Source organism: Exiguobacterium artemiae, assembly GCF_033342815.1.
GTDB classification, from domain to species: domain Bacteria; phylum Bacillota; class Bacilli; order Exiguobacteriales; family Exiguobacteriaceae; genus Exiguobacterium_A; species Exiguobacterium_A artemiae_A.
In genome coordinates this window covers 1-57,671 of record NZ_JAWPEN010000013.1, presented here as the reverse complement: position 1 = coordinate 57,671, position 57,671 = coordinate 1, and the positions used below count along the sequence as shown (strand labels likewise).

The window sequence follows — 57,671 nt, the reverse complement described above, 5'->3', positions numbered from 1 at the left end:
GCGACGAATTCGTTTAACCGGATCGGGCTGTGACTGCCGATGTTAAAGACGCGGTACGGCACGTTGCTCCGGTCAGGCAACGGATTTTCCTGATCAAATGCCGGGTCGGCAACAGGCTCTGTCTGCATCAACCGGTAGATGCTTTCGATGATATCGTCGACATAGGTGAAGTCCCGTCCCATCTCTCCGTAGTTGTACAGATCAATCGGCTGTCCGTTCGCGATGGCTTCCGTGAACTTAAACAAAGCCATATCCGGCCGTCCCCACGGTCCATAGACGCTGAAAAACCGCAACCCGGTCGTCTTGATGTTGTAAAGACTGCTGTACGTGTGCGCCATCAGCTCATTGGCTTTTTTCGAAGCGGCGTAGAGGCTGAGCGGATGGTCGACGGCGTCCGTCGTCGCGAACGGCATCTTCGTATTCGATCCGTAAACGGAACTCGAAGAAGCGTAAATCAATTGTTCAACCGGGTGATGCCGGCACGCTTCGAGAATCGATAAGAATCCGACGATGTTCGACGTGATGTAGACGTCCGGACGATCGATGCTGTACCGGACACCGGCTTGCGCCGCCAGATGAAGCACCAGATCAATCTGTTCCGTCTCAAAAATCCGGTCGATTGCCGCTGCATCTTCGAGCGACACCCGGTAAAACGTATACCGCGTCGGATCCAGTTCAATCAAGCGGGCTTCTTTCAGTGTCGGATCATAATAATCGTTGACTTCATCCAGCCCGATGACCCGGTATCCCTCCGCTATAAAGCGACGTGCCGCATGAAATCCAATGAATCCTGCAATCCCGGTAATTAAAATCGTCTTATTCTGCACGTTTCTCGACCTCCTCGAAGTGGTGGAGCACTTGATAGCGGATATAATGAATCGATGTATAAGCAATCAGCAGCATCGGAAACAGTTTATACCGGTGGCGGATTGCCGTTCCGACATTTCCCGTCCCAAGACCAAAGATGACGGCGTTAACGATGAACAGAATCAGCATGAACAGCAGGACATTGCCGAAGGGATGTTGTTTCAAGTACTTCAGATGCATCAAGGTCAGACCGAACAGCAGGAGATAAAAGGCTGCATCAGCGAAGAAAATCGCGATGTTCATCACACTCGACCATTGCCACGGGAACGGTGAGAACAAAAAGTAAATCATCCGGAGCGGTGCGTACAGGACCATATCAGCCGGTCCGGTTACCGACAGACCGTTCAGATAGGCCGATCCGCCGCGGTCATAACTCATTCCGCTGAACAGCTGACCGTTTTCCGACACGTGGGTGAATTTTGCGAACAATACGTCCTGGAAGCTGTAGACGATAAATCCGACGATGACGACTTGAACAAGCAACCGCTGGACTTTCGAAGCTTCAAAATCCATCCGTTTCGTCTCATGATTATAAAAGGAGAAGTAGACAAGCAGGACGAGTATTCCGATAGCGAGTCCCGAGTGGAACATCGTGCTGATGAAGTAACCGAGATACGCAAACGTCAGACTCGCCGCCGACTTATCGATTGTCCAGCGCACCATATAATACAGCGTGTAGACGATGCCGAGCGCGACCAGCTGATCCCGCAGAAGAATCGGTGAAAGCAACAGCCCTTGAGGAAAGAAGGCAAAGACACCGGTCGCGATCAGGATGTAGTGCATCGGCAGTTTCAGCAACATCAGTGTTTTCGATAAAATGACGACCGAGACGACGCCGAGAATGACGTTGAAGTACTGAGCGAGCATCCGCTCCGGTCCAAACGCGAGATAAAAGATGCCTAAAAACTTGGAGTAACTCCCCCGGACGACTTCGTTGAACATCGTCGGATCGGTATAAATCAGCAATCCTTCGAGATGAAATGCTTCCGTATCGTCCCCGCTGTGCGGTGGGAGCCGAAACAGTTCCAAGTCCACCAGCATCAAGGTCAGCCGAATCAGGAATGCCGTCACGAAAATCAGGAACAACGGGGTCGTCTCGGCTTGCCGGAGAAGATACACCATCAACAGGACCGAGTTGATGGCAAGAACCGTTGCGACGTAACCTTCAGAAGTCAAAAAGAGCGGTCGAACCAATTGGCTGAGCAAGGCTTCCAGAACGACGACAATCAGAATCGGCCGCATGCTTTTCCCTCCTTTAGCTACTTTGTTCCATTGCCAGTGTCAGTTTTCGTGGATACAGCGAACGATAAAGCGCCGGAATCAATAATCCGATCTGGGTGACGGCACATAATCCGTAAGCCGTCGTCGCTCCGTACAGCCCATACATCGGGATCAGGATGCTGCAGGCAACGATATTGACGATGACACTGCCGAAGATCGCAATCGTCTGAACCCGGAACTGTTGAAAGCCGGTCAACAAGGCTTGGATGACGGTCGAATTATAAAAGAACAGCGAGGCGACCATCATCAAGACAAAAATCGTATGGTACTGAACAAACGAGGCATTGTAGAAAATCGTCAAGCCCCACTTGCCGAAGAAAATCGACCCGATGATCAACAGGATACCGACCGCATTCGTCATGAGCAGCATCGACCGGGTCAGCTTCCGTAATTCCGGTAAGCTTTGCCGCTCTCCGCTGTCCGAGGAAAAGTTCGGCAACAGGACGGCGACAAGCGAATGGATGAACAGGCTGCCGAGAACGAGCAGATACGCGATGCTCGCATAGTAACCGAGTTCCTCCGTTCCGATTGCGTGTCCGACGAAGAGCCGGGGAATGTTGGCGTTGAGTGCGATCAACAAAGCGACGAACCCGAGCGGAACTGCTTTCAAGAACAGTTGCCGTCCCGTTTGATACCGTTCACTCATCTGCTGGTTTTCAAATCCATGACCGACACGCCGGACGGTCGGTAAATCATAGAGGATCAACATGATCAGGTTGCCGGCGACGAGTGCTAAGACAAAACCGTGAATCGAATGGGTCGTAAAAAGAATCAGGGCCGCGCCGGAGACATTGACGAGACTGCGGAAAATCTTGGATAAGGCAACTTCCTTGAACGCCATATGCCCCTGCAGGAATCCGTAGGCAAGATCAGCGAATGATTCCATATATTTGTTCAGGTAAACGAGTAACGTCAGCCAAAGGATATCGGCTTCCCCGAAGAAATAATAGACACCAAGAAGGACGAAGACGCCGACGGATAATAAGGAAAAGCGGGTCTTGATGAACAGGTTGAAGTTTTTTAATCCTGACCGCTCTGCCGTCAAAATTGTACTGGCGTTTAACCAGCAAAACATGACGATTGGAGCGGTTAGAGCGAGCGCATAATTGAAGTAACCGATGTTGAGCGGTGTGCTCCATTTGATCAGCAGCGTCAAAATCATCCACTGATGAAGGGAATAGGCCGTATCTGCAATAAAAATCAGATTAAATCGTGACAGTTGCCGAACAGATTTCATCTCGTCTCCCCCTCATTCCCGGGCGATCCGGATCGCCGGTGGAATCGTTTCCGGCATCTTGTCGGTCCGATTCGTTGCTTCGAGTAAATACGTCCGTAACGCTTGTTCATCATCGAGTGTCAAAGCGATGTTCCGTAAATGCGGATCAATCGATCCAAACGGTCGTGTCTTGCCGACGAGAATCTTGTCGAAGACGCGTTCTTCATGTACTTCTTCCGTTGCGAGCAATTCTTCATATAACTTTTCACCTTTACGGATCCCGCTGTAGACGATTGGAATCTGTTGTTCGGTAAATCCGCTGAGATGAATTAAGTTCCGGGCAAGCGTCGTGATGTTGACGGGTTCGCCCATATCGAGGACAAACACTTCTCCACCTTCCGCGAGGACACTGGCTTGAATGACGAGCCGGCTGGCTTCCGGAATCGTCATGAAATACCGGGTCATCGCCGGATCCGTCACGGTGATCGGACCACCTTTCGCAATCTGATCCTTAAAGAGTGGAATGACAGAACCCCTGCTGCCCAGTACGTTACCGAACCGGACGACAGCGAACGTCGTCTCGCTGTTACGGGCAATTTGTTGAATGACCATCTCTGCGATCCGTTTCGTCGCTCCCATCACACTGGTCGGATTAACCGCCTTATCGGTCGAAATCATGACGAATCGGTTGACACCGGCCGCTTCCGCAGCAAGGGCGACGTTCCGTGTCCCGTAGATGTTGTTTTTGACGGCTTCACTCGGGTTATCTTCCATTAACGGAACGTGTTTGTGGGCTGCTGCATGGTAGACGAGATCCGGTTTGAACCGATCCATCACATCCATCATCCGGTCGGCATCCTGAACGTCAGCGATGACAGAATGGAGTGTGATTCCTTCCGTTACCGCCTCCAGTTCACGCCGAATCAGATAAATGCTGTTTTCACCATGGCCGAGTAAAATCAGATGAGCCGGCTTAAATTTAATCAGCTGCCGGCAGATTTCTGAGCCAATCGAGCCACCGGCACCCGTCACAAGGACCGTTGCTTGACTGACACTTTTTTCAATCTCCGTAATATCGAGCTCGACCGGTTCCCGGCCAAGCAGATCGGCAATCGAGACTTCACGCATCTGATTGACGGATACCTTCCCGGAAGCCAGTTCGACGAGCATCGGCAACGTATGGGCTTCGACTTTCGTCTGTTTGATTCGGTTCAATAAAGTAATCCGGTCGGAATAGGCAAGTGACGGAATCGCCAGGACGACCGCTTCAATTTTATGTTCTTCAATGATACATTCCAGCTGGTCGATCGTTCCGATGACGGGAACACCATGAATCATCATCCCTTTTAGTTCCGTCAGATCATCGAGCAGCCCGACGACGTTTAAAATGTGCGCTTTTTTCTGCTTTAATTCTTTTGTGATCATCTGTCCCGAAGCACCGGCACCAATGATCAACGTCCGTTTCCCGAGCGTCCGGTTTTCCCGTTTCAGCTCGAGACTCCGTCCCCGGATCAACAGACGGACGAACAAGATTCCATTCAGGACTAAACCGGTCTGAAGGAAGACGGCACGTTCAACGGCAAAATCGAATAACGCATATTCCAGTCCGAGAAGGACAAAACTGCTTGCGACGACGACGACGAGCAATACACCTAAATCACGAAGGCTGGCATACCGCCAAATGATTTGATAAAAGCGCATCCAGTGGGCGACGAGTGTTAAGGCGACCCATTGGATCAAAGCGATTTCAATAGCATCCATCAGTTCAAAGTTGGCCGTGAGGTTCAGTGGATTAAAGAAATAAAAGGTCACGACCGTCGCAGCAATGATGACCGCGGCATCGATCAGTCGCAGTAGACCGATCTTCATATGCCGGCGATATTGCTGGAATGGCGGGGCTTGCATGAGCGGCTCCTCCTTTCTCAAATCAAGAACGGCTGGGACGACTGACAGCTTGCGGATAGGCAGTTTCTTTTGTTTCTTCAACGACTGACTTTTTTCCGAGCGCCCGGGAGTAGACGATCAATAATCCGAAGAGGAGTCCGAGGATTCCTCCGATCGCGGTATTCATCAGGATGTTCGGCGAGACCGGTTTTGTCGGAATCCGGGCTGTCGAGAAGACTTCCGTGCTGCTTGTTTTGATCAGTTGCGGCACATAATCCTGGAAGACTTCTGTCATCGTATTCGCCTGAATCGCGGCTTGTTCCGCCGACCGGTCCGTGACCGATAAGGCGATGACTTGAGAATCCAAGTTACTGGCGACGGTCAAACGATCCGTCAAATCAAAGATTCGTTTATCCGTGACGTCCATCTTTTGGGCGACCTGATCAATGACTTCGGGGCTTCTTAAAATATCCTGGTAGGTACTGACAAGTGTCGTCGTCGAGGTCGCTTCCGCATTCTGTTGCGGGACGACAAGGATATAGGCGGTCGCTTCATACGTCGGTGGAATGACATAGGTGCTGACGGCGTATCCGGCACCCGCTAATAGAAGCGTCAGTAAGCAGAGTACCCACCAGCCTTTCTTTAATGTCATCACATGGTCACCGAATGTCTTTTTTTGATGGATGGAATTCACATGGTTCACCTCTTTCTCGCTACCTGACATGTTGGATGGACACTGGTTATGCTTACACCTTATTTCCAAACGACTACCAAAACAATTAGAGCTTGGTGGAAATGATTATATTTTTTTGAGGAGTCATCATGTTTGCGTATCGTTAGTTCATCGAAAAAGATTGATTCACAAAAAAAAGACGATTCACAAAAAAATGATCGTCGTTTTTTCAAAATCATCCATAAAAACTGCATGATTTTTAGGAAATTGAGGGTAAATACCAATTTGATGATTAAAAATCTGAAAATTCGGTAATAAGTCCTATATGAGGGGTGGATAGATACTAGTAATGATGTTAAAATCAGACAATATACCTGAATCGATTGGCTTATTCCTCCTGACTCTCTGGGTCCTGATCGATTTATGGACACGTCCTCTTTCCTTCACGGACGAAGTCCTGCCGCGTCATTGGAACATCTGGATGGCACTAATCTATCTGATCCTGTTTGTTGGTCTGTATCTCGTTACCCGTCCTTTGTATTTCTCGCCACGTGCCCTGACCCAACGACTTGTCACTTCGTTTTTACTTTATCTCACGTTTCACGCTATCATTTTCTTGTTTCGTCCAGCTGTTGATTCTTCGCTTGCCCTACTCCATCTGTTTACGACATGGCTTTTCGTCATCATCGTGCTATCACTTTCAGTTCAGCCTTACATCCGCTGGCTTCAGCTGATGAACCTCATTCTTCTGTATCAAGCCTTCTGTCTCGCTGCTTATGCACTGATCGTCTCATTCGGAAACCAGTACGTTCCGATCGATAACATCCAGTCGTTGCAACTCGGTCCCGTATCCTTGTCCCAACTGTATGTCGGTGAACAAGGCAGTTTTCTCCGGTCAGCCAGTCTGACCAACAATCCCAATACGTTCGCAGCATGGCTCGTTCCCGGTGGTCTCATCGCTTGGATGTCTGTCTTACGTGCGATCAACCAGCGAAATTTCCGGTCTTTCGTTTTTTTCGGAACAATTCTGGTTGTGATTTTCATTGGTCTCGTGCTCAGTGCCTCGCAGACCGGTCTTTACTCGTTTTGTCTGCTGGCGCTTTTGACGACGATTTTGTTGATCCCGGACCATCGGTTGCGTTATCAGGTGACAGGGTTTTATCTGGTCGGTGCCGCGATTCTCATCGGTTCCTTGTCCCTCAACCATACGTTATTCGCCAAGCTGATCAGCCTCAACGGTCGGAGTGAGTTATGGCAAGCCGGTCTGACCTCTTCACTCGATCGGTTTTGGTTCGGACATGGTCTCGGTTCTGCTGTCGTCGGGCTCGAACAACAACTCGGACCAAGTACTTTGTATACGTTTCACAGTACACCCATTGTCTATCTGTATGAACTCGGATTTTTCGGACTATTGTTGTATACTGCATCGTTTCTGCTGATACTCGTTCGGTTCATTCGGGATTACCGCTCCAATGACCTGTTGTCGATCAGCTTATTGTTACTCAGTCTTTGGTTACTATTACTTCAGTTCACGGAAAGTGTCTTGATCCGCCCAAGCGGATTTTACTTCATCTGGCTCAGTCTCTTGATTTATGCGACCCGGCGTCGCACAACCTCACAAGAAAGTACCCACACCTAGACGAACACCTACATGAAAGGGGTATGACATCATGAAGAAATGGACAGAACAACAAGTTATCGACAGCTTAATCGAGGCGAGCATCGCTTATCCTGCTTTAGATGCCAAGACATATGCCCGTTGGTCAAACGGAAAAGAGATTCCTTCCATCACGACCATCATCAATGTATTTGGCTCTTGGCGCGAAGCCTTACACGCAGCCGGGTTATCTTCAATTCGTCCGTACTACTCCGATCAAGAAATTCTCGCCTTCATCAAAGAAGCTTCGGAACGGCTCCATCCTTTCCACAGCAACAGCTACCGGGAATGGGCCAAGGCGAAACACGGACCTTCTTTAACATTGATTAACTTACGATTCGGGTCATGGTCACGGGCCCTTGAGGAAGCACACATTGAGATGACGCGTTCGATCTGTATGACGGAAGAACGGATCATCAATGCGCTCCTCGAAGCATCGGACGTTCTTCCCCGCCTGACGACCCAAACATATTCAATCTGGGCACAGGAAAATGGACATCCGACGGTCGCGACGATTGCCCGAAAGTACGGTTCATGGATCGACGCTCTCACTTGCCTCGACATCGCTCCGCCCCGCCGGAAATGGGTTGAGGAAGATGTTCTCGATGCCTTACGACAGGCCCAGCGTGAACTGCCATCGCTCAGCATCATCCATTACCGTAAATGGGCGGAGGGACGCTCCGTTCCAAGTACGTCGACCATCAATGCACTGTTCGGAAGCTGGACATCTGCTGTACAGTGCCTCAAACGGTCACGTGTTTCAATTTCTTGATGACGATCGTCAAAAAAAAATGCCGGTTGGATTTCTATACGAAATCCAACCGGCATTTTATTTTTTTACTTATCGTTTGATCCGTTGCAGTTCAGCGGCTGAAATCAAAGTGACGGTATCATGCTTCAGCATATAGATGTCATCCAGGTATTGCCCGATGTGTGGTTCGTTACTTTCATGCATCAGATTCCGGAACAATTGTGCCGGGAAATTGACACCACATTCATACGCATGGGGATATCCTCCACCGAAACGCGGATTGATTTCCGACAGATACAACGTCCCTGCAACATCAAATAAGTCAAAATCAAGTGGCCCCACCAATCCTGATCCGTCTAAGACGTGTTCGATCAACTCGAATACATCTTCCCGGAGAACCGAGCGGCTTTTATCGGTCTCGCCCGCGCGCATCGTCAATTTTTCCTTGATAAAGATTGAAGTCACTTTTCCGGACATGAAATCGACATATGCATCAACTCCAAGCTCTTGGCCAACCAGTAATTCCTGGACAATCAAATCAGCATTCTTCAGGAATAACTGTTCAACTTCCTCAACGGTTTCGACCCGTCTTACTTCGATGCTGGCACTTCCACTGCGTGGCTTCACAAAGACCGGCAACTTTACTTCGCCTGCAGAAAGTGCTTCTTCAAACGACGCCATCGATGCATACGTCCTTGCATGAGCGATGCCTCGACTCAGACAATATTCATACATCGTGTATTTATCAAAACACAGCTCACAGGCAGCATACGGTGAGACGATGACTGTCACACCGATGGCTTGAAAACGTTCTGTTGCTTGTGCCAGTAGACCGAGTTCCGGATCAATCAGCGTCATGATTGCCGTCACCCCCTCATCCTGACACAGCTTGAGTAAATGATCGATGTACTCGACCTCATCTATCTTGGGTACGATATAATGCTGGTCTGTCATGTATAATGCCGATGCCAGCGGACTACAATCCGCCGTGCTGACACGTCCCGACTTAAACTCTTTAACAAAATATTCGACAAGCTTTGCCCGACGACCGGCGCTCGTAATCAATAGATGAGGTTTTTGCATCCGATTCACTCCTCTTAATTAATGATGTTAATCTTTCTTTTTCGCCCTGCTTTGTTAAAACCCTGCTTTTCTTTTCAAAAAAACTAGGACCGAAGACTCACTTTCGGATCCATTGTTCACTTGGTCTTTTCTTCCAAAATAAGCGATACAATAGAATTCCGATCAAAGCACCCGTGCCGTCCAGTAAGACATCTTGAATCAATCCGGTCCGTCCCCCCGTCAATATTTGATGAAACTCATCGAAGACGGCGATTGTGATGGCGACTGTATACGCAAACAAACCAGCTAACGCATACGGGCGGATCAATCGATACGTTAAGTCCACCAAAGCAATGCCGAGAACGATAAAGATGGACAGGTGGGCTGCCTTTCGAATGAAAAACTCGACGAATCCGGAAGCACCGAGTGCTGCAACGCTCACCTCCCCGTTGTAGTTAAACGAAACGAACCGGAGCTGTTCGACAAAATCTAAGTCAAAGTACCGCGACAAACCCGGTTTTAAGGATTGCTCTTGATACGGCATCGAGCTTGATATAAATAAGATGATTAAAATCAGCAAGGTCACATAACCGGACCAAGGTATTTTTCTAAGCATATCTGTCCTCCTTTTCTCACTAATCATTAGAATAACACGTTCTCTTTTAAAGCCCTCCTAGGATTTTCAAATAATCTGCCGCATTCTGAATTTTCAACCCATTACATACATAATCATGCAATCTTTTTTTTAGAAAAACTTTTTTTTACATTTTAAAGGTTTGCGATATAATTAAAGTGGTTATTTAGTACTATTAAGCAAGGATGCAAGAATAGGAGTTGAGACCCGTGGAACGTACTCTCGGAAAAAAAATTATGCAATTGCGTAAACAACATCGATACACTCAGAAACACCTGGCGGAACGATGCGGGGAAACGGTCACCTCGATTTCAGCATACGAACGTGGTCAGCGTGTCCCGAATAGTCAGACACTGGAACGGCTCGCATTGGCATTGAATACGACCGTGATTGATTTAATCGATCCACATCACGTCCAGCACCCTTCATTACAAGAGTTTATGGCTCAATCCCTTGAACCGACACAACCGCTCGATTTTAAGCTCGTCCTGGAAGATACGCTTGTCCATTTGACGCTGTCACAGGAAGTTTACTTTAACGGCCGTCTTTTGACACAAGAAGTCCGCGATCATATGGCGACATCTATCAATCAGGCACTGCAGCAAGGATTACAATCGATTGAGTCCATCTAAAAAACACGATGAGATGCGGACAGGAACGATTCCTGTACACGTCTCATCGTGTTTTTGCCGATCTACTAATCAGATTTTAAGACATGGTGAATGTACAGTTGACCATCTTCATACGTCGCTTCCATGATTCGGCTGAAGAACGGAGAGTCGGCTGTCTTTTCAGCTAAGAAAACACGTTCGAAGCGACTATGTGCCTGATTGACGAAACTGAGTTTGAGTTCCCGATTTACTGATTGAAATGTCAGATGTGTCCCGCGTTTTCCAAAAGCATCAGGAAGCACCGCGCGATCAATGAACTCAAAAGTCTCTTCCGGAAATAATGTTTTGATAAAGGATAAACAACTGGCTTGTAAGGCTTTTTGCTCGGCCATCTTCTCATCCATAACGTTTACCTATCCTCCGATTTCATCGTGATGTCATCCGAATAAACAAAGTCACTGCCATACTCTAATACCCCTCCATTAGACCTACTTAAACTGGTATTAAAAATATTTTTTATCCATTTAATTGTAAATAATATGGACATAAAATTTATTGGCGGAGTTTGTGTATACCAAAACAGGGACGATTAAAAATCCGTCCCTGCCTTTATCATATAGATTCTGTCCTTCACCCCAGCTTATCCAGTTCTAAAATACTGATACTTTTCCCGGCATATAACGTCCGTCCGCGGTAACGCGAAAGTTTAGCGAATTCGAACAACGTATCCGGTTCGTAAAGGTGCTCCACCAGATAAGCGACTTTTTCATCCGTCTCTGACTTCAAATACGAATTAAAAATCAAGCGGTCGCGATCGACCTTTTGACCGTAAAATAATGTGCAATCCTGAATCCGACGCGAAGCAATCGGTTGGATATTCTGTCTAAGATAATCACTGTTATAGATATTGACGAGTAACTGACCATCCGTCGCCAGCAAGTGCCGGACATTTCGGAAAAATAATAACAGTTCTCCCCGCGAATATCGTGCAATCGTCGTTCCGGGTAAGATGATTTTACTGAACGCTCCACTCCCCATGACGTCAATCAACTCATTACTGAGTCCGTAGACGCGGTTTAAGTAGTGTTCAGAAATTCCGGAAATTCGGTTTAGTTCCGGTTCGACGAGATACAAATCATATCCTTCTGCACATAATGTATTAAATAACTTTGCCGAAAAATTTCCGTGTACTAGGACACGATCCTTCTTTTTCAGATAACGGCGGTACAACATCAACTCGTCGATTTCCGGCAAGGAGGACGTTTCTTGGTAAAGTGCCGTGAAGCGGTCGTCGGCAAATAAGTTCTCGAGTACTTGTACCCGCGAATAACTTCCTTTTCGCGAAAATGGACCGAACAACGGTATCTTATCCATGATAAATCAACTCCTTATACGTCTGAATCGCCGCTTCATAATCTTCTCCTAGCCGCTCCGGTAAAATATCAAACTGTTCCTTTTGATCGGCTTCGAGAATGGCAAGGAATACTTCGTCCGTCTCAAACAATTGATTGGTCGTCAGTTCGAAGGCAAAACAGCCTTCATTATTTTGAATCCCGATCATTGTCAGCGGACCAAGTTTCCCTTCCGCTTGTGGCAACTCAAACATACTATATGGTGTCACAAACTGACTTGTCCCTTGGAATGCCGATGCCAGTTGAAACAAAATCGGATATAGGGCAAGTTGAGGAATCGGAAATAATGCCTCCCAGTCATTCAGCTGGCGTTCACGTAACTGACAAACATTCAAATCAGATGCTGGACTGAGTAAAATTCGTTTTCCATAATCCGCATAGATACCATCGTTCCGTATGAACAGACGATGGGAGGCCGGCATACCGACGAGCGTCGCATAATCAAGGATTCCTGCCCGTCGTTCCAGATTTGAGACGATACCCGTCTTGTGCCAATGTTTCATGACAGCATCGAGATCACTGCGTTCAAACGTCGCTAATCGTTCTTTGATACTGAAGGCCAACGTATCGGCAAACGCCAGCAGGACCGGCGTCCGGCTCATCAGTTCAATGACCGGTAAATCATGCCGGGTCGACTGATCGATGTATAACAAACTATTGATTGTCATCTGATCAAACAGCGTCGGTGCAATCGAATCGAGCAGATCCGTTGTTTCGACATAGACGTGCCGCAACGGTTGCGGCTGACGAGAAGCAGTATCCGGATAGACACCGGTGAATAACGACATCAGGGCATCCTGTAGTTCAATCGGTTGCGCATACCCTGTCGTTCCTTCTAACGGAATCGTCTTATTCAAGAAATACGGGTCTCCGAACAAGACATCGCCCCGTTCATTAATCAGATGAAACTGAACATGTAACATCCGTTGTTGTAAATACGCAACCAGTCGCAAGGTCCGTTCTCCAGGTCCTTGCAGGACAAACAAATAATGTTCGAATTCTTGAAAGTCCATATAGTCGAGTAAATCCAAAAACGTATGCTGATCGTAATCGTAACGATCCATCGAGAACCGGTGCTGTTCACAAAACGTCGTGAGTGCATCGGTCGGGTCGAGTTGGTGTAACCAGCCTTCACTTTCAGAAAGAACCGTTAGTCCGATCATATCCATGCTCCTTTCAGCAATCTGTATTAAAAAAGGCTTCAAACCTGTGACGGAATGAAGCCACGTCAGCAAGAGACGTCATCATGAAGTTTTTAGTTCTCGTTTCGCCGGCGGTTTGATCCGGTCCATTTCCCGACTTGCCAAGGGTGCGACCGAGACAGCAGCAGCATTTAAGCACCAGCCGTAAGATGTCATCGTCCGGCGCGATTCTTTAAAGGTGAGATTCATAGGAGTTACCCCTTTCATTCGTATAAAATGGCAAACAACACGTTGACGACTTTTTGAACTAAACGTTTGGTATCCGGTCCCGTTCCCTCTTATAATGGAAAAGGGTATCGTTTTCTCAAATCCACTGGACAGAAAGGACAGAACCCGATGGATCAATTCACATCCCCGCAGATTGGCCTGGCCCTTCGCCGCCTTCGCAAGAAACATAATCTGACGCAGAAGGATTTAGCGAACGGCATTTGCAGCCAAGCGGAAATCAGTAAAATTGAAAGTGGGACACATTCTCCGACGGTTGATTTATTATATGCATTATCACGAAGATTACAAGTTCCAATTAATACATTTTTAGACCATACTAATTATCGAGAATCTTTAAAAATATTAGATGAAAATTTATTAGTTCGCTTTCGAAACAGTGAGTTTCAATCTATTTATCAAGAAACTCAAAAGATAATAAATTCTAGTCCTCTCGATCGCGAGCTAAATCTGCTTGTAAGATATTTTTACTCTTTAAGTTCTTATCGTTTAAAAAAAATCGACTATAGAACTTGTATTATTGGTTTACAACAACTTTCAGAACATTATTCTACGCTACATTATTCACCTAGTATGATATTAAGAATTAAATCAGCAATTGCAATATTACACTTCGAAAATAAAAGTTATAAGCATAGTAGAACTGTTTACGAAGAGCTAATGGAACTCGACTTCGATAGTGACGAATTAATAGTTGAACGAATTAGAATTCACTATAATTACTCAAAAATTTTACTGAAACTGAATGCCGTTGAAAAAGCATTATTTGTCGTTGAAGAAGCGATTAATATAAGTCTCTTTGAAAAAGATATGTCTTTATTAGGACAACTCTATTCTCAAAAGGGTGAATGCCAAGAATTACTAAATTATTCTTTCGATGAAATTTCTAATTCATATACTAAAGCGTTCCTTTTATTTGATTTAATGGATATAAGAGAATATCGCCAAATAATTCTTGAAACAAAGTTTAAATTTATAAAGAATAGATTAAATGAATAATTACTAGAAGATTAAGCAAGATCACGTTTGATTGAAAACTCGAATGGAATTTCTTTTGCTACGTCACGCTTAATCGAAAATTCAAATGGAATTTCTTTTGCTACATCGCGCTTGATTGAGAATTCAAATGGAATTTCTTTTGCTACATCGCGCTTGATTGAGAATTCAAACGGAATTTCTTTCGCTACATCACGTTTAATCGAAAATTCAAATGGAATCTCTTTTGCGACGTTAGTTTTCACGTTCGAATGCGATACTCCGTTAAGTCCAAGACTTAATGATAGTGTGGCCACTCCTATAAGAATTCCTAATTTCTTTTTCAAGTTCATAATGAATAACCTCCTAATTTTTTTGTCTAGCTCTGTAACAACATCATATAACCTTAGACCCCCTTCGGATATTCGAATACGAATATTTCGCACGTTTTGCACATTATTTACACTTTCCACATCTTTTGACTTAGGCCATAGGTCACGAAATGTACATTTTTTTTACATTTTATCCACCATTGTGTCGATACAGTGTATGAAAATAGATTTTTTAGAATATTCAATCACTCTCATCTTTACGATGTTTCTGCATACAAAAACCCGTTTCGTCTGCTACGTACAAACGAAACGGGCTTTTTTTATTTGGATGAACGGCGCAGTGCAATGAAGTATCCTACTCCAAGTAAAACGACTAGTCCGAGCAAAATGCTGCTAACCGTTGTTCGCGCAGGCGATTCCGGGATCCACAGGCCGATTGCCAGATTGATTGCCGCAATCAGTAAAACTAGCCAGACGATGGTTCTAGGTCTCATCATTTCCTCCTCCACTTCAATATTTTTTAATTTTTTCTTCGCGATCCTCTTCCAAAATCCCTTTTATTCGAAGCATCCTGATATGATATGTTGACAGAAGACCATTTTTAACAAGGGGGACCTATGGATGAAAAAGTTAGCAGTATTTTGTGGTTCTAAAGACGGAGCAACACCCATTTTCCGCCAAGCCGCAACAGCACTCGGGACGACACTTGCAACTCATCAAATCGGACTTGTTTACGGTGGTTCACGCGTCGGGACGATGGGTGCCGTCGCAGATGCTGTCCTCGCAGCAAACGGACAGGCAGTCGGTGTCCTGCCACACTTCCTGCAGGAAAAAGAGATTGCCCATCCGCATCTGACGGAACTTCACCTCGTCGAATCGATGCATGACCGGAAAGCGAAGATGGCAGAACTGGCCGATGGCTTCATCATCCTGCCCGGTGGTCCGGGAACGATGGAAGAGTTTTTTGAAGTCTTCACGTGGGCACAGCTCGGACTCCATGAAAAACCGTGCGGGATCTTAAACATTGACGGCTATTACGATCCGCTCGTCACATTGTTTCAGCAAATGGAGACACAAGGTTTCCTGATTCCGGAACATGCGGCGATGCTGCTCGTCGAATCGGATCCGGAACGGTTACTCGAACGCTTCCGGACGTATCGTGCGCCGAAAGTGAAGACCTACATGAACACAAAACAGACGTGACGACAATTGTTCTCTTTCGACAGGGATATCGGAACTCTTATCCGTTATCTCTGTTTTTTTACTCCTGCCAGCTCTCGACATACCGTTTGAGCAACTGCCGGACATCTGCCTGAATTTCTGTGTCTTCGAGCGCAAAGGCTAATGTCGTCTCGACGTACCCCATCTTCTCCCCGACATCAAAGCGTTTCCCTTCGAGCTCATAGCCGTAGACGTTCTCTTGTCCATTCAGCCGTTCAATCGCATCCGTCAGCTGGATTTCTCCACCGGCTCCTGCTTCTTGTTTCGCCAGGTATTCGAAGATTGCCGGCGTCAGGATATACCGTCCGATGATTGCCATATCCGACGGCGCTGTTCCCTGAACCGGTTTTTCAACGAACTGCCGGACCTGATAACGACGTCCCGTTTGATTCAATGGATCGATGATACCATACCGGTGCGTGTCTTCCGTCGGGACCTGTCGGACACCGACGACCGACGCATCCAGTTCTTCGTACTGCTTCATCAGTTGTTTTAGTCCAGGTTCTTCCGAGACGATGATGTCGTCCCCGAGCAAGACAGCAAACGGTTCGTCCCCGATGAAATGCCGGGCACTCCAAATCGCATGTCCAAGTCCTTTCGGTTCCTTTTGGCGGATATAATGAATCTCTGCCATCGTCGTCGAGGCATCAACTTCTTTCAACAGATCGAGTTTTCCTTTTTGCCGCAGGATGTTCTCGAGTTCCGGTGCATGGTCAAAATGATCTTCAATCGCCCGCTTATTTCGTCCTGAGACGATGATGATCTGTTCAATCCCTGATGCCACCGCCTCTTCAACAATGTACTGGATGGTCGGTTTCGTTAAAATCGGTAACATTTCTTTTGGCATCGCTTTGGTCGCCGGTAAAAACCGGGTCCCGAGACCGGCTGCCGGGATGATGGCTTTTCTGACTTTCAACACGTGCATTCCTCCTCCACACTAAATTCCTTATATGTAAGCATTCGCTTTCTAGTGTCTTGTTCCCTGTTTTCGTAAAAAAAAGACCAGAGACACGTAGGTCCCTGATCCATTCTTAAAATAGTTTCGTTAAGGCTTCCGTAAATGTTACAAATGACGGCGTCTCATCGATGACCATCAGACTGCCGGCCGCAAGGACCAGTAAGCTGATGCCTGACAAGATCCACCCCGGATGTTTGACCGTATCTTCCGCATCCATGTTTTTCTTGCCTGGTTTTGCCTGGGCGCTCTGTTCTTTCAGGCGATCCCGCCGGTACTGGTGCTGTTCTTCTTTCGTCAGCTTCTTGTATTCGGTCAGGAACTTCTTATATTCCGGTACGACTTCCTTCGTCGTCCCGTCGAGTTTGACCTGTCCGTATTCGAGCCAGATGACCCGTTCGCAGAAGCTTCGGATCTGGTTCAACGAGTGACTGACGAAGATGATCGTCTTGCCTTCGTTCTTAAATTCGTTCATCTTATCGATACACCGGTTGTAAAACGTCTGGTCACCGACCGACAAGGCTTCATCGACGATCAGGATGTCGGCGTCGACATTGACGGCAATCGCAAAGCCAAGTCGAGACTTCATCCCGCTTGAATATTTTTTAATCGGCTGATCGATGAAATCCCCGATGTCTGCGAAATCGATGATTCCCGGCATCCGGCGTTCGATTTCTGCATCGTCCATCCCGAGCATCAAACATTTCAAGTGGATGTTCTCACGGCCGGTCAGGACGTTTTTCAATCCTTGGGAAACGGCGATGATTGCCACTTCCCCGTTGATTTCGACGTCACCTTCATTGGCATAGATGATACCGGAAATCAAATTCGATAACGTCGATTTCCCGGAACCGTTGATGCCGACAAGACCAACGACTTCACCGGACCCGATATCAAGTGAGACATCGCGGAGTGCCGTAAACGTCTTGACGTTTTTGCTTTGATTTTTAAACAATAACTTGAATTTTTCTTTTGTCGTCGTGACCATATCGAACCGTTTCGTGACATGGTCGAGTTTTATCATAGACATGGCGATTTCCTTCCTTAAACGAGCTCGGTGAATGATTTACGGAACTTGATGTGTAAAAACGTTCCGGCTGTGAACAAGAGCAATGTCACGCTCCAGAAATAAAGTCCCGTCGGCCATTCTTGCCAGACCCAGGCACCGCCGAGCAGACTCGCACGGTATCCTTCCACGAGGTAAAAGACCGGGTTCAGACGAAGCACACCATGTAAGACATCCGGGAACCGTTCGATGTTCCATAGAATCGGTGTCAGGTAAAACAGCATCCGCATCATTGATTGCAGGAACAATTGGATGTCTTTGACGAGCGTAATCAATGTCGAGAAACACAGGGAGAACGCATAGACGAAGATATAGGTTGCTGCCATATAATACGGGAGTTGAAGTAACTTCCATGTGATTGGAATGCCGTTGAGGATGATGACGATGAAGACGATCAGAAGCATCGCGAAATGTTGGTACATCCGGGACAGGATGACATACGATGGAATCGCACTCATCGGGAACCGCATTTTCGTCACCATCGCCAGTCGGCTGTTGATCGAGTTCGATCCGCGCAACAACGCATCATTGATGAAGAACCAGACGACGATCCCGCAGAGAAGCCAGACGATGAACGGTGTGTCCCCGTCGACGTTTTTGTTCCCTTTCAGACCGACACCAAAGACGAACCAATAAATAAAGATCTGTAAACCGGGATTCAGCAGCTCCCACAAAAGTCCAAGTCGTTGCTCCGCGTGCGCCGATTTAATCTCATAACGGGCGAGACGGCGAATCAGCGGGAAATTCTCCACTTGTTCGCGGATGATGCTTTTCATTTCTTTCCACATAATTAATTTCCTTCCGATCTGTAAAGGTACATGTATTTTAGTTCCGTTGCATCCACATCAAAATAAAAAAACGGACCCCGTTCGCGATTCTTCAAACGAACGATCGACCGCGGACAGGCAGACGCCTGCACGTTTGTCCATTCCTCCTTCCCTTTTCAAGCACGCTTTTCCTATTAAAAAGGCAGGCACCAGATGCCATGCACTTAATCAATTCTAGCCATCGTTAAAATTCATGTCAATCTATTGGGCAAACCGACACCAAACTGTAGCTTTCTGACCAACAAAAAACCAGTCGGCAGCGGTATGAGAGACATCGCTGCTGACTGGTTCCGAATGGGATAGAAGTGGAAATTCAATTGTCGTTGGCGGGGATGACAATCCCCAGATCAGTAATATGCTCATCACACAGAGGATGACCAAAATCATTGTGCCCTGAATCGTCTCTTTCATCGTCTCGTTGCTCTCCTCCCGCAGTTTCTTCGTTTCTTCATCATACAGAATTTATGCACTGAACTCCATCAATAGATTATGAATTAATGGGAATGTTTGACGAATCGATGTATATTTCCGTTTCTTTTTTCATTCGGACAGATTATAATGAAAGCGTTATCATTTTACGTGTTTAGGTCGAATTGACTATGAAAATGCGTTTAAGCGAACGTCTATGCCCGGTTGTCATGTCGTCCGACCTAAGAATTTACGAATTTTACAAAAGTTTTATCGCACCATCCGCCAAGAACGACTTATAGTAGAAGAAGAGGTCAACGATCGCATTTCGACCTTGTATTCATACACCCACTTTGAAGGAGGATTTTTACGTATGTATAAATCAAAACCGCTTTACGCGGCAGCCGTCGCTGTCGCCCTGACGACATCGGCAATCGTGCCGGTTGCACAGACAACTGTATCGGCAGCAACGCATGTCAAAGTCAAAACGGTCAAACTCAAGTCACTCGTCTTTACAAAAGGTGCCCCGGTCAAATTACCTGCTACATACAAGGGCGAGAAAATCACGTGGAAAAATTATGATCGCCACATTTTTAACCGCTATCAGACGGTCAAAGGAACGTATGGCAAGAAGAAATCGCCGATCGAAGTAAAAATCCTCATTCAAAACTATGCCGTCAAGTTCGTCGAAAGTGTTAAAGAACAGACGATTTATGTCGGTGAAAAACCGGAACTTCCAAAAACATTGGCTGTTCTCTATGCGACAGGCCGTGTCTATGACAAGCCGGTCCGTTGGTCGAAAGTCGATACGAGCGAAGCCGGTGTCAAATATGCCGTCGCGAGCTACACACGTCTCGGGAAAACGATCACCCTCAAAGCGAAAATCAATGTGCTCGATATCAATAAAGATGATTTCTCGATCGGGTTGATGCACACGAACGATACACACGCAAATCTCGATAAAGCACCAAAACGCGCAACCGTCATTAAAGAACTTCGCGCTGCCTACAAAGCAGACGGTACTCCGTCCCTTTTACTTGATGCAGGCGATGTCTTCTCCGGTTCGCTTTACTTCAACAAATTTAAAGGTCAAGCTGATCTTGAGCTGATGAACTATATGAAATATGACATGATGACGTTCGGTAACCACGAGTTCGACCTCGGGGACGCGGACAACCACTTGGCATTACAAGAATTCGTCACGAAAGCGAAATTCCCGTTCATCACAACGAACGTCGATTTCAGCAAAAACGAATTACTTGGTGGTCTGCAATCGAAAACAATCACAGCTGGTCCTGAAAAAGGCAAAATTTATCAAGGGATCATCAAAGAATACAAAGGACAAAAAATAGGTTTCTTCGGTCTGACGACAGAAGAAACAGCTGAGATTTCAAGTCCGGGATCTGTTGCTTTCGCAAACTACATCGATAGTGCAAAAGCAGCCGTCAAGAAACTCCAAGACCGTGGTGTCAATAAAATCGTCGCTTTGACGCACATCGGTTTTGATGACAATCCGGCAGTCGATAACGATCAGTTGCTCGCCCGTAACGTAGATGGCATCGACGTCATCGTCGGTGGTCACTCGCATACGAAACTTGAAACACCAGTCGTCGTCGATGACACGGTCGTTCCTGGTAAAACAGAACCAACGATCATCGCGCAAGCCTACCAATACGGTGATTTCCTCGGAAACCTCAACCTGACGTTCGATTACAAAGGGAAATTAACGGAGTACAAAGGATCATTGATCGACGTTTCAAAAGCAGCAGAAGATGCAACGGCCGCTACGATTCTCAAACCATACGCGGATCAAATTACAGAACTTAAAAACGAAGAAGTCGGCGCGAACATCGTCAATGAACTCGTCAATCCGCGTGGCGAAGTCAGTGTCCGGAACAGCGAAACGGCCCTTGGGAACTTGATCACAGATGGTATGCTCCAAAAAGCAAAAGAATACAACAAAGATACAGTCATCGCGATGCAAAACGGTGGTGGAATCCGTGCTGCGATCAATGCCGGTCCACTCACAGTCGGTGAAGTCTTGACGACACTTCCGTTCGGTAACACACTCGCAACGGCGAAATTGACAGGTCAGGAAATCAAAGACCTGCTTGAAATCAGCGTCGGTGTCGCACCAATCGAAAACGGCGGTTTCCTCCACGTTTCCGGCATGAAGTTTGAGTACAGCAGCAAACTCGCAAAAGGCGACCGTGTCACGAAAGTCGAAGTCAAAAACGGCGACACGTTTGAAGCGCTCGACCTTACGAAAACGTATGTCATCGCAACCAATGCCTTCACAGCTAAAGGCGGCGACGGACTTACGCCGTTCGAAGTGGCTTATAAAGACGGCCGCGTGACGGATCTTGGTCTCTCGGACTGGGAAAACCTCCGCGACTTCACAAAATCACTTGGCGAAGTCAACTACTCGATCGAAGGTCGGATCGTCGATACAAAAGCAGAAACAAAATAAGTCATCAAAAAAAGACCGGGCTTAACAGCCGGTCTTTTTTTTCGTCTGCAGGAGGTGGATGACATCCCTTCCTGGTGTTATCTTCATAACGTCTGGGTCTGATTTTGTTTCAGCAAGGCAATGATGTCATCGAGCTCATACTCCTGTGCCATCATCAATGGTGTATAACCGTCCGCATTTTTGATGGACGGATCCGCGCCTTGCTCGAGCAAAAGCTCGACTGTCTCTTTTCCTTCACCTTCAACCGCGTGATGGAGTGGTGTATATTTTTCATCATCCTGTTGATTGATTTTTTCGCCCCGTTTTAAGTAGAGCTCCACCAATTCCTTGTTGTTGCTGTAAACAGCGGTGATGAACGGCCGTTCGCCGAACTCATTGACGGCGTCGACATCGCTGCCGGCAGCCAGTAAGGCTTTAAAGACCGTCTCCAGTCCCTCACTCGACTTGCGGTATCCGAGATAATGCAAAGCCGTATCCCCGTCCGCGTCGACCGCTGTCATATCACTTTTCGGAATCAAGGCTTCGATTTCCTGAAGCGACCCCTTTTGAATTGCCGCCATCAGCTTTGATTCTCCAAGATCTTCTTTTGCCGTCGTCTGTTGTTCAATAGACGATACACCGTCCGTTAACCACTGAGGCAACTTGAACTCTGTCACGACGAAGACCAGACCGGCCAGTACAAGACAGCTCAGACTGACTAGAACAGCACTTGCTACACGGGCCGTCCGGTTTCGCTGAGCATCCAGTCCAACAAACGTCAACCGACGGGAAACGGACGACTGGTTTCGGAACAATTCGCTCAGTCCGGCAGCAAACGACAGCGGTTGTCGTTTTTGATCGATGTAAGCGGTCAGGTTCAGCGTCTGAAAGACAACCGGACCAACAACGGACCGGATAAGCGCCGGTAGACGTTCTTCTTCCGGAAGACAAGCCAGGGCCTGCCGGTCAGCCGTTTCTTCGCATGCGCGGAGATAAGCACTCCTCAGGAACGGTACCCAGCTCCCGAGCAACAGCAACATCTGTTTCTCTTCATGGTTTTGTTTTAAATGGACAAGTTCGCGAATCAACTCAAACCGGGTTGTCTCATCCACCGGATAATCAGCCGGTAACACAAGCAGATACTTTTGAAATAATCCGATCGTCCGGGGACGTTTGATCGTCTTATGGTGGGTGATGATGATTTCCGGCACTTTCCAGAATCCCAGTCGTTCCGCGTCCTGCCGAAGCTGTTCATACACGAGCGGCTGTTGCTGTTCACTCAGCAGAATGCCGTCTGCCCGGATTGTCATTACTCGGACGAGTTGCCATGTCCAAATGATGCCGAGTAGAACGAGGACTGCGATCAACAGGACAATCCCGATTATTTCAAGGGTGAACAAGGCAACAATGAGTCCGCATATTGTCACTAAAGTACTGATTAATAACAGCGTAAAGAAAACGTGTTCCCGTTTCCCTATACGCATGTTAACGGACCGTCTTTCATATTTTATTTCTTCACTCATTGATTCACCTCTTTTTCTCACTGCCCTTATCATACCGATAATTCCATAAGAGTTCCAAGGCAATTCTTGTTAATCGATCAAACCATTATCCATTAATATATTTTAGAGACAAAAATAATCCTTTTCAAAACACGTCTAAAGACCTACCTCAAATATATCTTAATTCCTAAAAAATTATATTCTTCTGACTTTTATTCAGTCATACGACTATCTCCTGTAACATTTGAAACATTACCACCATACTCCTTTTGAACCATATTCCTTTTTGTCATAGGTAAGACAAAAGTCATTTATTTAAATTGCATTCCATAATTCAATACCATATACTAACTAATAGAATGAAGATTATGGGAGTGAATTTCTTGGGATTTCTAGGCTTATTTAATAAAGAATATACTGTTCAGTATCAAGTCATTGAACAAGATGAAGTCGTGGACACGGATCGGTTGATGATCAAAGCTGGTGACCACACCGCTGCACGGAAAAAAGCAGACACGATGCTCCGCAAACAATTTGGTCGGACGCAATACAAAATCGAATGGGTTCAACGGTTTTAATCGTTAAAATACCCGATCGTCTCAATCTTACTGAGACGATCGGGTATTTTTGTGTTCAGCTCGATTGCTGATATTCCGACTTAACGATCCGATCGGCTTTTAGGAACAGGCGAATCGCCGTGTAGAGGACGATTCCGAAGACGGCGCCGCTCCCGTCAATGATGACATCCCCGACGAGCGGTGTCCGTCCGCCGGTCAGTTGCTGATGAAACTCATCAAAGACGCCGACAGTGATGGCCGTCGTCGCAGCAAAAAAGGCAGCCGGCGCAGGACGGTATCCACGCAGACGTAAGACATGGACAAGGCTTGTGCCAAGGATAAAGAACAGACCGGCATGCATCCCTTTCCGGATGAAGAATTCAAGAAAGGCGGCGGGGCCTAGTGATGCGACACTGATCGGGACCTCATAATGAAACGAGACGAACGAAAAGGCATAGACCCATCCGAGTGGGATATGATTCGTCAGAAACGGAATCAGCGATTGTTGCTGATACGTCATCGAACTGAATCCGAATAATAAAAGTAAAATGGCTCCTGCTGCAAAATAAGCTACGGGTATACGACGCATGGTTTCACCTCTCCTTCAATACTTGCCATCTTACCATGCCTTTTAAGACGGGACATACGGCAAAAGACGGATAACCGGACAAAAAAATGCCTCACTCCCAGTCGGAAGCAAGGCATATTCTATTATGAAGCCATCGTCTTCGGTTCACGCACCAGGTGCTTGATTTCACCGAACGTCACGAATGTTTTGTTTTTTGCATCATACAATTTATAGCGAAGCGATTTCAGACTTGAGAACAAGCCGATTGTCGTTGCTTTTTGAAGCGGTGGTGTCGCCGTATGGGCTTTTTCCAGGTTATAGTTCGGGACGCGCGGACTTAAGTGGTGGACATGGTGGAAACCAATGTTCCCCGTCACCCACTGTAAGACTTTCGGCAATTCGTAATACGAGCTGCCTTCGATGGCGGCTTTGACGTAATCCCATTCGCTTTCATCCTCGAAATACGAGTCTTCGAACGTATGCTGGACGTAGAATAACCAAATCCCGAGGACACCGGCTGTGAACATCGTCGTGCCTTGAATGATCAGGAATGCCTGCCACCCGATGAAGTAAATCAGGATGCCGTACAGGACGACCAGTGACGCATTGATGACATGCGTGTTGATCCGTTCTTTTTTTCGGGCATCTTTTCGGTTAAAACGGCTGACGACTAAGATCAATAAGAGTGGTCCAAGACCAAACATGACGAGCGGATTGCGGTAAAGACGGTATTTCAGACGTGTCCATTTTGATGCTTCGATATACTCTTCGATCGTCATGACCCAAATGTCACCGACACCGCGTTTATCCAAGTTCCCGCTTGAAGCGTGATGAATCGAGTGTTCCCGTTTCCACTTTTCGTACGGGAACAGGGTCAGAATGCCAGTGATCGTTCCGACGATTGCATTGGCCTTTTTGTTTTTAAAGAATGATCCGTGTGTACAGTCATGGAAGATGATGAACATCCGGACGACGAAACCGGCTCCGATGATCGCAAGCGGGACCGCGAGCCAAACGGAAATCTGTAAGGCTTGATAAGCCAAAAACCAGACGACGAGAAATGGCAAGATCGTATTGATCATCTGCCGGACGCTGGATTTGACGTCTGCCTTTTCAAAAGGCGAAACGGTCTTGCGAAGCTGGGCGATTTTTTCTTTACTCATGTGTTGCTTCCTCCTCGAATTCGTACAGCGTTCACGACGCTACAATGAAATGAACTTGATATAAAACCTGTAAACGGCGTTCGTGACGGTGAATTCGTAACATCCACATAAAGATCGACCCGACCGATATAGTTAAACGCTTGAATATTTTTAACACCAGGTAATTATAGCACATAAAAAATTGGATTGAATATTAAATTCTGATATCATTCGAAATATTTAAGGTCAGACGGACGCAAAAATATTCATTTGAAGATACAAGAATTTTAAGGTAAATACTTACAAAATAAATTCTATTTTGTATACTAAAAGAAACACCTTACTTTTAAAGGAGCGATTATCAATGAAGAAATCTTGGCTGATTCCTATGCTGTCAGCGACATTACTTTTACCGACGACACTGTCTGTCGACGCCGCAACAAAACCGACTGTTATCACGAAGTACGCGAAAGACAAAAAGGCACTAAAATATCCTTATGTGACGAAAGGTCCATCGACGAGTGTCCGAAAAACGATTAATACGGACTTAACGGCTTTCTCTAAGTTCGCGTATCAAAACTATTTAGAAGTAGAAGCATTCGAGAAGAAAGAAAGAAAAACTTCTTACTGCAAACAGAATCCTTCGATGTGTAACTTTACGTATAGTACCTCATATCAGGTAGCTGGAAATAACACTCCTTACTTAACCTTTATTTTATCGGACTATGAATATACAGTCGGTGCACACGGACTCGGCTATAAGTACGGCGTCAACTATTCGTTAAAAACCGGTAAAGAAGTACGAATCACAAGTGTATTGAAAACATCGACACAATTTAAAAAAGTTGAAAAGTACATCTACAACAAATTAAAGAACAATGACGATTACTTCGTTGATACACTAAGTGACGTCAATGTCTCGAAGAAATCGGAATATCTCATGATGAAAGACGGTATCAAAGTCATCTTCCAATCGTATGCTATTGCTCCGTATGCAACAGGTCAACCGGAAATCTTTGTTCCGAAAAGTGTTTATAAATAATCCAAAAAACCACGCAAATGACTGCGTGGTTTTTTCGTTAATTCAGTTTTTTCAACGGTTTCACCGCCGGACCTTCTAACACATTTCCCCGGTAATCAAAGCGCGAGCCGTGACACGGACAATCCCATGACCGTTCCCCGTTATTCCATTTGACGTCACATCCCATGTGCGTACAGGTCGTCTTGACGAGATGCAACTCACCGGATTCATCACGGTATCCGCCGACCGTCTTCCCGGCATGACGGACGAGTCCTCCTTCATCAAGCTCAAGATCATCTGCTGCTCGACTGGCACGACTGACTTTCCCCTTCAACAGTTCAATCGCAACATCGGCATTGTTCTTCGCAAACTGTTTGGCATCCTGTTTATGCAGCTTCGACCGGTTCGGATCAAACAATCCCCGGAAGCGGTTCGGCGTGCCGGTCAATAAATCAGATAAAAGCAACCCGGCTGCAATCCCATTCGTCATTCCCCATTTGGCGAACCCGGTCGCGACCAGGAGGTTCGGATCATCACTCGTCATTTGACCGATGTATGGCACTTTATCCAGCGAAATCAAATCCTGGGCTGACCAGAATTGCTCGATTTGGGCGACATCAAATTCACTCTCAGCGAAATGCGCCAACGCTTGATAATTGGTTTTCGTATCCGTCTGATGACCGGACAAATGATTTTCCCCACCAAACAGTCCAAGCCGCGTTCCGTCCGCCGCTTTCACATGCCGGAGTGACCGGCTCGGCGTGTCAGCACTCATGAACATGCCGTCCGGAAATTCTTCCGGAACACGTCCCGACACGATATACGATCGGTGAACTTCGAGTTTCGAGAAATACAGTCCTTTGAAGTCATTAAACGGAAAGTGTGTCGCGACGATGACTTTTTTTGCCTCAATCTGATGCCCGGATTCAAGCAACACGGTCGGTGTCCGGTTTGATTCGACCGACGTCGCCCGCGTCTGTTCGTACAGCTTCCCGCCTTGTTGTGTAAAATACTGCGCAAGACCAAGTAAGTATTTGACGGGATGAAACTGAGCTTGCTGACGGATGACAAGTGCTTGTTCGACCGGATACGGTAACTTCCCTTTAACTTCATCCGTTGCGTCACCGCCGTTGATCCCAAGCCGGCTGTAGGCATCTGCTTCTTTGATCAGTTGCTTGTGTTTCGGTCCGGTTGATGCCACGTACAGGTAGGCATCCTGTTCCTCAAGCTCACAGTCGATTGCCAAACGTTTCGTCTGATCCCGCAGAAAGCGAATCGCCTCTTCATTCGCTTCGTAATAAAGTCGTGCTTTTTCTTCGCCAAATGTCTCGATCAATTCGTCGTAAATCAAGCCGTGTTGTGACGAGACTTTTGCTGTCGTATAGCCGGTCGTCCCGCTCGCAATCCGGTCGGCCTCAATCAACGTCACGTCATAGCCCCGTTCGATCAGTTGAACCGCTGTAACGAGTCCGGCGATACCGGCTCCGATAACGACGACATCACTCGTCAGGTCACGGTCTAATGTCGGATAAGTTGAAGCTTCAATCGAAGTGCGCCAATACGATGTTGGAAATCCATCCAGTTGCTTCATTTTCCCCGCCTCCGTAAATGTCAGTTTTTTCTTTCTGGCTAACAGTTAAAGTTACCCTTGTTATCCGAAAAACATTCATAAACTATATCATTTAAATATTCAGATAAAAAAATAGCTTCGATCGAAATCGAAGCCACTTTTTTATGAACTTAATTTTTCTTTTGCCTGTTTCTCGAGCAAACCAAGTCGGCGGATTTTTTTCTCTTCAACAACAGCAACAATAGCTAATGCGATGACACCCAGTACTAACGCGGCATTGAAGACGACAAACGTATCATTCCAACCGTGTAGCGTCATTGAACCAATCGTTAAACCATTTGTTTCAGGATCCGCAATTTTCGCAAGACCTACTTTTGCGATGGAATCACCGAGCAGATAACCAAATGTACCGACCATACCGTTAGTTACCGTTGTTGCCTTTTTAGGCGCAAAACTGATGACAGATACACCAATTAACAGCTGTGGACCATAAATTAATGCACCCAAAGCGAATAAAGAAGCATAAATCATTGTCTCGCTAGTTCCGTAACGATATCCAAGAACCGCAACAGCCGTCAGCAATAAACAAATCGTCGCAACAAGTGCACGGCGTCCTTTGAGTAAATCAGACACATATCCCCAAATCAGACTTCCGCAAAGCGCGCCGATTTCAAAGAAGAAAATCGTATTGACCGCACTTGCTGTACTGAAATGCAGATGCTCCGTCACGTAAAGTGGTGCCCAGTTGTCGATTCCAATACGAACGATATAAACGAAGACATTGGCAATACATAGCGTCCAAATCCACGGATTCGAAATGACATAGGTCTTAAAGATTTCCCATTTCGTCATGCTTTCCGCTGCCAGATTCTCCGGTTCAATCGGTTCTTCGAAGATCTCTTCACTTCGGTTCCAACCGAGTTCTTCCGGATCATCTTTCCCGATGAAAAGTCCGACGACTCCAATCGTCAAGGCAATCATGGCCGGGAAGATGAACATCCCGACAACACTCCCGTTAAAGAAGACGTTAGCCCCCCAGAGTGCAAGTCCTCCGGCAATCGCACCACCAATATTATGCGAAACATTCCAAAATCCGAGATACCGTCCCCGTTTTTCAAATGGGGTCCAGCGTGTGATGGTCGAGTAGGACGATGGTCCTCCGACTGACTGGAAAAATCCACTTAATCCCCACAATACCATCAAAAGACCGATTGGACTTCCACCGGCACTCATTAAAAGTCCCATTGCTGTTACAATCATCGCTGAAAGAATCAATAAGAACGAAATGATACGTTTAGTATTTTTCCCATCTACAAAATAACCAAGCAAAGTCTTTCCGATTCCGTATGTGATTGAGAAGGCAAAACCAATGTATCCGAGATCCGTCGTCGAAAAGCCAAGCTCTTCTTTCATTAACGGCTGGGCAGCCTTAAAGTTATTACGAATGAGATACATCGCCATATACGCTAAAAAGACGACTAAGAACGCTTTCAAAAATTGTTTTAACCATTGTTTCCGCTGAACCTCAATCGGTATACCCGCGTTTGGTACTTTATTGATACTGAAGAATCCCATGTTTATTCCTCCATCTTGGATTGAGTCTTCGTATCATTTGTCATAGAGTACATTAAATCGTCTGAGATAGTCCTGATAATCAGATACAATGTCCTGACCAACACTTTTTTTTATTGGCTGCACTTGCGAAACGGCATAGGTCGGTGTCCCAAATGACACTTTCCGTAAAATATCTTGTCCGTCCTCAGACAGAACGTAACGCATGAAATCATTTGACAGCTCCTGCTGATTCCGATTTTTAAGTTTTGAAATCGCATTAATCGAATACGTGTCCAGTGGAATGCTTTTAATCGGATAGTACTTCTCACGTAACGATTGTTGATCGCCAATGAAATTAACGCCGAGCATTGCTTCTCCGCTGGCAACATAAGATACTGGTGCAAATCCGTTCGCTGTGAACAACCTTGTCTGACGGATCAATCGCCGTAACAACGTATCTCCCGACGTACCATATCCATCAAAAATGGCCTGAAGAATCGTTGCACCTGTACCCGAATGATTAGGATCCGGTAAAATCAGTTCATCCCGATATACATCTAGTGTCAAATCTTTCAGAGTGGTAGGATACGGAATGTTTTTTCCGATTCGTTCCTTCCATAAATCCTTATTGACGACGATTGCGAGACGTTCAACTTCATAACCGATCCAGTACCGATCCGGGTCTTGTAATCCTTCCTGCGACGGAATTGCTGGAAACGGAGTGGACAATCCACGTTTTTTTAACGTTTGATGTGCATCCCATGTCCCGCCGATGATGATATCTGCACGCGGATGATCCGCTTCTTGAGTCACCCGGCGAACCAATTCTTCTGTCGAAAGCCGGACAAATTCATACGTACATTTCTTAGCCTCACAATAGGATGATAAGAGGGCACGCCCGATATCTTCTTTTGCCGAGACATAGGCGGTCAAGTGTGGTGTCATTTCTCTTGCAGCTGTTCCTCGTTTTGTTTGTTGGTTGTTTTGGACGATCCAAATACTTATGACACAAATGATACTCAGCAAGAAGAGTATCCCTTTTCTCATCGACGTTTCGCCCCCTTCCATACTGATGCGAGCGATCCCTTAAGGTAAAACGTGTTTCCATTATCATCATCCATGTATTGGACGCTGAATAACGCATCATAAATGGTAATGTTCATCAGGTTATCGCGTTTTCCTGTCTCATTGGCATAACGAGCGATTTGAAGAACACGTGGTTTATCACTTGAATTTAGTGCCCGGCCGACCTCTTCATAATCCGTCATCGGTTCTGCCTTCTTGATTTTTTCCTCAAGCACTTTCCGAAGACGAGAATCGATTTTCCTCGATCGTCCTGCTTCGAAAAGAATCACTTCTTCGGCTTGAATGACTTGTCGCGAAAGCTCTTGCGGATTATGATACGCATTTAACAGACGGGCTTTGAGCATTGTCGTCTGACTAAGAGGATGTGCCGCAATGCAGCGACCATTCAAAATCATCCCTTCCCCTAGTGAAAACGACCATGACGTTCCATTCAAGAAACGAAGTGTTCCGGTAAACGTCGTCATCCCGGCTGGACAGTCTTCATTTGTCGCCGTCTTCATTTGCTTCAACAGGCTGGTGATACGTTGGATTTCGTTTCCATCCTCAATCGTCTGTTCGCCCCATGCACGGTGACGAATCGTCAACTCGGTCGGAACCGAGTTGTCTGATTGATTCAGGATATCCGGATTGTCTTTGATGATATGCAGTCGACCAAAAACGTTTTGTTGAAGTAAAAGAAGACCGAGGACAAACAGGATGCCCATCAAAATAAGGTAAACGAATGTCGAAGCCTTCATGGTTCATCTCCTTGCTTGGTTCTTAGATTACAGGTCAATTGTTTCGCAAATCAGACTCAATTGTTTCGTAAATGTATCTTTTAGAAAGCGTTTTCATAAATTTTTGTTTTGATCGGCAAGACGAAAGATGATTTCAACTTTCGTCCCATTCTCGTCACTATCCACTAAAAAACGGCCGCCTTGCTCATTCATCAATTGACGGCAAAGTAACAGACCAAGACCGTTCCCTCCTGCTGATTTCAGAGAATCCGTTCCTGAAGAAAGTTCTTTTAGAACATACGGATCAATTCCAATCCCATCATCCTCAATCCTTAGATGCAGTGATTCCTCTTCCACAAAGCTTGATATATTCAAAACCATCGCGTCGCTATATTTAACTGCATTCTCGAGTATGTTCAACACTACTTGTTTGGTCTGATCCGGTTGTCCCAGTACAAATACTTGTGACAAATTCATCAGTACTTTGATGCCGTGCTGGTCCATCCGGAGTTTCATGATAAATAAACTGTCTTGAATAAGCGCCTCAACATCAAACATCGTCGATGCAAGTTGTCCATTCATTCTTTTTTGTTTAGCGTTCTCCAAATTGTCTGAGACCAGTCGTAATAAACGCCGGCTCTCAGTTTCAATGTACTGATAACACCTTGCGGCTTCTTCCGCCTCAAGCTTCGGAATTAAATCGACATACCCCATGATTGCCGTCATCGGTGTCCGAAGTTCATGTGTCACCTGATCAATGAACAGTTGTTGTTCCGCACGTTCATGCTCGAGTTGCCGAATGTTATGTTGAACCGCATCCGCCAGTGAAGCAAAATCTGCTGCAAGACGATTTAACTCCTCATAGGGATATTCCGGCAACTCATTTGCATAATAACCTTTCGTCAAAGCATGCGAAACACTTCGTAAATCATCGATTGGTTCGATGATTGTCCGGGACATCCGGCGTGCTGTAACGACGGCAAGACCGAGTAAAATAAGAAAGACACCACTGAACACATAAGTAAGTTGTCTTAATAAATCAGCTTCCGGTTTCAGATCCACTAAAAAACGAATGGATCCGACGATATCTGTCTCATCGTAAATCGGACTCGAAAAAAATAAGACAGGTGCTTCGTTTTCTTTTAAAAACAAATAACTTTTGGTCCCTTTCAAAGCCTGATCGATATCACTCGCAAGAAGGGGCAATTGATCACGTTCGGAATCCGCCAGTAATTCAGATTTTGATCCGAATAGTTGAATACGGACATCAAAGCGGCTTGCGAGGTAAGAGGCAATCGGTACCGCACTCTCCGCCAACGAATCCGCCTGTTCGTTCTCAAGATAACTCATTGTGTACAGCTGTGCTTCCCGACTCAATTTTTGCGCGGACTCAACCGCATTGTCATATAGATTTGATTGAACAAATGCATAGATGATTAAAAAGAAAGTCAATAAAGCTGAAACGAGTAAAAGAACAAAATTTTCTATGATGACCTGTTGAAGTTTCATGCGTCGACCCATTTATAACCGGCTCCGTAAATGGTCTTGAGTCGTTCCCCTTGAGGTCCCAGTTTTTTTCGCAGACGTTGAATCATAATATCAACAGCCCGGGTTTGTCCTGAAAAATCAAAGCCCCATACTTGCTCAAGCAATTCTTCCCGTTCAAAAACACGCTTTGGATGTTGCAAAAACAGTGCCAGCAATGCATATTCGCGATACGTTAACGGAAGCGGCTCTCCGTCCAACGAAATCGTCCGCTCTGCCGAATCAATCGTCAAAAAAGAATCGTCTACGGTAAATGGTTTTGGAGTCATTTGAACAACACGTTTCAGCAAATTTTTCACACGTAGTACAAGTTCCGTACCGTTAAACGGCTTCGTCATGTAATCATCAGCTCCGAGTTGCAGACCAATGATTTTATCATTCATCTGATCACGTGCAGTCAGCATTAAAATCGGTAAATCAGGTTGCGATGCCCGTAACTGTGGAATCAAATCAAATCCGGTCGTATCGGGCAGCATTAAATCAAGAATGATTAGATCAAATGATTGCGTTGCATGCAGCTTCAATGCTTCTTCTCCACTTTTTGCTGTCTCGACTTGATAGTGTTCGATTTCCAGCTGTAATCGAACGAGATGACGGATGCTCTCTTCATCATCAACCACTAAAATATGCATAAGTATCCTTCTCTCTACTTGTTCTTGTTTCTTAGCTTATCATGGTATCGCTTTCACGAAAATTTTCCAACTATTTTAATTACTCCCTGCACATGAATCACTCAAAAAAGAACTCTATCCCCTTTTTTTAGGAATAGAATTCTTTTTTAAACTTTATATTTTAGATGCTTTGTATCATACAATCACTCACTTCACCGTAATCTTGATCTGGACGACCGTTTCATTGCCCGAACGATCCTTTACGCGGTATGTCAACGGATAGATGCCTTCGCGCTTCGTATCGACCCGTCCCGTAATTTTAATTTGATTCGTTAACATGCCGTCCACTTCATCTGATGCTGTTACACCGGAACTCGGATTAAACAAACTGTTTTGCTTAATCGTTTTCGAGACCGCTCCCTTCAGGACCGGAGCGGTCGTATCCTTAACAGTGACTTTTCGGATATGTGTCCGTTTATTGCCGGCCGCGTCCTGGACACTGTACGTCACAGGATAGACCCCGACTTTATCGGTAGACACCGTTCCGGAAATCTTCAGCTGTTCTGTCACATCTCCATCGACGTTGTCGGAAGCGGTCACATTCCGTTTCGGACGGAATCGTTCGTTGACCATTAAGACCAGATCGTCCGCACCATCAATCACCGGGCGTGTCATATCTTTGATCGTGATGATCCGTTTGACTTCGCTTTTATTACGTGATAAATCGTATGCAGTATAAATCAGACTGTAGCGCCCTGGTTGGTTAAGATCAAGATTCCCGGTCACGCTCAGTAATTCTTTGACATCGCCATCCGTCTCATCGATCACGCGAATCCCTTTGTATACATCAAATGATTGACTGGCCGGAATCGTCAGTCCGGTAGCTCCCTCGATTTTTGGAGCGATGACATCTTCAATCCTTTTTTCCTCAGTAACATGCAGGTTGCCTTTTAGATCCTTCACTTCAAATGTAATATACTGTTGTCCGCGTAAGGCGACGGGCGATAACACAAACATCCCTTTCGCGTCAGACATCGTTTGTACACTCTTTTTCCCGAGACGTGCCGTGACTTGCATGAAGGGCTCCGTCTTTCCGGTAATCTTCGTCGCTTCGTTCGTCATATGGTCCACATTAAACTGGAAGAACGGCTTCGCTTTTTCGACGATCACTTCGCGACCAGGACTCCGGTTCCCGAATATGTCTTTCAAATACACCATCAATTTCGTTCCGGCAGTTTGCTTCGGAAGATCGATGTAATACATGTCACTGTACCGCGACGGTCCTGTATGACGCATTGCAATCCGTTCTTGTCCCCGGTAGACTTCAATGATCGTATCGTTCCCTTCGCCACCGACTGGTAACATGGTTTGAGTATCCGACAGCTTCCCGACGTGCTCCATGATTGGTGCTGTCACGTCATGCAGATGGACGGTTTTGACGGCACTTGTTCTTCGATAGTCTCCAACAGCTTGAACACGAATAGCTTTACTATCGTCAGGATAGTCAAACGCAATTGAAAAATGACCGTCCGCATCGGCTTCGCCGGATCCAAGACCACCCTCGCCATAGACAACATTTCGTCCGCCTGTGATTTCAACTCGTGCAAACGGCTCGGTCGTTCCCTCCAATCGTAAAATATCATCATTGATTGTCATTGGAACATCAAGACGAACGGCTGTCTCTTCTTGAACTTCAAGATGTTTTGGTGTCGCCTGCCAGTTTTCATAGGAAGCTTCAATCGTCAACTCCGTCCCAACTTCTTGCTCTACAATCGGTAATTCAAACGTTCCTGTGTTTGAGACCGTGACACTTCCGAGCAATGCTTGATTTTGATAGACTTTCAGCTCCATTCCCGGGACGCCTGTTCCTGTCAGCGTTTTATCTGATTTCGACACGGGGTTGATGTCGTAATAATAATACTGCTGTTCATACACTTCTGAACGAAGGTCAAAGGTATCGATCGCTACATAACGTAACTGTGTCGTCCGGTCCAATAGAATCGGATAACGTTCGTAATACTTCGAACTGTCTTCCGTCGGTTTCGACCCGTCCGTCGTGTAATAGATGGTCGCTTCCTTCGTCGCCTCGAGTTTCACTTCTTTTGTTCCTGAATATAGACCTGTCGTCAAGGAAGCATCGACTTCCGGCTTCGATTGATCCATGATGCCGAGACGTTGTCTGAATTGATTTCCGAAGATGTCCTTCAAGATGATTTCAATTCCTTTTTTACCGACGATATCATAATCCTGGACGGAAAATGTACCGTTCGCCTGAAGGGGTAACGACTTCCCATCAATCGTCGCTTCGAGTACCGGTGACGTCGCTCCTGTAAACGACACTTTTCCATCAACCGGAATAAGTGGCTTTCCATAAATCTGAAGCGGCATGCGTGGAATGATAGTAGTCGTCTCGACGTCGAACTCGACTTGATCACCTTTCATAAAGTAAGCCGTCCCTTGCTCGCGTTGAACGGTAGTCGCTTCACGAACGATTCGTTTGGCACGAATCATGTCCTCTACCATGACGTTTCCTTTACTTTCCAACGTCCCGTACACATAAACATTGCCCGTCGTACGTACATTTTTTAAGATGACGTGGGCATCCGGTCCGATATACAGATTTTCTTCAATCGTTTGATTCTCAAGCACGGTATCTTTTAATAAAAATCTTCCTTCAATCGGAGTGACTTCTCCGTGTCCTTGAACAATTGCTGCTTGAACATTTAACGGTGTCATTAAAACGTATGAATGAGGTACGATGAGTGATGCAATAAGCCCTGTAGCCAGTACATGTTTCCACGACAATTTCGACATGATGATCTCCTTTTAAACGTCTATACTGACGTTCGTAAAATAAAATCTAATATTCCATTTAATTCTAACTTATTGATTTTTTTGTATGTATATTGTTTTGATTTCTTATATCAATTGATTCTTTAGTATTTGTACAAGACCTACTCTTTTTTTGAACATGACAAAAATGACTCCGAAATTTTTTCGAAGTCACTGCATGTCATATTTAATTCCCTTTGATTTAACGAATCGTAAACTTCACTTTGTCCGCTTCTCCATAAGCATCCGGCTCAAACGTCCACCGTTCGACACCTGTTTTAACCGCCTTGAAATGATAGCCTTCCATTTTGAGACGACCTTCACCTGATGAAAGCGCACGATACACGTATGGGGTCGTATCATCTTTGTATTCACGGACCACCGCAACCGATTGCCCTTTCTTTAGGCTGATGTTGTGAGGACTTGTTAAATACGTATAGCCTGCATAGCGATCTAACGTCATATACTTCGAAACTTTCCCGGCGACTTTCCGATCGTCCGCTCCTGTCCCGTCACGATGTTTTAATTTCGTCCCTTTGTAGGAGTAGACATCATGAACGATTGTCATCGACCCGACATACAGTTTTTTATCACGGATGACCGCTTTACCAAATCCATAAGATTCTTTTGCTTCAAAAATCTTTTTGATCTTCTTTCCGTCTGTCGATCCTAATAAAATGGGTGTGAAGTACCCGCCACTTCCACCAGTCGGTCCAATCACCAACTGTTCTTTTTTGTTATCCATCATTTTTCCTTTTGCTTCAACATCATAATAATCCGTATCTCGGTCTGTGTATGTATATACCGTAGACCATTTTTTCTTTTTCGCATCGTATTTCTGAGCTTTTCCGATGACGTCGTTCATATACGTTTTTGAGTTAAAGCGTTCATACAAAACAAACGTTTCCGGATACTTTCCTCCGAGTAAATAAACGGACCGCACATCAATCGGCTTATATCCGCCTGAGAGTTTACTTTTCTTTAATGAAGCGAGTTGTTTATCGACAATCTTATTTTCTGATTTACTGAGTGCCGCTGCCGAATCCATCTGGATAGGCAAGAGACTGATTAACAGCCCTGCCGTTGTAAATAGTATTGTTTTTTTCATTTCAATTTCCTCCTCGTTTGGTTAATAGCGTTCTGCATCATTGACGCTAAATGAACTTAATTGTTCGGTACTCTTGATAAACCATTGTTCTTGATTCAGGTCATATTTGAGATGATAGCGAAACGGTACGTTATCGCCTGGATCTTCTTCCACGAGCGAATCGTCTTCATCATAATAATCGCCTACATAATAAGAAATCGCTTCAATCGTAGCTGATAAATCAGTCGCATTTTCACTGATTTTAATGGACGATGGTGAATATTCAATACTGTCAAAATATCCTTCCCAGTAAACGCCTCTCTTTTCTAAAGAGTTATAGTAACTTTGTTGTCTTGCCAAGTAATCCGGTTCTCTGTACAACGTAAAATAAGACGTATCCATGCTCTCATATGCACTTTTCCATTCACTGGCATGATCATTGATGGTGCTGATGATGTCGTCCTTCACGGATTGTCTCACTTCCATACCACGACCTTTTGCCGAATCAGAAAGCGACGTTCGATTCGTCACTAACCAATCCTGTTCTGACTTCGTTAAATCCAGTTGCCAGACGATTGTACTTGGGTCTGGTCGTTCATGAAAATAAGGCTGATAAGAACGAGACGAGTAATCAACCGTCACTTTCACTGTCGCTTGATCACCTTTGATGACAATATCACTCTGAGGAATATCGTTGATCGTTAACTCTCCATCGAAGATGTATCCGCCGTTGATTAAGTCGTTCAGACTTTTTTGAAAGCCTTGATTGTAGGTGCTTGTACTAACAGAAAGACCCTTAACTGTTCGGTCAGTCAATGCATCTTCCAACTCACGAAAGAAAATCTCGGAAATATCACTGATTTGTTCATACGATTCCTCTAAGTTCATATCTTCTTTCGTTTTACCTTTTTCTTTGGAAGTCGATTCTTTTTTCTCGTCCTCTTTCGCTTCCTCTTCCCCTATGACAAATGTGGCATTCGACTTAGGTTCGTTTGATTTTTTAGCAACAACGTCTTCTTCCATGCCCCAGTAATAATAGGCACCTCCGGTAATCCCTGCTATCAAAAGAAGACTTACAATGCCGACACCTCTTTTATTTCGCTTTTGTTTTTGTTTTCTTTCGTATTTGATCACGACGTATGCCCGTTCAATTTCTGTGCGTTCTTCTGATTCTTCAGGGTATGCCATTAATTTTTCTTCATAAGCTTTATCTAACTCTTTGTTACTCGATGTTCTTGATATTCCTAATCGTTCGTATGGATCCATAATCATTTCTCCTTTTATGAAAATTTTGTTATTTTTATCTTTATTTTACATTATAATAACCATGGTAAGAAAGGAGTGCACACATAGATGGCACATTGTTCAAACTGTCATACCCCTATGAATGACCAAATGATTTTCTGTCCTGTTTGTGGACAAAAAAGTGTTAGAAAACACTCACGTTTTTCTAAAAAGACCTGGATGTTATTTTCACTTGTATTTCTACTTTTAGTAGGAGGCGGTGTTTTGGCTTATGCAAGGTACCAGTCTTCACAACCTTTGTTTCAGACAAGCGAGCTAACTCACTCAGCAGCTGATCGTGACGAAGTACTGCCTCAAGGGTTCGCAGGCACGCAACGTAGTCAGTTAGCAGATGAGGAATTAGAAGATTATCTCGTATTTGACTCTGCTTCACCAGATTCACTTTATCGCTTTCTAAGTGTCTACACCCAGCGTCTTCCTTCTCTCAATAAACAAGATAGCGACTGGAGTTACTACGATTCGAGCATCGAAGATTACAGTCCTTATTCCGATCTTTTCTACGGTGAAGAGGATTTGACAGACGACGAGCTTCATTTTTTTGGAAATCGTTTAGACTTTTCTGAGGATGACCCGTACAGTTACGTGACATTACAAGATATGACGTTTGATTCGATCGAATTAATTAGCAAAAATCAATTCCATGTTCAAACAACTGAAACCTATTCACGTAAAAGTTTTGCAGAAGAAGACAAACAGCTACATAAGTCGATTACGAACTATGAATTGAGTTTTGACGATGGAACATACACAATCACTTCAGTTAAACGTTCATTTAAAAAGGAGATCAAATCATGATGTTACGAACGAGTCTTACGATTATCTTCGCCGTTTTATTAAGTGGTTGTGCAAATGAGTCTGCTAACTTGTATATGAAACAAAGTGCACAAAGTACGCTCGAAGGTGAACTCGACCAAGAGAAACAATGGTTTGAAAAAGCAAAATTAGAAGGTGCGACCGACAAACATCTGATTGCTCTGAGTCAGCAACAAGAAGCATTTCATGATCTTGAAGCAGCTATTTATATGAATCAGACTACAAACGCTGTTAAATTTGCCGAACGTGTCATGAACCAAACGTTCGGAGATCGATCACTTGCAAATCAAGCTTCCACATATCATCGAACTTTACTCAACATTGAGCGAGAATTTAAAGATTTTCAAGGTACCTACACTTACACAACGAGTGACCAAGGTGAGTATGAGCAGGATTACTCAAATGCAACAATCGACGTCAGTACGTATCCTAATCGGAAAGCAACACTGACCCTCCATGATGTACTCGACTACGAAGGTGAACCTCTCGATGACTTTGAATATACAGGTCGCTTTGATTCGGAAAACAGTCTAATGGTTTATTTCTATGAATCATCGCTTGAAATTATTTTTGATGAGGATGGTCACTTAACATTTCGAGATTCCGGTATTGAAAAAGACTCAACTGTAGACTTTGAAAAGTCAAAAAATCAGTCTTTATGATAAAACGCTTGTCTTCATACGGAGACAAGCGTTTTTATATATTACGCTTTCGTACCTTTTAAACGTCGTAGTCCATATCCTGCTAAACCACCGAGGAATGGGAAGAAGAAGAGCATAAAAGCATTCCAAAGAGTCAGGCTTGAGATGACGACACCAGCCATGAGATCTCCATCCCACTGAACTTCAAGTCTCGTCTGTGTGAAATATGCCAATACGAGACCTCCAACGAGGAAAACACTTCCGTATACGACCGTAGCCCGTAACGTTCGTATCCAGCGGAAACCTATCACGATATGGAGAGCAAACATGAGAAGAAGGAAAATCAATCCGTATGGCGCAACGCTTGTGCGAAGAAGTTGTTCTTCTTCAAAAGGAGATGTACTATCCGCTATTTCGATCATACGAGATACAAGACCAACATCGACTGTTTCATCAAAACGTGTGACTTTCGGATCGAGCGTTGGATCATTTCCATTCTCGATTTGATTACCTACAATGTCTTGAATCCGATTAAGACCCGATGCTTCTTCTGCTTCTGTGACGGGCTTTTCTAAGTCATTTAATCGGTCTTCTCCATATAAGGCAGCGCCAAGACGGTATTCTTCTGTTAAGACCGTCATTTTAAAATCAACTTGTCCGGCTTGAGACATTACATAAATCGGTGAAGCACCACTTAGGAGTACGAGACTTGTCGTCTCTCCAACAGCGGCATTATCTAGTTCATCTAATTCGTTTAGATAATAGAGTTGTCCGATTGATGTCATAAGAACGCCTGCTAAATAAATGCTCATCAGAGTCATTGCAGCAACCCGACCGACTTGCCAAGATCCGCGTAATTCTTTTTGTCCGATAAAGAGGAACAGCAAAACGCCAGAAAACGAGATGAAGAAAGTCCGTAAGATACCTTTTAATAGATGAAGATCAAAAATACCAAAGTCTGTCGCAAACAATCCGACCAGTAAAGCAATGAGAGCTAATGTCAGTGAAAAGATGAAGGTCCGTTCAATTCGTTCGTTCCACGAAACTGCCTTCCCTCCAACGACTCCACCTCTTTCCAGTAACCACGCACTGCCCATTAGGAGGAAGAGGCCGGGTAATGAAAGAAGAAGATGTCCGGAGAAAATGTGAAAATCTAATTGATTGACTGCTTTCTGAATCTCCGGTAAATACTCGGCATCTCCACGCGATACTTCCGTGATCAACCACGATTTTAAGTCCTCACTTGATGTCAGTTGAAGACCTGCCAGCGATACAAATAACAAGAAGAAAAAGAGACCAACTGCACTATAATCACTTCCGATATTCTGTTGAGCAGTCTTTAATGAATCAAGGGAGGCCTCTCCACTAACAAGACCCAGAATAATGAACAATAAAACAATGATTGCTGCGAAGCAAATCAGGGCGGCTACGCTTCCGACTACTAGACTTGGATTCGAAGTCGACAGATCAAAGCGTGAAAAAAGTGTTCTTCCCCGCTCTTTCCATGTTGAGTTCGTCCCCCAATTTTGTGTCTTCCATTTTTTACGAATATCATCCATGCCTGGTAAACGATCTACGATCGAACCTTCTGACGTTGCTGCCACAAGTCGCGAATGACCACAACTCGGACAATAAGAAGAACGACTATCCATCTGATGTCCGCATCCAACACAAAAGTGAGCTGCTTGTTCAAAGCGAATCGGTCTTAACTGTTTATCGAGTACTGTTCCGTCTACACTACAATACTGAGCATGTTGAGCATGAGCTTTCCCACAGGTCGAGCAGTACTTCATAGATGTTGCCCCATTTCGGATCCACAGCATGTACAGTATTGTTGATCGTTCCGTTGTGGTGTATGACAAGTAGAACATTCTACCTTCATCTGATCAGTTTCTCTGGGAACCGCTGTACCACACTTACCACAAAATTTCGCTCCCGGTTCTAGTGCGGTTCGACATGACTTACATTGCTTTTGCGCCGCTTCAACTTCCATTTCTTCAATTCGTGATAATGCACCAAATACAAGGACTTCCTGCGCCAAAATGTCTTTAATTTCATCACGGCGCCCTTCACTTCGAAGCTTCATATAATGCCGCTCTCCGATTTCGTATAAAAGACGTCCTTTTTCACGTCGAGCTTGTTCAGCATTTTCATGTAATTCTTTAGGTGTCATTTCTTGAAATCGTGATTTTATCATTTTCCAATCCATCATTTATGTTTCCTCCCTGATTTTACTTAATGTTTGTAGCTTGCTGAATTCTAAAACTCTCTTCATAACTGTCAGAATCCGGAGCACTTCCATATGTGAAAAGGTATCGGAAGAGTGATTTTGATGTTGATTTTCCAGGTGATTCGCTATCATACGAATAAAGTTCGCCACGGATATACGTTGTTGCCATTAATTCGATTCCGACCGTATCACCATATTCAACAAACTTTGCAGACGAACGATCAATCGAGGCACTCATGAACTCGCCATCCCATTCCAAATCTTTTCTACTCCAGTCATCGTAATTTTTTTGTTGCTTCGCTATATAAGAAGCATCATCGACAAGTGTGAAGTAACTCGTATCCTGATAGTTCGCTGCATCGACCCAATCGGAAGCATGTTCTTCAACGACTTGCTCGATTTGATCAAGAGTAGATTCCGATGGTTGAAATACAAAATCAATTTTTTTCGTATCCGGTTTGACGAGCACCTCCTCTGATGTCTCATCTCCCCAGGCAAATTGATTTTCAATAGCTAAAGTAATCCCGTTCTTCGGAATCGGTCCGTATGAATCAAGTTCCGAAATCGTCTTTGATGTTACTTTTCCATCGACGATCAAAAACGCGTCTGGATAAGTTTGATCTAAGAAGACGGCGTTACCTTTTAAGGTGATTTCATATTTTCGATTCGAAGCATCTAAGGTTAAAGGGTTAATTGTGACTTCACTCGACTCTTTTCCGTATTCCCCATCATAGGCAATTTTGGCATCGGTCAGTCCTGGGTATATACCATCCATTTGGATACCATCTGATGATGCCTTACTACTTTCTGTCCCGACCGGATTAACAAGCGTCACTTTTGTTCCTTCAAAGTTACTGATGACTTCCGTTCGCACTCCCTCTAGCTGCAGACGATAATCCTTGAATATCCCAAACTGACGTCCGTCCGCTACAATTTGTGCTGGAACATCGCTTTCGTTCTCAGCTTGAAGAGATGTCCCCGCCATTAATAGATATTCCATAAATGATTTCTTTTGTTCAGGCGTCTCCTTCAAGGCATCCAGAAAACGCTGAGCCATTGATTGATCGATTTGCTTTCCATTAAACTCCGTATGTTCAGATAATAACTTTGCATCACCAGAACGAATGGCAGCACGTACTTCATTCGTCGTCGCCTCAACGGTAAACCATTGTGTCGATAACCCATAATAAGCTCCACCAGCGATTAACAGAAGTACAAGAGCTGATAGAAGAGCTTTTGTTGTTTTACTCACTTTTTTAGACTGAATAGGTTTTACGTCTCTTTCTTTTTCAATATGGTTATTTTCTTCTTCGCGGCCTTTAAGAGCATCACCACAGCTCGGACAAAATTTCAATCCACGCTTCGCAGAATCCGCACAATTCACACATGACATTCCATAAACCTCCTTTGATCTCACACGAACAATCAAACTTCTCTAAGTTAAATTTATCCATAGAAGATATTAACACAAAAAAGATATATTTTAACTTAAATTTGTAATAAAAAGAATCTATTTACTTATATTTAAAATAAATATTCAAATTCAGGTATAAATGAGTATTTTATGTATGCAATAAAATAAAAAAACGATGTGTCATAAATTCGACTACACCGTTCAAAACGAAAAATTTATTAGTAATTACTTAAACCAAATGCTCTTACGTATCCGTTATAATCATAATCTGCCCAAAAAGTTGTTTTAGTAGTTGGTTTATATTGCAGTGTCCCTGCACGTTCATAACGAATTATCGTTTGATTGTTTACTACATAAAGCATCTTATTCCATTCATTTTTTTCCGTCTTAAGATGTACTTTTGGTTTTCCCAGTGCACTCGTGAACTCCGTCCATTTGATCTTTCGTTGATCAAAAGACGGCATCGTCATGATATCACCGATATGATTTGGATATCTTTCATCAAAACCAATGGTTCCATAAACTAAGGATGCTTTTACCTTTCCGAACACACAGCAACTTGTGCTATCAATACCGTAAATAGCATCTTTTCCTTTAATCTTCATTCGATCGTACAACTTTGCCTCTGCCTTATACATCGTTCCTTTTTTTGCGGCAGCATAATGTTCTTTTAAATAGGTACTATTACTTTTCTTAAAGACGCTAACCGTAAACAATTTTGTTTTACTTTTATTTTTTGCACTATCTATAGCATATAAAGATAACTTTGTACCACTTGCTTGGGCTTTAAAGGTAAGTTTATACATTCCTTTAGCATCGGCTGTCGAGCTGGCAACTTTAGTTGTCCCTTTATAGAGATAGACAGCTGCTTTCGCTTCCGTTTTTCCGCTTATACTGGTGGTTTTCGTCGTTACAGCACTGGCTGTCGGAACCGCTGGAGCTGTCTTATCAATTACTTTCAGGCGAACTTCTCGACTCTTATTTTTAGCCGCATCCATCGCGTAAATTGTTAAGATTGTCCCAGCTTTTTGCTTAGGTAATTTCACTGAAAATTTTCCCGAACTGCTTATTGCTTGTCCCACTTTTTTGCTTCCATTCATGGCAATGATAGTACTCTTATTTTCAGCTGTACCTGTCAGAGTTGTCATCGAGTCTGAGAATACATTTACTTTAGGTACGGTTGGTGATGTTTTATCGATAACCTTAAATGTTGTCACGGAACTTTTATTTTTCAAATCGTCTTCAATCGATACTGATAAAGTCAATCCGCCAAGCTGTTTTGGTACAGAAATTGTGAATTTACCTTTTTGACTTTGCTTAACTTGCCCGATAACTTTGTTCGAAGAAGTATAAACAGAAATTATTCCTCCAGATACGTCGTAAGGAAGTTGTCCGGTAACTTGCATCGATTGGTCGGTAAAAGCGTCTACGAGAAGTGGACCGTAAACAGATGTATTTACAGCTTTAGCTGCATTGACACGACCATATCCATAATCATCGTCTTTTCCTTTGTCTCCAAGATCATCTGACGTTTCAATCAGACGCTTGACGATTTGATCTCCAGTCAAATTTGGTTCGTTCGCTTTAATCAGAGCAGCAACTCCTGCGACCACAGGCGAAGCCATCGACGTGCCGCTCATTTCACCATATTTATCATATGGTAATGTCGAATAAATGTAACTTCCCGGTGCTGAAACATCAATTGTTGGTCCATAATTAGAGAAATAGGACGGAGAATCCCAAGGTGTCGTAGATGCAACCGATACTACATGATCATAAGAAGCTGGATAAGAAGGCTCATCTGTTTCTTCATTGCCAGCCGCTGCAACAATGACTAATCCAGAATCGTGTGCATAATCTATTGCTTCTTGGTATAACCAACTGTAATAATAATTTCCTAAACTCATATTAATGATATCAGCGTCATGATCGACCGCATGATAAATAGCTTCGATGACATCAGATGAGTAAGCGCCATCTCCTTCAAATACATTAAGCGGCATGATTTTTGTTTTGGGAGCGATACCTGCTCCACCGGTGTAATTATCAATTTCCCCGGCAATAATCCCTGCAACATGTGTTCCATGTTCACCTAGCGGGATTGTTTCATCAGAACCTTCTACGATATCGTATGGACTAACAATATTATTTTTTAAATCCTCATGATATAAATCAATTCCATCATCAATCACAGCAACAATGACGTTCGCCGAACCTTTCGTCTTGTTCCAAGCCTTTTGAGTCTCAATATTTTCGTGCTGAGACTGAAGGTCAAAATCCGAATCATTTGGTGTATATAAGTGTTTAAGTCGGTAATCTGTTTCAACTCTAACGACTTCCGGTTGTGCTTTTAATTCATTAATGTAGTTTTTCATTGTTTTTCCAGACGGAATATCTAATGTATAAATAGCAGAAGACGCACTTGTCTTTTTTAGTAATACTTCTTTTGAAGTATGTGTCACGTTATTTCCCTTTACTTGCACGATGACTCGTTCCTGTTGTTTACTTGACTCTTCTGCATTACTCGTCTCCGACCAAACTAAACTAACCGTTACTAAAGCAAGTCCACTTACCCATTGTTTCCATTTCATTTTTTTAATCCCCTTTAAGATATTCACGCTTTATAAAAATACCATTAAAAGGTAATATTTACTTTTTTTAAAAAATTATCATTTAAATAGTGGGTTCTTATTTTTATTAGACGAATTGTAATATTAAGTGCAACACCTAGCTGAAAACACAAAAAAACCCATAACGGCCTCGTGTAGAATAGAGTTACCACACAAAATTCAACGGAGGATTCGTTATGAGCTATGTTCATCTTACCATATCAGAAAGAGTCAAAATAGAGACGTATCTCGAGCTAGGTGTAACCGCTAGAATTAAGTGGTTCTTACGCAATATTGGTGAGCGTGTCTTTATGCCACTATCCGGGTATAGAATGACTAAAAGGAGTGATTCTGATGATGACCGAGTTATCGGAGTTGGATGAACGGTTGCAAATCGAATCTTTTTTCCAAAATGATGGACAACTGACGTTGTACGCAGTCCTCGTCAGTAAGGAAGCCCATTGTCCTAGCTGCGGGAATTGTTCTTCTCATCGACACAGCACCTATGAACGAGTCTGGATGGACGTTCCGGACGGTGGCCGACCAGTTACTGTCCATTTAAAGTTGCAAAAATGGTTCTGTCGAAATCAGTTATGTGCACAAGGCATCTTCACGGAACGTCTGGGATGGCTTCCTCCGAATAAGCGAAAAAGTCGGCGACTGGAAGAACAAATCCGTGAACTAGCTTTTTCAATGAGTGCGATGCAAACCGAACGTGTCTGTCGTCATCTAGGAATTCGGATCAGCCATGATACCGTGCTGCGAATCGTATATCAGACCAAGTTATCGCTCATTAATAGTCCCTTTTGTCGGAATCGATGATTTTGCATTCAAGAAAGGGAGCGATTATGGGACGATCATTTGCGACCACCAGACCCATCTTCCGATCGACTTGCTTCCCTCACGGGAAAGCGGCATAGTAGCAGACTGGCTCATCGAACATCAAGAAGTCGTTCTTGTCTCTCGTGACCGCTACGCTCCCTATAGGGAAGCCATCGCAACAACCGCGCCGTCCATAATCGAAGTCTTCGATCGCTTCCATCTGATAAAGAACCTATGGGATCTTCATGAACACGTACTCACGCCACACTTGCCGGCTTCTATCTTAATCAGTCCATTGACTGAAACGATGTCATCTGTAGATCAGGAAATCCAGTCATACGATCCGAAATGGGAAAGGATACTCACAGTCCAGCAGGCACGGGCGAATGGAGAGTCCATTGCCTCTATAGCGCGACGGTTCAATATCAGCCGACCAACAGTCTATCATTATCTCCGACTGAAAGAACCCATGAAGCAATCAAAAAGACGCCGTTTGCGAGCAATCGATGAATGGAAATCTCGTCTCGAAGTACTCGAAGGACAGCACCGAACGATGAAACAAATTCAGCGGTTGATGCGGGAAGAAGGATATTCAGGTTCTAACAGCAGTATCCGAAAAGAGATTGAAAAAATCAGAAGAGACCATAGGTCTCGGAACATCGACATACGAATCTCACGAAAAACAGCTACTTCACTCCTTTGGAAATGGGAAATGAACCGTCCCAGCGGACATCGTCATCTAGTCGATAGGTTGCTCCAGCGTTTTCCTTGCATTCGTCCTATTTTTTGTTTTGTCCAAAGCTTTCGTGAAGCGTTAAAAGCAAAAAACGGGGCTGATCTTTGTTTACTTTTGAAGAAGGAACTCGCACGAAACGACACATCGACTAAAAATTTTGTCTCGAGGCTGTTACAGGAGAAACGTGCTCTTTTCCATGCCTGTGAACGGAAGGAAAATAACGGTCTCGTCGAGGGTCATGTCAACCGTTTGAAACTAGTCAAACGAAGTATGTATGGACGTGCTAGTTTTAATCTTTTGCGTTTAAAAGTACTGTATTCTAATCAATAAACCCTATATCACGATACTTTATAAATCGAAAGATACTCTTCCTCATACATATTCACCAATATTGCGTAAGAACCAATTCTACTTGACGTCGACACTAGGTTTCTCTGTCCGAAAGATTGCGGGACGCCTGGGGCGTCAACCTTCTACGATTTCACGAGAATTGAAACGAAATCCTCACTACGATTCGTCTCATGCTGACCAGCGTTATGCGGAGCGAAAAAAGAAATGCGGTGCACGTACGAAGTTTACGCTCGAAAAAGGAGCCCGTATCCTCGAAAAGTTAAGGGAGACGTGGTCCCCTGAACAAATTGCCGGACGATTATTCCAAGAAGAAGGACTCTCGTTCAAGACCATTTATCGTTGGATTTATATGGGCCTCATCGAGGCCGATTCTAAACTCCTTCGGCAAAAGGGAAAGCGTCAGAAACCACGTGAGACGCGCGGACGCTTCAACGTCGGACTGCCAATCAGTAAACGTCCGACCGACGTCAAAGGGCGTCAAACGTTTGGACATTGGGAACTTGATACTGTTGTGTCGGGTAGAGGGACGTCCAAAGCCTGTGTCGCGACGTTCGTCGAGCGAAAGAGTCGTTTTTATCTCGCTGTACCGATGGAAAATCGGTCCGCTCAATCGATGGAGTCTGCGATTCAAGCATTACATCTTTCCTTCCCGTTGGGAACGTTCCAAACTGCGACGACAGATCGCGGAAAAGAGTTTAGCTGTCATGAACGAATTCGTGACACGTTAGGCTTACCGATGTATTTTGCGGATCCGTATTCTTCTTGGCAGCGTGGGAGTAACGAGAACGCCAATGGTCTTCTCCGTGAATTTTTCCCGAAGGGGACAGATTTCGGAAAGGTCAGTCGTTCTGAAATCGCTCAAGCGCTCGCCTGGATTAATGGGAGACCACGAAAATGTCTCAACTGGAAAACTGCATACGAGGTCTTCACCGAAGAAGTGTTGCACTTAATTTGACAAACCATCATTAAATAAAGCCTCGTATAAATTTTAATAATTCATACGAGGCTCACCTTTCGTCTATTATGTTTTGAGTTACTTTATTTTTATATCAGTTATTGATTTTTATTCAAAAGAAAAATGCATCTGTTTTAATTGACGAATACGTTCATGATCTTCTGCATATTCTCCCGCTTCATGCCAAGTTCCTTCTTCCTCAAATTTCCCCTGATTCGATAAAAAGTTATAACTGCCGATAACTAAAAACAATTCATCACACATTAATAACTTAAAGTGCGTATTAGATTTTTTAAATTTAATTTTTCCGGAATATCCTTTTTTTAGCCATTTTTTCTTTAATTGTTCCACTACTTTTTCAGAAGTCATTCCCCGGTCATCTTTGTTTTTATAACTACTATCCGATCCAATACCATAAACAATCTTTATATTAACCCCTTTTTTAAGAGCAGCCTCAACTAATTTTACGAATTCATTATTATTAATTAACCACCAACTAAGCCATGGACTGACAATACAGATTTCTGACTTAGCTTCATGGAGTGCTCGATAAAATAAGTCTTTCATTTGTTGGTTCTCTACGTAACGACTATTTGTCATCTTCATACCTTTCATTTGCAACTCTTGTATAATTTTTTGAATCAATTCGATTTGAAACCCTTCCGATGATCCTTCTCTTAATAAGTGTAATACCTCTCGAAGATTTTCTTCTTTACCTTGATGCAGACTCATAGACATCTGTAAATCCATCATTAATCCTTCAACTTCTTTAGACTGATTTTCTATCATGTCTGTACTGGTATCAATCTTTTCCTTCAATACATTTAAATATGTTTCTAAAGTCGTAGATTGACTATGCATAGCCGTTTTAATTTCTTCTATATTTAAAGATGATGATTGGTTTGCGTCTTGAATCGTTTTACCAATTTGTCGTTCAAGTGTCTGTAATACCTGATTCATATATACATCCATCCGTTGTATCAACTTTCTGGATAATTCGTTTTCATCTTCACTTAAATTTGTACCACTTGGGGATTGCTGAATCAAAACAGATGGTGTTTTAAGAGGTATGCTTATATTTTCTTTTCTTTGTAATAATAACAGCATGATAAAACAATTAAAGATAACAAAAGCATAGCCTGTAGAAATCATCTGATCAAAAAAGAAAAAGTGAATGATGGTTACTACAGTCATTACTCCAAGTGTAATGTACGCCAACGTAGTATCTATTAATCTATTCTTATACCATATATAAGTACTTGGTAGACCTATGATCAATAGCAAAAAGAGACTTAAAAAAGGCGGCAATACCCATGGTAAAAAGGACGCTAGAATGTTGATAACGAGTAATTGTCGATTTGTCATGATCGTCCCCTTCAATCCACTAATACTTTATCAATAATTAACTCTAACTCGTCTTTATATACATCGATTGTTGCAATGACTCGGATTGAGAAGCGGGAATCCATTGCATTATAAATTCGTTCTTTTCTTCCCTCAATTTCTTGAGAATCTGCTTTAAATAAAACAGATTTAATATTTATTTTTCCTTGAGTCAATTCAAAAAATAAATGGCCATTTTTTTCAACTACTTGATCAACCATGCCCTCAACAATTATCTGTTGTCCACGATCTGATTTTTTAATAGTAGCTAGTGTCTTTGAGTTGATTGTTTCCGAAGTTTTTTGTGTTAACTGTACGTCTTGTAACGCCTCGGGTATTAATTCCAATTCACCCTTATACTCTGAAATTTTTCCTTTAATAGTGGTCATGGCATGAACAGGATATTGTGCTGTTTCTGGTTTTAAGTTGGCGAACAGCGGAACTTTAAGTGTCTGACTATTCGTAGTTTGAACAGTTAAGAAAATATGTCCTTTCGGATGAACATACTTCGAAATAATTTCTGCTGACAGCGTTTTTGTTTGCCCTACTTGTTCGCTTGTAATTTGTTCTGATACTTCTTTTTCAACTGAAGAAATATCTTCTTTTGCTTGAGGTATGATTTCAATTTCATCTTGATAGACATCTACTTCTCCTCTCACCTTAACCAAGGTTCCAGGCGTCAACGCTACAACATTAATTTGTTTATCTTTGAAGATCGGAACACTAATTGTTCCACTATCATCCGTTACTTTTAAAAATACATTCCCCTTACTTGTAGACCGTTTAGAAATCGTTCCGATAATACTTTGTTGCTGTCCTTTCATCGCCTCGGTGATGGATGATATCGACTGTTCCGAGCTTATTTCTGACAAACTTTCTTTCGCTGTAGATGGAACCTTTTTTGTTACTTGTTCTTTCTCACTTTCAAAGACGTTTAATTTGTACATTGCTCCACCAACTAATAAAAGCAGTATAAATGCAGTTAAAAGTGCAAATGTTTTTTTAGATTGTTCCACGTGACACTCTCCTTAAAAATCCCTATTTAATATTTATTTTTTCATTATATTTCTAATTTTACATGACCACTAAATTGATTTATTAATTTTTTTATGAATAACGGTCAATACATACTTATATTTCATTACCTTAAACTAGAAACATTCTATTCTAGCAGAGTTTTTTTGTGCCGGTATGACCGTTCCTTTTTTTTACGTAGATTTTCTTTTAATAAAATATTTTTACACCTTATTCTATGTAACATGAAGTCTTTTCTCTGATTCTTCTATCCGAAGAATGCTACTGTCTACAAAATAAAAGATTTTCCCGAACACCCTCTTGGATAAGTAGAGTTATCCTGAAGCGCGTGGCGGAAACAGGCGGTTTTTCAAGAAGAATGATGAATGGAATAGAGAAAATGAAGGGGATTGGCATTTTGAAAGATGAGAAAACCGTTGGCATGATTCAAAAAAGAAGATTTGAAAAGAGAGGATAACTCTACTTATACTGAAACTACCGCGGAATACATAGATATGCATATCTCAGATTGGATTTTCTTATCATGAATGAAGCTTTAAAACAATGGATGCCCCTCGTCAATTCTCTTCTCTCCCGTCTCTCGATTCATCCGAATGAACAGGATGAATGCCGCCAAGCCGCACTTCTCCGACTCTGGAAATCAATCGAAGAAGGTAAGGTCATGACCGTCACCTTCGCTCGGATTCGGGCGAAAGGCGCAATGCTCGATTACTTAGCGACCCGCAACCGGACACTGGCCGGTGAAGTCGCCGTCGAGACGTTACCGGAACTCCCCCGTCAGCAGCAAGTCTCGTTCACCTACTTACTCGATCAACTGAAACAGGAACTATCGCGGAAGGAATTCACCATCCTGCAAGCTCTCCTTCATGGCAACGAAGGCACCCTCGGCTATTCCCCGGCTCGACTCCGATCTCTTAAGTCCGAACTCAAACGAAAAGTACAGGACATTCTCCTATGATGACGTTTTACTTGGAACGGTTACTTGCAATCATTGAACAGTCTCCGAGTTACAGTCCACTGACGAAAAAAGCTTACCGCGTCGATGTCCGCCATTTCTGTACCCACGCCGAAACAATCGACATTCCTTCCTTACACCGCTATATCACACTGTTAAAACAGACTTATGCTCCGACGACTACTTCCCGACGGATTCATGCGCTCGCTACACTGTTCGACGCATTAGTCGCTGAAAAGTCTCTCCCCTCGAATCCGCTATCCCGCATCAAGAAACCGACTCGTCCGATCCCAAAACACCGGACTGCCTTCAGCTACACGGATGCCCGACGTGTCATCGAGACACTGCAAGACGAGACGATGTATACGTTCTACTTCCTGCTGTTACATACGGGTCTTCGCTTCAACGAAGCCCGACAACTCCACCAGACTGATATCGACCTGACCGAACGGCAACTGTTTGTCCGTCATGGTAAAGGACAGAAAACACGTTACGTTCCACTCCATAACGAATTGGTCACTGTCCTGATACGCTATCTCGACGTTCAATCAAGCGGTGGTCCGTTGTTCCAAAATACTGCCGGCGGCTTACTTGATCCGAACCAAGCGCGGAAGCAACTCCAGCTCACCAGTCAACGAGTCTTACATCGTACACTCCGACCACACGATTTGCGGGTGACGTTCGCAACGACATTGTACCGGGAACATCGAGCGGATTTACTGACCATCATGCGTCTGCTTGGTCACAGTGACGCCAAGACGACGCAACAGTATATCCTGCCATCGTCTGAAGTGGCCCGGTCCTCGATCAATCGGCTGACGCCGATAACGTATTCATGATCTGTTGAAGTCTTGTTTCACGGCTGAGAATATACCCTTCCGTCGTCCGGGAGCTGCCGTGACCGAGCAGGCGCTGAATCTCAACTAACGTACAATCGGCTATCTGATACAGATGGGTCGCAAACGCAACACGCAAATCATGCGGATGCAACGGTCGTCCTCGCATAGCCAGTGACTGCTTACGCAAGGCGTCACGGGCAGATTGCTCATTGATTGCTTGTCCTCGCACTGACCGAAAGACAAGTCCTGTCGTTCGACCGCTAAGAAAATTGCGTAATCGATTGACCAGATTCACGCCTAACGGAACCGTCCGCAGGCGTCGCCCTTTACCGTGCCGGACGAGTAGCGTTAAGCCATCCAACTGAATATCTTCGATCGACAACAAACGGGCCTCCATGAAGCGGAGGCCCGTTTGACTGATGAGTTCGAAGAAAAGACGATACGTTGGATGATTGATTTGGCGAATCGTTTGAATCACCTCTTCAAGCGGATGATGTTCGCGTTGTTGAATCTGCTGATGGATAATCGGTCGGACTTGTTTCATTGGATTGGCCTTAAGCCGTTTCGCACGGACCAGTTCATTTCCGAGTGCCGTCAACGCATGATAGCGTCGCATCGCCGTTGCTGGTTTATAGTGTTGAATCAACTGATCAAAATACATTTGAAGGGACTTCACTGACCATTCGACACAAAGCTTCTTCATTTGCCGTAAATCACTTCGGTAGGCTTTAATCGTTTGTTTACTATATATCATATGTGACACCAGATAATGCTCCAAGTAGGAAAAGTGTGTCATGAAAAGTCCTCCTTTAGTTGTCCTAACAAAAGAATTCCCTTTTCATTTTTCTTTGAACCTCTTCAGAACACTATGTTCTTTTTTAACCCTATCCAAAATTGAAAAGCGTTCAACTAGTTTTTTAAATTACCAGTTGCCCTCAAAAACCATTTTAAGGGAATTAAATAGATGACAATAGGTACAATAGGATTATAAACGTGTTTACCCTTATAGAACTGGAGGAACAAATATATGACTCAGCAACTCCCTATGGATGACTTACAAAATAACGCATTAGAAACTGTGTTGACACAGTTACTCAAAGTACCAGGTATCCGTGTTGATCGAACAGCTTTTTTGTGTGATCAATTCAAAGGAAGCATCCCGAATAATATGACAAGAATCCGGTTACTGGATGCCGGTCCGATAGCCATCGGCGCAACCAAAAAAGAACTTCAGCAAAAAGCACGGAAATTAATCAATTTAGCAACTGCTCAGAGTACTACTATTTCGTTTGCCGCTGGACTACCAGGTGGCTTTGCAATGGCTGCCACTATTCCAGCGGACACTGTACAGTTTTTGGCTACTTCCATTCGCCTTTCTCAACAATTAGCTTATTTGTATGGCTATCAGGATTTATGGGAAGACGGCGTCATCAATGAAGAACGCATCCGCAACCAATTCATTCTCTATATGGGCGTCATGTTCGGAGTCGGTGGATCTGCGGCTGGTCTGCGAGTTTTATCACCACGCCTTGCGCAACAAGCCATAACTAAGCTTCCACAGCAAGCTTTGACACGAACGATCTATTATCCGTTGATCAAACGAATCGCTGCTTCAATCGGATTTAAAATGAATAAGAAATTATTTGCCCAAGGCGTCGGAAAAATCATTCCTATTGTCGGTGGTGTCATTTCTGGTGGCTTCACGCTGATTGCCTTAAAACAAATGGGCGGACGCCTTCAAAAGGAACTTGCTTTATCCATCGACTACACGACCCATCAACAAGAAACTGATTTAAAAGAAATTCAGACGATCATTGAGTTGGATCCGTCTACCGAAGCAACTGTCGCGCCGACAACGCAAGGAACTCCATCTAAACTTTCATATGAAGAATTCCTTGCACAACAAAGTAATATTAAGCAAATGCACCAGACAGGAACAATCTCACAACAGCAATATATGTCAATCATGGAGCAATTGAAAAGGAGCTATTATCATGGAAATCGGTAAACAACTCTTCGGTAAATTATCAGCTTTAGCTGTTTCTGTCCCTGTATCCCAAGAGCTGATTCAAAAAGCGTTGTCTGAACGAATCAATGAATTAGAAGATATTCAAGTTGTGATCACACCAGACCATATTGATTTATCTGGATCTGTACACATCAAAAAATTTGGTTTGTCACGTAAACAACGCGTCTCGATATTATTATCACCGAACCGTGTCGAATCACGAACGATTTATTTTAACGTTCTAAAAGTAAAACCACTCGATTTTGAAACATCAAATGCCTCTTATCTCACTAAAGCACCATTCACGCACTATGAGAATCGAATCCTTTGTCTCGATCTCTCTTCACTCGATATTTTGCAAAAAACGAAGTTTGGTTCGCTGCGTCATCTGCAGCTTGACCATGAACAACTGACAGTAGGAATGGGCATTTAATAATAATTTAACAGCTTCATGAAAAGTGTATGAAATTCGTTTTACTTTATGTTTTGAAAAAAAACATAAAAATATTCCAATTGAGATATGAAGAATGATACGAATGAAATCTTCGATGTTCTAAATAACTCGCTTTACACCTTATCTTTTACTTGAAGGCAGTAATTTGATTCTTTGGATTGTCAACACTAAACTAGACAATCTTCTTAAGGAGTGATTGCTTGTAACGAACGGGGCTTTGATAATCCAATGTACCGTGTATGCGAAGGTGGTTGAACCAATTCACGTAATCCTGGAACTCGCGTTCCAGCTCCGTCAAACTCGAGAACACTCGTTTTTTGACAAACTCTGTCTTGATGATTTTAAACGTGGCTTCCGCGACTGCGTTATCGTACGGACAACCCTTTTCGCTCAACGAGCGACGGATTCCGAACGTATGAAGGGCATCCTCAATCAGACGGTTGTTGAACTCTCGTCCTCGATCCGTGTGAAACATCCGGATACGACGCAAATCATGAGGAATGGAAGTAAAAGCACGATGGACCAGTTGCGCATCCTTTCGCTCGCCCATACTATGCCCGATGATTTCTCGGTTAAAGAGATCAACAAATACACATACATAATACCATTTTTGACGGACCTTGATGTATGTTAGGTCACTGACGACAACGGATAGCTCTTCTCCTTGCTTGAACGTGCGATTCAATTCATTGGCTTCCATCGACTCGTTGCACGCTTCTTTTTTAGGCTTGAATTGCGCAAGCGTGTACGTAGAGACGAGCCCTTGTTCTTTCATGATGCGTCCGATTCGGCGACGAGAGACGCATTTCCCTTGTTTTTGGAGTTCGACCTTGATTTTACGCGTGCCGTAGTTCTCTCGGCTGCGTCGGAAAATTTCACGGATGGCTTCCGTTACATCGTCGACCGATGGTCGCTGTCTCGCTTCGTAATAAAACGTACTTCTGGGTAATTGGAGGACGCTGCACATTGCTGATACCGAGTATTTATGTCGATTATTCTTGATCACACTTACTTTCGTCCCATGATCAGCGCGGCTTGCTTTAAAATATCATTCTCCATCTCCAGTTGTTGGACATGCTTCCGAAGCACACGTAGCTCGCGCGCTTCATCTGACAAATTATCTTCTTCCTTAAAAGATCCGGTCGTCTTACTTTGGTTGATCCAGCGATTAAATGCCGAAGGCGTCAAGTCATATTCCCGAATGATATCGGCGCGTGATTTCCCATTCAAATGGAGTTGAACCATCTGTTGTTTGAATGAATCGCTAAAAATTCTTCGTTCCCATTTATTCATGAAGGTGATTCTCCTCTGCTGTTCATAATTTTCCTAAGTCTAATTGACCTTAAGGTTTATGTCCAACTAACTGTAGACCATCCAATTCTTTTCCATCGTCATTATGTGAATACGCGGATCTAGTTCTTCGATCTCGTACATAGGAATCAGTCCTTTTTAACTCTATTCCCATAGTATTGAAAACATTACCTCACTAACATTGCGTAAGTGGGCTAACCTAAAATTTTGAGACAATATAAAACACCTTCGGAGTGGTACACTTTTAAAAAGTACTAATATCGGAGGTGTTTTTGCATGGGCAAAAACGTATATTCAAGTGAAGTGAAATG

Annotated in this window: 54 protein-coding genes (1 of these 54 running past the window's edge); 18 read left to right on the top strand and 36 right to left on the bottom strand. The window is 44.0% G+C overall.

The window, feature by feature from the left end; all coding sequences use genetic code 11:
* The 5 genes in view from R7V76_RS12255 to R7V76_RS12235 are tightly spaced (at most 22 nt apart) and all read right to left on the bottom strand, a layout consistent with a single transcriptional unit that may run on beyond the window.
* Positions 1–827: the 5' portion of an NAD-dependent epimerase gene (locus R7V76_RS12255; RefSeq protein ID WP_318092754.1), read on the bottom strand. 211 nt of this gene lie to the left of the window's left edge; only the first 827 of its 1,038 coding nucleotides appear in the window; the start codon lies at positions 825–827; its stop codon lies off the left edge, out of view.
* A complete protein-coding gene (locus R7V76_RS12250; protein WP_318092753.1) occupies positions 817–2,109 on the bottom strand; it encodes a hypothetical protein in 1,293 nt (430 codons plus the stop codon). Before R7V76_RS12250 ends, R7V76_RS12255 begins: the two co-directional genes overlap by 11 nt.
* Before the next feature lie 13 nt (positions 2,110–2,122).
* Entirely contained in the window at positions 2,123–3,385 is a 1,263-nt protein-coding gene (locus R7V76_RS12245; RefSeq protein WP_318092752.1) for an oligosaccharide flippase family protein, read from the bottom strand.
* Between the two features lie 12 nt (positions 3,386–3,397).
* Positions 3,398–5,269 carry a polysaccharide biosynthesis protein gene (locus R7V76_RS12240; RefSeq protein ID WP_318092751.1) on the bottom strand — a complete coding sequence of 624 codons (1,872 nt, stop codon included), beginning with the start codon at positions 5,267–5,269 and terminating at the stop codon, positions 3,398–3,400.
* A 22-nt stretch (positions 5,270–5,291) separates the two neighbouring features.
* On the bottom strand, positions 5,292–5,900 hold the full coding sequence (locus R7V76_RS12235) for a YveK family protein (protein ID WP_318092750.1): 609 nt from the start codon (positions 5,898–5,900) through the stop codon (positions 5,292–5,294).
* A gap of 370 nt (positions 5,901–6,270) precedes the next feature.
* On the opposite strand from R7V76_RS12235, the gene R7V76_RS12230 reads away from it, so the two are divergent.
* Both R7V76_RS12230 and R7V76_RS12225 read left to right on the top strand, forming a co-directional pair.
* Positions 6,271–7,560: an O-antigen ligase family protein gene (locus tag R7V76_RS12230; RefSeq protein WP_318092749.1), complete on the top strand. Its 1,290-nt coding sequence runs from the start codon at positions 6,271–6,273 to the stop codon at positions 7,558–7,560.
* A 31-nt stretch (positions 7,561–7,591) separates the two neighbouring features.
* Positions 7,592–8,350 carry a hypothetical protein gene (locus R7V76_RS12225; RefSeq protein WP_318092748.1) on the top strand — a complete coding sequence of 253 codons (759 nt, stop codon included), beginning with the start codon at positions 7,592–7,594 and terminating at the stop codon, positions 8,348–8,350.
* A 69-nt stretch (positions 8,351–8,419) separates the two neighbouring features.
* Here R7V76_RS12225 and R7V76_RS12220 read toward each other — a convergent pair whose 3' ends face one another.
* Both R7V76_RS12220 and R7V76_RS12215 read right to left on the bottom strand, forming a co-directional pair.
* Positions 8,420–9,412 carry an ATP-grasp domain-containing protein gene (locus R7V76_RS12220; RefSeq protein WP_318092747.1) on the bottom strand — a complete coding sequence of 331 codons (993 nt, stop codon included), beginning with the start codon at positions 9,410–9,412 and terminating at the stop codon, positions 8,420–8,422.
* 97 nt (positions 9,413–9,509) lie between these two features.
* Complete coding sequence (locus R7V76_RS12215) at positions 9,510–10,007, bottom strand: VanZ family protein (RefSeq protein ID WP_318092746.1); 498 nt, start codon at positions 10,005–10,007, stop codon at positions 9,510–9,512.
* A gap of 227 nt (positions 10,008–10,234) precedes the next feature.
* Between R7V76_RS12215 and R7V76_RS12210 the strand changes: the two genes are divergently transcribed.
* Positions 10,235–10,657 (top strand): helix-turn-helix domain-containing protein, encoded by a 423-nt coding sequence (locus R7V76_RS12210; protein ID WP_318092745.1) that lies wholly within the window; start codon positions 10,235–10,237, stop codon positions 10,655–10,657.
* 65 nt (positions 10,658–10,722) lie between these two features.
* On the opposite strand, the gene R7V76_RS12205 is transcribed toward R7V76_RS12210, so the two are convergent.
* From R7V76_RS12205 to R7V76_RS12190, 4 genes are all read right to left on the bottom strand, one after another.
* On the bottom strand, positions 10,723–11,040 hold the full coding sequence (locus R7V76_RS12205; RefSeq protein ID WP_318092744.1) for a hypothetical protein: 318 nt from the start codon (positions 11,038–11,040) through the stop codon (positions 10,723–10,725).
* Between the two features lie 226 nt (positions 11,041–11,266).
* Entirely contained in the window at positions 11,267–12,010 is a 744-nt protein-coding gene (locus R7V76_RS12200; RefSeq protein ID WP_318092743.1) for a hypothetical protein, read from the bottom strand.
* Complete coding sequence (locus R7V76_RS12195; protein ID WP_318092741.1) at positions 12,003–13,211, bottom strand: hypothetical protein; 1,209 nt, start codon at positions 13,209–13,211, stop codon at positions 12,003–12,005. The genes R7V76_RS12200 and R7V76_RS12195 overlap by 8 nt, the downstream gene beginning before the upstream one ends.
* 81 nt (positions 13,212–13,292) lie before the next feature.
* Positions 13,293–13,439 (bottom strand): hypothetical protein, encoded by a 147-nt coding sequence (locus R7V76_RS12190; protein ID WP_158537512.1) that lies wholly within the window; start codon positions 13,437–13,439, stop codon positions 13,293–13,295.
* A gap of 147 nt (positions 13,440–13,586) precedes the next feature.
* Here R7V76_RS12190 and R7V76_RS12185 point away from each other — a divergent pair, with 147 nt between their 5' ends.
* Positions 13,587–14,474 (top strand): helix-turn-helix domain-containing protein, encoded by an 888-nt coding sequence (locus R7V76_RS12185; protein ID WP_318092737.1) that lies wholly within the window; start codon positions 13,587–13,589, stop codon positions 14,472–14,474.
* A gap of 11 nt (positions 14,475–14,485) precedes the next feature.
* Here the strand turns inward: R7V76_RS12185 and R7V76_RS12180 are convergent, their stop codons facing one another.
* Both R7V76_RS12180 and R7V76_RS12175 read right to left on the bottom strand, forming a co-directional pair.
* Complete coding sequence (locus R7V76_RS12180) at positions 14,486–14,803, bottom strand: hypothetical protein (protein ID WP_318092735.1); 318 nt, start codon at positions 14,801–14,803, stop codon at positions 14,486–14,488.
* Between the two features lie 299 nt (positions 14,804–15,102).
* A complete protein-coding gene (locus R7V76_RS12175; protein ID WP_318092734.1) occupies positions 15,103–15,276 on the bottom strand; it encodes a hypothetical protein in 174 nt (57 codons plus the stop codon).
* 127 nt (positions 15,277–15,403) lie between these two features.
* Between R7V76_RS12175 and R7V76_RS12170 the strand changes: the two genes are divergently transcribed.
* Positions 15,404–15,985 (top strand): TIGR00730 family Rossman fold protein, encoded by a 582-nt coding sequence (locus tag R7V76_RS12170; RefSeq protein ID WP_318092732.1) that lies wholly within the window; start codon positions 15,404–15,406, stop codon positions 15,983–15,985.
* A gap of 58 nt (positions 15,986–16,043) precedes the next feature.
* Here R7V76_RS12170 and galU read toward each other — a convergent pair whose 3' ends face one another.
* From galU to R7V76_RS12155, 3 genes are all read right to left on the bottom strand, one after another.
* On the bottom strand, positions 16,044–16,922 hold the full coding sequence (gene galU / locus R7V76_RS12165; RefSeq protein WP_318092731.1) for a UTP--glucose-1-phosphate uridylyltransferase GalU: 879 nt from the start codon (positions 16,920–16,922) through the stop codon (positions 16,044–16,046).
* A 112-nt stretch (positions 16,923–17,034) separates the two neighbouring features.
* Positions 17,035–17,988, bottom strand: a complete 954-nt coding sequence (locus tag R7V76_RS12160; RefSeq protein WP_318092730.1) for an ABC transporter ATP-binding protein — start codon at positions 17,986–17,988, stop codon at positions 17,035–17,037.
* 14 nt (positions 17,989–18,002) lie between these two features.
* Complete coding sequence (locus tag R7V76_RS12155; protein ID WP_026827415.1) at positions 18,003–18,812, bottom strand: ABC transporter permease; 810 nt, start codon at positions 18,810–18,812, stop codon at positions 18,003–18,005.
* An 820-nt stretch (positions 18,813–19,632) separates the two neighbouring features.
* Here R7V76_RS12155 and R7V76_RS12150 point away from each other — a divergent pair.
* Positions 19,633–21,729, top strand: coding sequence for a 5'-nucleotidase C-terminal domain-containing protein (locus R7V76_RS12150; protein WP_318092729.1), 2,097 nt, complete (start codon positions 19,633–19,635; stop codon positions 21,727–21,729).
* An 83-nt stretch (positions 21,730–21,812) separates the two neighbouring features.
* Here R7V76_RS12150 and R7V76_RS12145 read toward each other — a convergent pair whose 3' ends face one another.
* Positions 21,813–23,192 (bottom strand): ankyrin repeat domain-containing protein, encoded by a 1,380-nt coding sequence (locus R7V76_RS12145; RefSeq protein WP_318092728.1) that lies wholly within the window; start codon positions 23,190–23,192, stop codon positions 21,813–21,815.
* 401 nt (positions 23,193–23,593) lie between these two features.
* On the opposite strand from R7V76_RS12145, the gene R7V76_RS12140 reads away from it, so the two are divergent.
* Positions 23,594–23,788, top strand: a complete 195-nt coding sequence (locus R7V76_RS12140; protein ID WP_318092726.1) for a hypothetical protein — start codon at positions 23,594–23,596, stop codon at positions 23,786–23,788.
* 55 nt (positions 23,789–23,843) lie between these two features.
* Here the strand turns inward: R7V76_RS12140 and R7V76_RS12135 are convergent, their stop codons facing one another.
* Together R7V76_RS12135 and R7V76_RS12130 are read right to left on the bottom strand one after the other, a co-directional pair.
* The gene (locus tag R7V76_RS12135; RefSeq protein WP_318092724.1) at positions 23,844–24,356 is read right to left on the bottom strand and encodes a VanZ family protein; all 513 of its coding nucleotides are present in this window, start codon (positions 24,354–24,356) and stop codon (positions 23,844–23,846) included.
* A 122-nt stretch (positions 24,357–24,478) separates the two neighbouring features.
* Complete coding sequence (locus tag R7V76_RS12130) at positions 24,479–25,498, bottom strand: fatty acid desaturase (protein WP_318092722.1); 1,020 nt, start codon at positions 25,496–25,498, stop codon at positions 24,479–24,481.
* 343 nt (positions 25,499–25,841) lie between these two features.
* Here R7V76_RS12130 and R7V76_RS12125 point away from each other — a divergent pair, with 343 nt between their 5' ends.
* Positions 25,842–26,519 (top strand): DUF3298 and DUF4163 domain-containing protein, encoded by a 678-nt coding sequence (locus tag R7V76_RS12125; protein ID WP_318092721.1) that lies wholly within the window; start codon positions 25,842–25,844, stop codon positions 26,517–26,519.
* 37 nt (positions 26,520–26,556) lie between these two features.
* Here R7V76_RS12125 and R7V76_RS12120 read toward each other — a convergent pair whose 3' ends face one another.
* The 9 genes from R7V76_RS12120 to R7V76_RS12080 form a co-directional block, all read right to left on the bottom strand.
* Positions 26,557–28,089: an FAD-dependent oxidoreductase gene (locus tag R7V76_RS12120; RefSeq protein ID WP_318092720.1), complete on the bottom strand. Its 1,533-nt coding sequence runs from the start codon at positions 28,087–28,089 to the stop codon at positions 26,557–26,559.
* Between the two features lie 141 nt (positions 28,090–28,230).
* Positions 28,231–29,643, bottom strand: a complete 1,413-nt coding sequence (gene uhpT / locus R7V76_RS12115; protein ID WP_318092719.1) for a hexose-6-phosphate:phosphate antiporter — start codon at positions 29,641–29,643, stop codon at positions 28,231–28,233.
* A gap of 33 nt (positions 29,644–29,676) precedes the next feature.
* Positions 29,677–30,669, bottom strand: coding sequence for an ABC transporter substrate-binding protein (locus R7V76_RS12110; RefSeq protein WP_318092718.1), 993 nt, complete (start codon positions 30,667–30,669; stop codon positions 29,677–29,679).
* Positions 30,666–31,445: a DUF3919 family protein gene (locus R7V76_RS12105; protein WP_318092717.1), complete on the bottom strand. Its 780-nt coding sequence runs from the start codon at positions 31,443–31,445 to the stop codon at positions 30,666–30,668. The genes R7V76_RS12110 and R7V76_RS12105 overlap by 4 nt, the downstream gene beginning before the upstream one ends.
* A gap of 93 nt (positions 31,446–31,538) precedes the next feature.
* A complete protein-coding gene (locus tag R7V76_RS12100; RefSeq protein WP_318092716.1) occupies positions 31,539–32,933 on the bottom strand; it encodes a sensor histidine kinase in 1,395 nt (464 codons plus the stop codon).
* Positions 32,930–33,601, bottom strand: a complete 672-nt coding sequence (locus tag R7V76_RS12095; protein WP_318092715.1) for a response regulator transcription factor — start codon at positions 33,599–33,601, stop codon at positions 32,930–32,932. Before R7V76_RS12095 ends, R7V76_RS12100 begins: the two co-directional genes overlap by 4 nt.
* Before the next feature lie 186 nt (positions 33,602–33,787).
* Entirely contained in the window at positions 33,788–36,394 is a 2,607-nt protein-coding gene (locus tag R7V76_RS12090; RefSeq protein WP_318092714.1) for an immunoglobulin-like domain-containing protein, read from the bottom strand.
* A 220-nt stretch (positions 36,395–36,614) separates the two neighbouring features.
* Positions 36,615–37,520, bottom strand: a complete 906-nt coding sequence (locus R7V76_RS12085) for a hypothetical protein (RefSeq protein WP_318092713.1) — start codon at positions 37,518–37,520, stop codon at positions 36,615–36,617.
* A 21-nt stretch (positions 37,521–37,541) separates the two neighbouring features.
* Positions 37,542–38,765 carry a hypothetical protein gene (locus R7V76_RS12080; protein WP_318092711.1) on the bottom strand — a complete coding sequence of 408 codons (1,224 nt, stop codon included), beginning with the start codon at positions 38,763–38,765 and terminating at the stop codon, positions 37,542–37,544.
* Between the two features lie 87 nt (positions 38,766–38,852).
* On the opposite strand from R7V76_RS12080, the gene R7V76_RS12075 reads away from it, so the two are divergent.
* Together R7V76_RS12075 and R7V76_RS12070 are read left to right on the top strand one after the other, a co-directional pair.
* On the top strand, positions 38,853–39,599 hold the full coding sequence (locus tag R7V76_RS12075; protein ID WP_318092710.1) for a zinc ribbon domain-containing protein: 747 nt from the start codon (positions 38,853–38,855) through the stop codon (positions 39,597–39,599).
* Entirely contained in the window at positions 39,596–40,279 is a 684-nt protein-coding gene (locus tag R7V76_RS12070) for a hypothetical protein (protein ID WP_318092709.1), read from the top strand. Before R7V76_RS12075 ends, R7V76_RS12070 begins: the two co-directional genes overlap by 4 nt.
* A 41-nt stretch (positions 40,280–40,320) precedes the next feature.
* Here R7V76_RS12070 and R7V76_RS12065 read toward each other — a convergent pair whose 3' ends face one another.
* The 4 genes from R7V76_RS12065 to R7V76_RS12050 all read right to left on the bottom strand — a co-directional run bounded on the left by R7V76_RS12065 (position 40,321) and on the right by R7V76_RS12050 (position 46,493).
* A complete protein-coding gene (locus R7V76_RS12065) occupies positions 40,321–42,051 on the bottom strand; it encodes a zinc ribbon domain-containing protein (protein WP_318092708.1) in 1,731 nt (576 codons plus the stop codon).
* The gene (locus tag R7V76_RS12060; protein WP_318092707.1) at positions 42,048–42,470 is read right to left on the bottom strand and encodes a zinc ribbon domain-containing protein; all 423 of its coding nucleotides are present in this window, start codon (positions 42,468–42,470) and stop codon (positions 42,048–42,050) included. The genes R7V76_RS12065 and R7V76_RS12060 overlap by 4 nt, the downstream gene beginning before the upstream one ends.
* 19 nt (positions 42,471–42,489) lie before the next feature.
* The gene (locus tag R7V76_RS12055) at positions 42,490–43,881 is read right to left on the bottom strand and encodes a TcaA 3rd/4th domain-containing protein (RefSeq protein ID WP_318092705.1); all 1,392 of its coding nucleotides are present in this window, start codon (positions 43,879–43,881) and stop codon (positions 42,490–42,492) included.
* 239 nt (positions 43,882–44,120) lie between these two features.
* A complete protein-coding gene (locus tag R7V76_RS12050) occupies positions 44,121–46,493 on the bottom strand; it encodes a S8 family peptidase (protein ID WP_318092703.1) in 2,373 nt (790 codons plus the stop codon).
* 372 nt (positions 46,494–46,865) lie between these two features.
* On the opposite strand from R7V76_RS12050, the gene R7V76_RS12045 reads away from it, so the two are divergent.
* The 3 genes from R7V76_RS12045 to R7V76_RS12035 are packed head-to-tail and all read left to right on the top strand — an operon-like array spanning position 46,866 to position 49,375.
* Complete coding sequence (locus tag R7V76_RS12045; protein ID WP_318092702.1) at positions 46,866–47,333, top strand: transposase family protein; 468 nt, start codon at positions 46,866–46,868, stop codon at positions 47,331–47,333.
* Positions 47,260–48,399 carry a transposase gene (locus R7V76_RS12040; RefSeq protein WP_318092700.1) on the top strand — a complete coding sequence of 380 codons (1,140 nt, stop codon included), beginning with the start codon at positions 47,260–47,262 and terminating at the stop codon, positions 48,397–48,399. The genes R7V76_RS12045 and R7V76_RS12040 overlap by 74 nt, the downstream gene beginning before the upstream one ends.
* A 58-nt stretch (positions 48,400–48,457) precedes the next feature.
* Positions 48,458–49,375, top strand: coding sequence for an IS30 family transposase (locus R7V76_RS12035; protein WP_318092785.1), 918 nt, complete (start codon positions 48,458–48,460; stop codon positions 49,373–49,375).
* Between the two features lie 108 nt (positions 49,376–49,483).
* Here the strand turns inward: R7V76_RS12035 and R7V76_RS12030 are convergent, their stop codons facing one another.
* A complete protein-coding gene (locus tag R7V76_RS12030) occupies positions 49,484–50,740 on the bottom strand; it encodes a phospholipase D-like domain-containing protein (protein ID WP_318092699.1) in 1,257 nt (418 codons plus the stop codon).
* A gap of 11 nt (positions 50,741–50,751) precedes the next feature.
* On the bottom strand, positions 50,752–51,774 hold the full coding sequence (locus tag R7V76_RS12025) for an OB-fold nucleic acid binding domain-containing protein (RefSeq protein ID WP_318092698.1): 1,023 nt from the start codon (positions 51,772–51,774) through the stop codon (positions 50,752–50,754).
* 347 nt (positions 51,775–52,121) lie between these two features.
* On the opposite strand from R7V76_RS12025, the gene R7V76_RS12020 reads away from it, so the two are divergent.
* The 3 genes from R7V76_RS12020 (at position 52,122) to R7V76_RS12010 (ending at position 53,587) form a co-directional block, all read left to right on the top strand.
* On the top strand, positions 52,122–52,250 hold the full coding sequence (locus tag R7V76_RS12020) for a hypothetical protein (protein WP_318092697.1): 129 nt from the start codon (positions 52,122–52,124) through the stop codon (positions 52,248–52,250).
* Positions 52,251–52,316: 66 nt separating this feature from the next.
* Positions 52,317–52,751 carry a sigma factor gene (locus R7V76_RS12015; protein WP_318092695.1) on the top strand — a complete coding sequence of 145 codons (435 nt, stop codon included), beginning with the start codon at positions 52,317–52,319 and terminating at the stop codon, positions 52,749–52,751.
* Positions 52,748–53,587: a tyrosine-type recombinase/integrase gene (locus tag R7V76_RS12010; protein ID WP_318092694.1), complete on the top strand. Its 840-nt coding sequence runs from the start codon at positions 52,748–52,750 to the stop codon at positions 53,585–53,587. Before R7V76_RS12015 ends, R7V76_RS12010 begins: the two co-directional genes overlap by 4 nt.
* Here R7V76_RS12010 and R7V76_RS12005 read toward each other — a convergent pair.
* Positions 53,556–54,383 (bottom strand): tyrosine-type recombinase/integrase, encoded by an 828-nt coding sequence (locus R7V76_RS12005; protein ID WP_318092693.1) that lies wholly within the window; start codon positions 54,381–54,383, stop codon positions 53,556–53,558. The genes R7V76_RS12010 and R7V76_RS12005 overlap by 32 nt on opposite strands.
* A 231-nt stretch (positions 54,384–54,614) precedes the next feature.
* On the opposite strand from R7V76_RS12005, the gene R7V76_RS12000 reads away from it, so the two are divergent.
* Together R7V76_RS12000 and R7V76_RS11995 are read left to right on the top strand one after the other, a co-directional pair.
* The gene (locus R7V76_RS12000) at positions 54,615–55,595 is read left to right on the top strand and encodes a bacteriochlorophyll 4-vinyl reductase (RefSeq protein WP_318092692.1); all 981 of its coding nucleotides are present in this window, start codon (positions 54,615–54,617) and stop codon (positions 55,593–55,595) included.
* Entirely contained in the window at positions 55,582–56,028 is a 447-nt protein-coding gene (locus tag R7V76_RS11995) for a hypothetical protein (protein ID WP_318092691.1), read from the top strand. Before R7V76_RS12000 ends, R7V76_RS11995 begins: the two co-directional genes overlap by 14 nt.
* Before the next feature lie 193 nt (positions 56,029–56,221).
* Here R7V76_RS11995 and R7V76_RS11990 read toward each other — a convergent pair.
* Positions 56,222–57,342 (bottom strand): IS3 family transposase gene (locus tag R7V76_RS11990; RefSeq protein ID WP_318092690.1). Its coding sequence is split into 2 segments (ribosomal slippage): positions 56,222–57,093 and positions 57,093–57,342, totalling 1,122 coding nucleotides; the frame shifts between segments, so codons are not numbered across the junction.
* Positions 57,343–57,671 lie beyond the last annotated feature (329 nt).

Bases quoted from the DNA above. Each gene is read 5' to 3' on its own strand.
- R7V76_RS12030 (WP_318092699.1), bottom strand. From the start codon at position 50,740: ATGACAAATCGACAATTACTCGTTATCAACATTCTAGCGTCCTTTTTA.
- R7V76_RS12005 (WP_318092693.1), bottom strand. From the start codon at position 54,383: ATGACACACTTTTCCTACTTGGAGCATTATCTGGTGTCACATATGATA.
- R7V76_RS12170 (WP_318092732.1), top strand. From the start codon at position 15,404: ATGAAAAAGTTAGCAGTATTTTGTGGTTCTAAAGACGGAGCAACACCC.
- R7V76_RS12145 (WP_318092728.1), bottom strand. From the start codon at position 23,192: ATGCGTATAGGGAAACGGGAACACGTTTTCTTTACGCTGTTATTAATC.
- R7V76_RS12225 (WP_318092748.1), top strand. From the start codon at position 7,592: ATGAAGAAATGGACAGAACAACAAGTTATCGACAGCTTAATCGAGGCG.
- R7V76_RS12155 (WP_026827415.1), bottom strand. From the start codon at position 18,812: ATGTGGAAAGAAATGAAAAGCATCATCCGCGAACAAGTGGAGAATTTC.
- R7V76_RS12180 (WP_318092735.1), bottom strand. From the start codon at position 14,803: ATGAACTTGAAAAAGAAATTAGGAATTCTTATAGGAGTGGCCACACTA.
- R7V76_RS12150 (WP_318092729.1), top strand. From the start codon at position 19,633: ATGTATAAATCAAAACCGCTTTACGCGGCAGCCGTCGCTGTCGCCCTG.
- R7V76_RS12015 (WP_318092695.1), top strand. From the start codon at position 52,317: ATGAATGAAGCTTTAAAACAATGGATGCCCCTCGTCAATTCTCTTCTC.
- R7V76_RS12010 (WP_318092694.1), top strand. From the start codon at position 52,748: ATGATGACGTTTTACTTGGAACGGTTACTTGCAATCATTGAACAGTCT.
- R7V76_RS12055 (WP_318092705.1), bottom strand. From the start codon at position 43,881: ATGTCATGTGTGAATTGTGCGGATTCTGCGAAGCGTGGATTGAAATTT.
- R7V76_RS12235 (WP_318092750.1), bottom strand. From the start codon at position 5,900: ATGACATTAAAGAAAGGCTGGTGGGTACTCTGCTTACTGACGCTTCTA.
- R7V76_RS12040 (WP_318092700.1), top strand. From the start codon at position 47,260: ATGATACCGTGCTGCGAATCGTATATCAGACCAAGTTATCGCTCATTA.
- R7V76_RS12100 (WP_318092716.1), bottom strand. From the start codon at position 32,933: ATGAAACTTCAACAGGTCATCATAGAAAATTTTGTTCTTTTACTCGTT.
- R7V76_RS12045 (WP_318092702.1), top strand. From the start codon at position 46,866: ATGATGACCGAGTTATCGGAGTTGGATGAACGGTTGCAAATCGAATCT.
- R7V76_RS12220 (WP_318092747.1), bottom strand. From the start codon at position 9,412: ATGCAAAAACCTCATCTATTGATTACGAGCGCCGGTCGTCGGGCAAAG.
- R7V76_RS12195 (WP_318092741.1), bottom strand. From the start codon at position 13,211: ATGATCGGACTAACGGTTCTTTCTGAAAGTGAAGGCTGGTTACACCAA.
- R7V76_RS12190 (WP_158537512.1), bottom strand. From the start codon at position 13,439: ATGAATCTCACCTTTAAAGAATCGCGCCGGACGATGACATCTTACGGC.
- R7V76_RS12135 (WP_318092724.1), bottom strand. From the start codon at position 24,356: ATGCGTCGTATACCCGTAGCTTATTTTGCAGCAGGAGCCATTTTACTT.
- R7V76_RS12085 (WP_318092713.1), bottom strand. From the start codon at position 37,520: ATGAAAAAAACAATACTATTTACAACGGCAGGGCTGTTAATCAGTCTC.
- R7V76_RS12200 (WP_318092743.1), bottom strand. From the start codon at position 12,010: ATGGATAAGATACCGTTGTTCGGTCCATTTTCGCGAAAAGGAAGTTAT.
- R7V76_RS12215 (WP_318092746.1), bottom strand. From the start codon at position 10,007: ATGCTTAGAAAAATACCTTGGTCCGGTTATGTGACCTTGCTGATTTTA.
- R7V76_RS12250 (WP_318092753.1), bottom strand. From the start codon at position 2,109: ATGCGGCCGATTCTGATTGTCGTCGTTCTGGAAGCCTTGCTCAGCCAA.
- R7V76_RS12065 (WP_318092708.1), bottom strand. From the start codon at position 42,051: ATGAAGTACTGCTCGACCTGTGGGAAAGCTCATGCTCAACATGCTCAG.
- R7V76_RS12080 (WP_318092711.1), bottom strand. From the start codon at position 38,765: ATGGATCCATACGAACGATTAGGAATATCAAGAACATCGAGTAACAAA.
- R7V76_RS11995 (WP_318092691.1), top strand. From the start codon at position 55,582: ATGGAAATCGGTAAACAACTCTTCGGTAAATTATCAGCTTTAGCTGTT.
- R7V76_RS12240 (WP_318092751.1), bottom strand. From the start codon at position 5,269: ATGCAAGCCCCGCCATTCCAGCAATATCGCCGGCATATGAAGATCGGT.
- R7V76_RS12205 (WP_318092744.1), bottom strand. From the start codon at position 11,040: ATGGATGAGAAGATGGCCGAGCAAAAAGCCTTACAAGCCAGTTGTTTA.
- R7V76_RS12125 (WP_318092721.1), top strand. From the start codon at position 25,842: ATGAAGAAATCTTGGCTGATTCCTATGCTGTCAGCGACATTACTTTTA.
- R7V76_RS12110 (WP_318092718.1), bottom strand. From the start codon at position 30,669: ATGAGAAAAGGGATACTCTTCTTGCTGAGTATCATTTGTGTCATAAGT.
- R7V76_RS12175 (WP_318092734.1), bottom strand. From the start codon at position 15,276: ATGAGACCTAGAACCATCGTCTGGCTAGTTTTACTGATTGCGGCAATC.
- R7V76_RS12075 (WP_318092710.1), top strand. From the start codon at position 38,853: ATGGCACATTGTTCAAACTGTCATACCCCTATGAATGACCAAATGATT.
- R7V76_RS12105 (WP_318092717.1), bottom strand. From the start codon at position 31,445: ATGAAGGCTTCGACATTCGTTTACCTTATTTTGATGGGCATCCTGTTT.
- R7V76_RS12245 (WP_318092752.1), bottom strand. From the start codon at position 3,385: ATGAAATCTGTTCGGCAACTGTCACGATTTAATCTGATTTTTATTGCA.
- R7V76_RS12185 (WP_318092737.1), top strand. From the start codon at position 13,587: ATGGATCAATTCACATCCCCGCAGATTGGCCTGGCCCTTCGCCGCCTT.
- R7V76_RS12000 (WP_318092692.1), top strand. From the start codon at position 54,615: ATGACTCAGCAACTCCCTATGGATGACTTACAAAATAACGCATTAGAA.
- R7V76_RS12050 (WP_318092703.1), bottom strand. From the start codon at position 46,493: ATGAAATGGAAACAATGGGTAAGTGGACTTGCTTTAGTAACGGTTAGT.
- R7V76_RS12120 (WP_318092720.1), bottom strand. From the start codon at position 28,089: ATGAAGCAACTGGATGGATTTCCAACATCGTATTGGCGCACTTCGATT.
- R7V76_RS12230 (WP_318092749.1), top strand. From the start codon at position 6,271: ATGATGTTAAAATCAGACAATATACCTGAATCGATTGGCTTATTCCTC.
- R7V76_RS12070 (WP_318092709.1), top strand. From the start codon at position 39,596: ATGATGTTACGAACGAGTCTTACGATTATCTTCGCCGTTTTATTAAGT.
- R7V76_RS12095 (WP_318092715.1), bottom strand. From the start codon at position 33,601: ATGCATATTTTAGTGGTTGATGATGAAGAGAGCATCCGTCATCTCGTT.
- R7V76_RS12090 (WP_318092714.1), bottom strand. From the start codon at position 36,394: ATGTCGAAATTGTCGTGGAAACATGTACTGGCTACAGGGCTTATTGCA.
- uhpT (WP_318092719.1), bottom strand. From the start codon at position 29,643: ATGGGATTCTTCAGTATCAATAAAGTACCAAACGCGGGTATACCGATT.
- R7V76_RS12160 (WP_318092730.1), bottom strand. From the start codon at position 17,988: ATGTCTATGATAAAACTCGACCATGTCACGAAACGGTTCGATATGGTC.
- R7V76_RS12060 (WP_318092707.1), bottom strand. From the start codon at position 42,470: ATGATGGATTGGAAAATGATAAAATCACGATTTCAAGAAATGACACCT.
- R7V76_RS12130 (WP_318092722.1), bottom strand. From the start codon at position 25,498: ATGAGTAAAGAAAAAATCGCCCAGCTTCGCAAGACCGTTTCGCCTTTT.